Annotated in this window: 46 protein-coding genes and 1 pseudogene (1 of these 47 only partly in view); 28 read left to right on the forward strand and 19 right to left on the reverse strand. The window is 59.6% G+C overall.

The window, feature by feature from the left end; genetic code table 11:
* The 7 genes in view from IPP95_14995 to IPP95_15025 are tightly spaced (at most 59 nt apart) and all read left to right on the forward strand, a layout consistent with a single transcriptional unit that may run on beyond the window.
* Positions 1-485: the final stretch of a polysaccharide biosynthesis tyrosine autokinase gene (locus tag IPP95_14995; GenBank protein ID QQS72454.1), read on the forward strand. It extends 1,579 nt beyond the left edge of the window; 485 of the gene's 2,064 nt are visible here — the last part of the coding sequence; its start codon lies off the left edge, out of view; it ends in the stop codon at positions 483-485.
* Positions 472-1,821, forward strand: a complete 1,350-nt coding sequence (locus IPP95_15000; protein ID QQS72455.1) for a flippase — start codon at positions 472-474, stop codon at positions 1,819-1,821. The genes IPP95_14995 and IPP95_15000 overlap by 14 nt, the downstream gene beginning before the upstream one ends.
* 3 nt (positions 1,822-1,824) lie before the next feature.
* Positions 1,825-3,075 carry a hypothetical protein gene (locus IPP95_15005; protein ID QQS72456.1) on the forward strand — a complete coding sequence of 417 codons (1,251 nt, stop codon included), beginning with the start codon at positions 1,825-1,827 and terminating at the stop codon, positions 3,073-3,075.
* Positions 3,072-4,067, forward strand: coding sequence for a hypothetical protein (locus tag IPP95_15010; protein ID QQS72457.1), 996 nt, complete (start codon positions 3,072-3,074; stop codon positions 4,065-4,067). The genes IPP95_15005 and IPP95_15010 overlap by 4 nt, the downstream gene beginning before the upstream one ends.
* 37 nt (positions 4,068-4,104) lie before the next feature.
* Positions 4,105-5,400, forward strand: coding sequence for an O-antigen ligase family protein (locus tag IPP95_15015; protein ID QQS72458.1), 1,296 nt, complete (start codon positions 4,105-4,107; stop codon positions 5,398-5,400).
* Between the two features lie 59 nt (positions 5,401-5,459).
* Positions 5,460-6,218 (forward strand): glycosyltransferase, encoded by a 759-nt coding sequence (locus IPP95_15020; protein QQS72459.1) that lies wholly within the window; start codon positions 5,460-5,462, stop codon positions 6,216-6,218.
* A gap of 5 nt (positions 6,219-6,223) precedes the next feature.
* Positions 6,224-6,727 (forward strand): serine acetyltransferase, encoded by a 504-nt coding sequence (locus tag IPP95_15025; protein ID QQS72460.1) that lies wholly within the window; start codon positions 6,224-6,226, stop codon positions 6,725-6,727.
* 153 nt (positions 6,728-6,880) lie between these two features.
* Here the strand turns inward: IPP95_15025 and IPP95_15030 are convergent, their stop codons facing one another.
* Positions 6,881-9,631, reverse strand: coding sequence for a hypothetical protein (locus tag IPP95_15030; GenBank protein QQS72461.1), 2,751 nt, complete (start codon positions 9,629-9,631; stop codon positions 6,881-6,883).
* A gap of 194 nt (positions 9,632-9,825) precedes the next feature.
* Here IPP95_15030 and IPP95_15035 point away from each other — a divergent pair, with 194 nt between their 5' ends.
* The 13 genes from IPP95_15035 (at position 9,826) to IPP95_15095 (ending at position 21,449) form a co-directional block, all read left to right on the forward strand.
* Positions 9,826-10,812, forward strand: coding sequence for a hypothetical protein (locus tag IPP95_15035; protein QQS72462.1), 987 nt, complete (start codon positions 9,826-9,828; stop codon positions 10,810-10,812).
* 22 nt (positions 10,813-10,834) lie between these two features.
* A complete protein-coding gene (locus IPP95_15040; protein ID QQS72463.1) occupies positions 10,835-11,977 on the forward strand; it encodes a glycosyltransferase in 1,143 nt (380 codons plus the stop codon).
* A gap of 4 nt (positions 11,978-11,981) precedes the next feature.
* Positions 11,982-13,001, forward strand: coding sequence for an NAD(P)-dependent oxidoreductase (locus IPP95_15045; protein ID QQS72464.1), 1,020 nt, complete (start codon positions 11,982-11,984; stop codon positions 12,999-13,001).
* On the forward strand, positions 12,998-13,747 hold the full coding sequence (locus IPP95_15050) for a WecB/TagA/CpsF family glycosyltransferase (protein QQS72465.1): 750 nt from the start codon (positions 12,998-13,000) through the stop codon (positions 13,745-13,747). The genes IPP95_15045 and IPP95_15050 overlap by 4 nt, the downstream gene beginning before the upstream one ends.
* A 133-nt stretch (positions 13,748-13,880) precedes the next feature.
* Entirely contained in the window at positions 13,881-15,041 is a 1,161-nt protein-coding gene (locus IPP95_15055) for an exopolysaccharide biosynthesis polyprenyl glycosylphosphotransferase (protein QQS72466.1), read from the forward strand.
* Positions 15,042-15,150: 109 nt separating this feature from the next.
* Positions 15,151-15,405, forward strand: coding sequence for a 30S ribosomal protein S20 (locus IPP95_15060; protein ID QQS72467.1), 255 nt, complete (start codon positions 15,151-15,153; stop codon positions 15,403-15,405).
* Between the two features lie 119 nt (positions 15,406-15,524).
* Positions 15,525-16,238 carry a DNA repair protein RadC gene (gene radC, locus IPP95_15065; protein ID QQS72468.1) on the forward strand — a complete coding sequence of 238 codons (714 nt, stop codon included), beginning with the start codon at positions 15,525-15,527 and terminating at the stop codon, positions 16,236-16,238.
* A 1-nt stretch (position 16,239) separates the two neighbouring features.
* Complete coding sequence (gene wecB, locus IPP95_15070; GenBank protein ID QQS72469.1) at positions 16,240-17,397, forward strand: UDP-N-acetylglucosamine 2-epimerase (non-hydrolyzing); 1,158 nt, start codon at positions 16,240-16,242, stop codon at positions 17,395-17,397.
* Between the two features lie 33 nt (positions 17,398-17,430).
* On the forward strand, positions 17,431-18,738 hold the full coding sequence (locus tag IPP95_15075; GenBank protein QQS72470.1) for a polysaccharide deacetylase family protein: 1,308 nt from the start codon (positions 17,431-17,433) through the stop codon (positions 18,736-18,738).
* Positions 18,735-19,643 (forward strand): GNAT family N-acetyltransferase, encoded by a 909-nt coding sequence (locus IPP95_15080; protein QQS72471.1) that lies wholly within the window; start codon positions 18,735-18,737, stop codon positions 19,641-19,643. Before IPP95_15075 ends, IPP95_15080 begins: the two co-directional genes overlap by 4 nt.
* A gap of 2 nt (positions 19,644-19,645) precedes the next feature.
* Positions 19,646-20,296 carry a uracil phosphoribosyltransferase gene (gene upp / locus IPP95_15085; protein QQS72472.1) on the forward strand — a complete coding sequence of 217 codons (651 nt, stop codon included), beginning with the start codon at positions 19,646-19,648 and terminating at the stop codon, positions 20,294-20,296.
* A 2-nt stretch (positions 20,297-20,298) separates the two neighbouring features.
* Positions 20,299-20,760, forward strand: coding sequence for a hypothetical protein (locus IPP95_15090; GenBank protein QQS72473.1), 462 nt, complete (start codon positions 20,299-20,301; stop codon positions 20,758-20,760).
* Positions 20,757-21,449 carry a noncanonical pyrimidine nucleotidase, YjjG family gene (locus IPP95_15095; protein QQS72474.1) on the forward strand — a complete coding sequence of 231 codons (693 nt, stop codon included), beginning with the start codon at positions 20,757-20,759 and terminating at the stop codon, positions 21,447-21,449. The genes IPP95_15090 and IPP95_15095 overlap by 4 nt, the downstream gene beginning before the upstream one ends.
* 12 nt (positions 21,450-21,461) lie before the next feature.
* Here IPP95_15095 and IPP95_15100 read toward each other — a convergent pair whose 3' ends face one another.
* The 5 genes from IPP95_15100 to rsfS form a co-directional block, all read right to left on the reverse strand.
* Positions 21,462-21,995, reverse strand: a complete 534-nt coding sequence (locus tag IPP95_15100) for a hypothetical protein (GenBank protein ID QQS72475.1) — start codon at positions 21,993-21,995, stop codon at positions 21,462-21,464.
* 2 nt (positions 21,996-21,997) lie between these two features.
* Complete coding sequence (locus IPP95_15105) at positions 21,998-22,654, reverse strand: phosphatidylserine decarboxylase family protein (GenBank protein ID QQS72476.1); 657 nt, start codon at positions 22,652-22,654, stop codon at positions 21,998-22,000.
* 71 nt (positions 22,655-22,725) lie between these two features.
* Entirely contained in the window at positions 22,726-23,532 is an 807-nt protein-coding gene (locus IPP95_15110; protein ID QQS72477.1) for a phosphatidate cytidylyltransferase, read from the reverse strand.
* A gap of 15 nt (positions 23,533-23,547) precedes the next feature.
* The gene (ftsH, locus tag IPP95_15115) at positions 23,548-25,461 is read right to left on the reverse strand and encodes an ATP-dependent zinc metalloprotease FtsH (GenBank protein ID QQS74289.1); all 1,914 of its coding nucleotides are present in this window, start codon (positions 25,459-25,461) and stop codon (positions 23,548-23,550) included.
* Between the two features lie 102 nt (positions 25,462-25,563).
* Positions 25,564-25,941 (reverse strand): ribosome silencing factor, encoded by a 378-nt coding sequence (rsfS, locus tag IPP95_15120; GenBank protein ID QQS72478.1) that lies wholly within the window; start codon positions 25,939-25,941, stop codon positions 25,564-25,566.
* Positions 25,942-26,024: 83 nt separating this feature from the next.
* Between rsfS and IPP95_15125 the strand changes: the two genes are divergently transcribed.
* Together IPP95_15125 and rpmH are read left to right on the forward strand one after the other, a co-directional pair.
* Complete coding sequence (locus IPP95_15125; protein QQS72479.1) at positions 26,025-26,783, forward strand: biotin--[acetyl-CoA-carboxylase] ligase; 759 nt, start codon at positions 26,025-26,027, stop codon at positions 26,781-26,783.
* A 466-nt stretch (positions 26,784-27,249) separates the two neighbouring features.
* On the forward strand, positions 27,250-27,408 hold the full coding sequence (gene rpmH, locus IPP95_15130) for a 50S ribosomal protein L34 (protein ID QQS72480.1): 159 nt from the start codon (positions 27,250-27,252) through the stop codon (positions 27,406-27,408).
* A gap of 215 nt (positions 27,409-27,623) precedes the next feature.
* Here rpmH and IPP95_15135 read toward each other — a convergent pair whose 3' ends face one another.
* The 9 genes from IPP95_15135 to IPP95_15175 all read right to left on the reverse strand — a co-directional run bounded on the left by IPP95_15135 (position 27,624) and on the right by IPP95_15175 (position 44,407).
* Positions 27,624-29,759, reverse strand: coding sequence for a hypothetical protein (locus IPP95_15135; protein QQS72481.1), 2,136 nt, complete (start codon positions 29,757-29,759; stop codon positions 27,624-27,626).
* Between the two features lie 3 nt (positions 29,760-29,762).
* Positions 29,763-32,039: a hypothetical protein gene (locus tag IPP95_15140; GenBank protein ID QQS72482.1), complete on the reverse strand. Its 2,277-nt coding sequence runs from the start codon at positions 32,037-32,039 to the stop codon at positions 29,763-29,765.
* Complete coding sequence (locus IPP95_15145) at positions 32,036-34,126, reverse strand: hypothetical protein (GenBank protein QQS72483.1); 2,091 nt, start codon at positions 34,124-34,126, stop codon at positions 32,036-32,038. Before IPP95_15145 ends, IPP95_15140 begins: the two co-directional genes overlap by 4 nt.
* A 559-nt stretch (positions 34,127-34,685) precedes the next feature.
* Positions 34,686-36,635, reverse strand: coding sequence for a hypothetical protein (locus IPP95_15150; protein ID QQS72484.1), 1,950 nt, complete (start codon positions 36,633-36,635; stop codon positions 34,686-34,688).
* The gene (locus IPP95_15155; protein QQS72485.1) at positions 36,632-37,162 is read right to left on the reverse strand and encodes a hypothetical protein; all 531 of its coding nucleotides are present in this window, start codon (positions 37,160-37,162) and stop codon (positions 36,632-36,634) included. Before IPP95_15155 ends, IPP95_15150 begins: the two co-directional genes overlap by 4 nt.
* A gap of 364 nt (positions 37,163-37,526) precedes the next feature.
* A complete protein-coding gene (locus IPP95_15160; GenBank protein ID QQS72486.1) occupies positions 37,527-39,389 on the reverse strand; it encodes a T9SS type A sorting domain-containing protein in 1,863 nt (620 codons plus the stop codon).
* A 281-nt stretch (positions 39,390-39,670) separates the two neighbouring features.
* Entirely contained in the window at positions 39,671-42,298 is a 2,628-nt protein-coding gene (locus IPP95_15165; GenBank protein QQS72487.1) for a hypothetical protein, read from the reverse strand.
* A gap of 235 nt (positions 42,299-42,533) precedes the next feature.
* Positions 42,534-43,763: a pyridoxal phosphate-dependent aminotransferase gene (locus IPP95_15170; protein QQS72488.1), complete on the reverse strand. Its 1,230-nt coding sequence runs from the start codon at positions 43,761-43,763 to the stop codon at positions 42,534-42,536.
* 260 nt (positions 43,764-44,023) lie between these two features.
* Positions 44,024-44,407 (reverse strand): hypothetical protein, encoded by a 384-nt coding sequence (locus IPP95_15175; protein QQS72489.1) that lies wholly within the window; start codon positions 44,405-44,407, stop codon positions 44,024-44,026.
* Between the two features lie 269 nt (positions 44,408-44,676).
* Here IPP95_15175 and carB point away from each other — a divergent pair, with 269 nt between their 5' ends.
* The gene (carB, locus tag IPP95_15180; GenBank protein QQS72490.1) at positions 44,677-47,487 is read left to right on the forward strand and encodes a carbamoyl-phosphate synthase large subunit; all 2,811 of its coding nucleotides are present in this window, start codon (positions 44,677-44,679) and stop codon (positions 47,485-47,487) included.
* Between the two features lie 439 nt (positions 47,488-47,926).
* Positions 47,927-48,764: pseudogene (locus IPP95_15185) on the forward strand (DNA cytosine methyltransferase).
* A 152-nt stretch (positions 48,765-48,916) separates the two neighbouring features.
* Here IPP95_15185 and IPP95_15190 read toward each other — a convergent pair.
* Entirely contained in the window at positions 48,917-49,309 is a 393-nt protein-coding gene (locus IPP95_15190; GenBank protein ID QQS72491.1) for a helix-turn-helix transcriptional regulator, read from the reverse strand.
* 1,212 nt (positions 49,310-50,521) lie between these two features.
* Between IPP95_15190 and IPP95_15195 the strand changes: the two genes are divergently transcribed.
* Together IPP95_15195 and IPP95_15200 are read left to right on the forward strand one after the other, a co-directional pair.
* The gene (locus tag IPP95_15195) at positions 50,522-50,923 is read left to right on the forward strand and encodes a hypothetical protein (protein ID QQS72492.1); all 402 of its coding nucleotides are present in this window, start codon (positions 50,522-50,524) and stop codon (positions 50,921-50,923) included.
* Positions 50,898-51,674: a hypothetical protein gene (locus tag IPP95_15200; protein QQS72493.1), complete on the forward strand. Its 777-nt coding sequence runs from the start codon at positions 50,898-50,900 to the stop codon at positions 51,672-51,674. The genes IPP95_15195 and IPP95_15200 overlap by 26 nt, the downstream gene beginning before the upstream one ends.
* A gap of 75 nt (positions 51,675-51,749) precedes the next feature.
* On the opposite strand, the gene IPP95_15205 is transcribed toward IPP95_15200, so the two are convergent.
* The 3 genes from IPP95_15205 to IPP95_15215 all read right to left on the reverse strand — a co-directional run bounded on the left by IPP95_15205 (position 51,750) and on the right by IPP95_15215 (position 55,495).
* Entirely contained in the window at positions 51,750-52,688 is a 939-nt protein-coding gene (locus IPP95_15205) for a toll/interleukin-1 receptor domain-containing protein (protein QQS72494.1), read from the reverse strand.
* Between the two features lie 644 nt (positions 52,689-53,332).
* The gene (locus tag IPP95_15210; protein QQS72495.1) at positions 53,333-54,805 is read right to left on the reverse strand and encodes a hypothetical protein; all 1,473 of its coding nucleotides are present in this window, start codon (positions 54,803-54,805) and stop codon (positions 53,333-53,335) included.
* 333 nt (positions 54,806-55,138) lie between these two features.
* The gene (locus IPP95_15215) at positions 55,139-55,495 is read right to left on the reverse strand and encodes a hypothetical protein (protein ID QQS72496.1); all 357 of its coding nucleotides are present in this window, start codon (positions 55,493-55,495) and stop codon (positions 55,139-55,141) included.
* Positions 55,496-56,000: 505 nt separating this feature from the next.
* Between IPP95_15215 and IPP95_15220 the strand changes: the two genes are divergently transcribed.
* Together IPP95_15220 and IPP95_15225 are read left to right on the forward strand one after the other, a co-directional pair.
* On the forward strand, positions 56,001-56,648 hold the full coding sequence (locus IPP95_15220; GenBank protein ID QQS72497.1) for a hypothetical protein: 648 nt from the start codon (positions 56,001-56,003) through the stop codon (positions 56,646-56,648).
* Between the two features lie 14 nt (positions 56,649-56,662).
* Positions 56,663-57,079 carry a hypothetical protein gene (locus IPP95_15225; GenBank protein ID QQS72498.1) on the forward strand — a complete coding sequence of 139 codons (417 nt, stop codon included), beginning with the start codon at positions 56,663-56,665 and terminating at the stop codon, positions 57,077-57,079.
* The last annotated feature ends 592 nt before the right edge of the window (positions 57,080-57,671 follow it).

The following is a 57,671-nucleotide window of genomic DNA, read 5'->3' on the forward strand; positions in this document are numbered from 1 at the left end:
TGGCTTTGGGAAGCAAGCGCACAGTGTTAGTGGACGCGGACATGCGAAAGCCGAAAGTGCATGAACGGCTGGGCCTGGAGTTGGGTACCGGCCTGAGTACTTACCTGATCGGCGAAGCCGGGATCGATGAGATCGTCCGCAAGTCGGACATCCCCGGCATGGACGTGATCACCGCTGGTCCCGTACCGCCGAACCCGCTGGAATTGTTCGAAAGCCCGCGCTTGGCCGAGCTTGTCCAGCAATTGCGTTCCCGCTATGACCAGGTGATCATCGATGCCTCTCCCATGGGCGTGGTCAGTGAGTTCAAGGTACTAGTGCATCAGCTGGACATCACGTTGTACGTGGTGCGCCAAGGATTCACCCGCCGCGCGATGTTAAGGCCGGTGAACGAACTCTATCGGACGGACAAGCTCAAGCGCATTGACCTGCTGCTCAACGACGTGAAGGCGGGTGACGGCTACGGTTACGTGTATGAGTCCAAGTAGCGGGAAGCCGGCAAGAAAAGAGCGTTCGGAGGGGTTCCTGAAATACTTCCGGAACACCTCTTGGCTGTTCGTGGACAAGGTGGTGCGGCTCGGCGCTGTGCTCATCACGAGCATTTTCGTCACCCGTTACCTCGGGCCGGAGCTTTTCGGCCAGCTCAATTACGCCAGTGCTTTCGTTGGCATCTTCTTCGCCCTGACGGCGATGGGGTTGGACGATATCCTCATCCGCGACATCGTGCGCAGGCCGGATAGGCGGGATCAGCTCATGGGCACCGCTGCGGCCATCAAACTTGGCGGCGCCGTGGTGCTCTTCATCACCGTGATGACATTGGCCTTTGCCAAGAACATGGACACCACCACGATCATGATGGTGTTCTTGATCGCTTCGGCGGAGTTCCTCAAGCCGCTGGTGGTCGTGGAGCAGTACTTCTACTCCCAAGTGAAGGGGCGTACGGCGGCGCAGGTCAACATGATCACGGTGATCATCGCCTCGCTGTTCCGTTTGGGATTGATCGTGGTGCATGCGCCCTTGGTGTGGTTCGCATGGGCTTATATCATCGAAATGGGCGCGAGCGCGATCGGCTTCCTCATCGCTTATCGGAGGGAGGGTTCCACATGGAAAAATTGGCGCTACAGCAAGGAGACCGCGCTCTATCTCCTGCGCCAATCCTGGCCATTGGTGATCTACGGCCTCGCTCTCTACGTACAGGCGAAGATCGACCAGGTGATGATCGGCGACATCCTGAAGCATACGTTGGGGGAGAAAGGCGCTTTGGAGGAAGTGGGCCAGTACTCCGCCGCGTTGAAAATGATCGAGGCCTTGGGGTTCGTTCCGGGCATTGTTGTGGCCTCCTTGGCCCCGGCGATCACAAGGGCCCGCGCCACGGACCGAAAGTTGTACGAAGACCGCTTGGTGAACCAGTACCGACTTATGTTCATCCTTTTTCTCTTGGTCTCCGTTCCCTTGTTCTTTATTGCGGAGCCGGTCATGGTGCTTCTTTTCGGGGAGAAGTTCCGGATGGCGGGCTATCTGCTCTCCCTTTTTGCGATCCGGCTGTTCTTTACCAACATGGGTGTGGCCAAGAGCAGTTTCATCACCAACGAGAGCATGTTCAAGTACTCGCTGGTAACTGCCGTGGTGGGTGCCACGTTGAACATCACATTGAACTATCTGCTGATCCCCACGTACCAGTCCATCGGAGCGATCTGGGCAATGATCGGTTCGTTCTTCGTCAGCATCTTCCTTGTGGACCTCTTCTTCAAAGAGGCACGACCTAATTTCGGGTGGATGATGAAGGGGATCTTCACCTTTTGGAAAGTGCGGAACGTGAATTGAGCCATGTTGAAGGACCGCCATTTGATCCCCTTGAAGCCGGAGTTGTACAACCACTTCGCATGCCCGGAATGCGGGGCTGAAGGACCCGAGGGTATAAGAGCGATGGTGCTCGGAAAGCAGACCGCCGCGGAATACAAGTGCCATGCCTGCGGGCTGGCCTTCGTACGTGATCTTCCCACCGGATTCACCATCGACCTGCCCATCGCATGGCGCCTAAGCGATAAGCATCCATACCATCCGCCCAATGGCATCGCCGAGGACTGGGCTGCCTATCCCGATTACCAAGTGCCCCGCACCGAACGATATGACGTGCAGCGCAAGATTTTCAAGGAATACAAGCGGATCGTGGTCCTCAACACCATCGACCATTTGTATGGCCACGTGCTGCTGAAGCTGTTCAACGCCCAGCACTATCTGGATAAACATCCGGATATTGGCCTGGTGGTGATCGTGCCCCGGATGTTCGAGTGGCTGGTGCCTGAAGGGGTGGCCGAAAGCTGGGTGTTCGACATCAAGCTGAAACAGGCGTGGGGATGGAACGCCGGGGTCGATGCCTTCGTGCAAGAGCAGTGGGACCGTTATGATGAGATCTACTTGGCACCCGGCTACAGCCACCCTGAGTTCAGCAAGATCGACATCGAACGGTTCAGCCGTATCGCTCCGTTCAAGCCGGAGGAATTCCTTGTAAAACCTCCCCACATCACCTTCGTGGCCCGCCGGGACCGACTGTGGTATTCCTCACCGTTCACCAAGTTGGCCCACCGCATGCTCAAGAAGATCGGCCTTTTCGCGGACATCGCCGTTTGGTGGCAGGACCGCATGGTGGCCAGCGCGATCCGCAAGGTCCGCAAGCAAATACCGCAAGCAAGGTTCACCGTGGTCGGATTGGCCAAGCCCGGCGGAATGCCGGACGGAGTGGAGGATCTGCGCACCATGAACATGGATCTGGAGACCGAACTCGGCTGGTGCCGGGCCTATGCCAAGAGTCAGATCGCCGTCGGCGTACATGGCAGCAACATGATCCTTCCCACCGCCCATGCTGCCGGATGCGTGGAGATCCTACCCTATGACCGCTACGGCAATATCGTACAGGACATTTCCGTGCGCTACGCGGACCGCATGCAGCTTTTCATGTACAGGTTCACCGACGAATTCGCACCCCCGCGCGACGTGGCTCGGCATATCGTGTCCATGTTCAAGGACCATGAAGTGTACCGCCTCGACAACCAAGTGAATATCTTTCGATCGGAATGAGCTCATTCACCGCACCGGTCCCGTTGACCACCCCCGTGCTCTTCATCGCCTTCAACCGGGAGAAGCCGGCCCGCATGGTGATGGAGGCCATCCGGCAGGCCCGTCCGCCGCGGCTCTACTTCGCTTGTGACGGCCCGCGGAACGAAGAGGAAAAGGAACGCTGTGAAACAGTGCGGGCCTTGGTGAGCATGGTGGATTGGGAATGCGAGCTGCACACGAAGTTCAGCGACGTGAACCTCGGCGTGATGATGGGGGAGTCCACTGCCATGGACTGGTTCTTCGAGCATGAGGAGGAGGGTATCATCCTGGAAGATGATACGATGCCCGTGCAAAGTTTCTTCTGGTATTGCCAAGAACTTTTGGAGCGGTACCGCACGGACGACAGGGTATGGTGCATCATGGGCAATAACCTCATGATCGAATGGGAGCACAAGGAGGAGGAGGACTACTACTTTTCAGCGCACGGCTATGGCGCCTACTGGGGTTGGGCAGGGTGGCGAAGGGTGTGGCGCAAGTATGACGTGGAGATGAAGGAATGGCCGGAATGCCGCGACCGGCAGTTGTTGAACAGCCATTTCCTAACCAAGGCCGAGCTGGCCGAGGCCTGTAAGCTTTTCGAAGGTCAGTATGTTGGTGCCGTGCGGTCCTGGGATTATCAGATGGATCTCGCTCGGATCCTCAACCGGGGGGTCACCTGCATACCCAATGTGAACCTCGTGGGCAATATCGGCTTCGGGGCCGATGGCACCCATACGGTGAGCGAACACGACCGGAGGAACAAGACCGACCAGACCGAGATCACCTTTCCCATGCACCACCCCAAGCACATGCTTGTGGACCACAGGCGGGACTTGGCGTACTTCGAGCGTTACATCCAGCCCACGCAATACCAACGGTTCAAGGATCTGGTAAAGAACATGTTGCCCTCCCGTGTGGACGAGGCGCTCACCCCGCTTGTTTCCAAGGTGCAACGGAAGCTGGGCATCAACTAAGCGGCTACCTTGGCCAGCGGTAATATCCGTTCCGCCCGTGCTCAGCAAGAGGAAGCTCATAAACACCTTGTTCATCCTGTCCTTCCCGTGGTACGGGTACGGGGCGTATGCGCTGATGGACCGGGGCTTCGCCATCGGGATCTTCATCTGTGCGATGCCGTTCCTGCTCATACTGGGCTTTTATGTGCTGGATCTGCTCTACCGCCAGACCGTACTGCCTGCGGTGAACGGTAAGTTCTATCTGGTCTTGGCCGCATTGACCTCCATCAGTGTTTCTGTGCTGGTCGGTTTGCACTACAAGAGCCCGGTGATCAATCAGGCCAACGGCATGCTGCTCATCGTGCTGTTCTATGTGCCTTTCCTGAGTTCCGTGATCGTTCAGACATACAATCGGAACGATCCGGACTTCAACATGGCCTGGCTGGTGCTCAAGGGTTTCTTCGCCTATTTGGCCTTCAACCTGTTGGGCATGGGGCTGGGCATGCGCAACCTGCTCCACTTCTTCCCCGGTAGGGCCAGCCCGCCGTTCGCCATGGGTATTTACGATGCGGCCCACCTGCTCTCCATCGTGAACCTGATGCTGCTCTCCCATCTGCGGAATTTCAAGGCCGACCCCATGCGATGGTTCACACTTGCAGGCGTGTACGTGATCGACCTCGGCATCATCCTTAGCATAAACAGCCGCTTGTCGTTCATGATCTTCCTCGTGTTCACCGTGCTGTTCCTCACCCAAGCCATGAAAGCCCTGCGGGGCCTGTTCACGGTTTCGCTATTCACCATGCCGCTGATGATGAGCTTCGCCCTGTTGATCTATGAGATCTTGTCTTTGCCAATGTTCGCGGCGATCATGGAGCGGGTGGACAAGACGGACATCACCACCTTCAACGGGCGCACCTATATCTGGACCGCGATCGCGGACTGGCTCCGCGACGACCGGCGCGGTCTGATCTTCGGCAACGGATACAATGGCCAATACCACTTGCGCCTCTTGGAGAGCGTGGCCAAGCTCTGGGGCGAGCCCGGGTCATACCGGTTGCATTGCCACAGCGCCTTTCTGGAGATGCTCGTGGACCAAGGCATCGTGGGCATCCTTCTGATGTACGGCGTGTACTGGACCGGATATAAGTTCTATCAAAAGCAGTACCTCACCAACGGCCCCATGGCACCGCTCTATGCCGGGTTCATATATATGATGTTCGCCTGGCAGATCGATATTGTCGGCTACGCCTTTTACAGCGGCTTTCTCATGGTGTTCATAATGATGGGGCCGGTGGTGATGAAGACCCATGAGAGCAAGGCAATGAACATGTTGACCGACAGCGCGAGGAGATGATAGAGGGAGGAAGACGTACTAAGGGGAAAAGCGGCACTGCTTGTTTTAAGGTCAGTGTCGTGACCGTGGTTTATAACGGCGCCGCCACGTTGGAGCGCACCATTCAGAGCGTGCTGGCCCAGGATCTCCCGGACATCGAATACATCATTGTGGACGGAGGGAGCAACGATGGCACGCTTGACATCATTCGCAGGTATGAGGACCGGTTGACCTACTGGATCAGTGAAAAGGACCAAGGGATCTATGATGCCATGAACAAAGGCGTATCCCTTTGCACCGGTGAATGGGTGGGCTTGATCAATGCGGACGATGCCTATGCCGACGGGGCTGTTCGCAGCGCCATGGAGGCTGTTGAAGGGCGGACGGGGACGAACATCGTGCATGGTGACATCCTTATCAATTATCCCAATGGAAGTAGCAAGGTGAAACATGCCAAGCGCTCCGGCTTTTTGTTGAAGTATTGGGAAATGGTGTTGAACCATCCGAGCTTTTTCGTCCGCCGTTCCTACTATCAGGGCCGGCCGTTCAACACGGGGTTCCGCGTGAGCGGTGACCATCATTGGACATTGCGGGCCTGGCGCGAGGACCCGCGCCAGTTCCTGTATGTCCCCAAGGTGTTGGCGCTCTTCACCGCGGGCGGTGCCAGCATGACCAATCCACTGGGGACTGTATTGCGCGAGAGCGACCGCATGGGCAGGGCGCTCGGCTTCAACGCCTGTGAAAGGGTAATGGCCCGATCGGTCCGCACCGGTTTATATCTCCCCGGCATGGCCAAGCTGTGGTTCAATCAGATGGTGGCACCTTTGCGGAAGAAGTGAGACCGATGGTTGTACGGTACGGCATATTCCAGGATTGGCGCGCGAACAAGGGCAACCCCAAGGGTCGCTTTGTGATGATCCTGTTCCGGACCATGCATCTGCTGAGGCAGAGCCTCGTCACCTTCATCCTCTTCCTGCCGCTCTTCGTGCTGTACAGGCTGATGGTCGAATGGATGCTCTGCATTGAACTGCCTTGGAAAACGCGCATCGGCCCTGGCTTCCGCATTGATCATGGGCAGGCGCTGGTCATCAACGACGGCACTGTTTTCGGTGCCGGGTGTACTGTCCGGAACAGCACGACGATCGGGAACAAACGGGCCAAGGAGGGCGGTTACACGCGGGCGCCCATCTTCGGTGACCGTGTGGACATCGGCGCAAACGCCGTGATCATCGGCCCCATCACCATCGGCGATGACGTGGCCATCGGGGCCGCCGCGGTAGTACTTCGCGACGTGCCTTCCGGCCATGTGGCCATCGGTAATCCGGCCCGGATCATCCCGAAGGGGTAGATCGACAGGTTCAGGTTCGATCCGGTCGATCCTTGCCGCTGCTCGGTGCCTAAGGCACGGTCCCCCGCTCCCGACCCGTTTTTGCGAGGTCCGCATAAAAAAGAAAGGCCCGGATCTGCCCGGGCCTTTCTTTTTCGGTTCTTGGATGTTTGCTCAACGGACAATGAGCTTCTGCATTTCAGATCGGTCGTCGCCGTGCATACGGGCCACATAAAGTCCGGGAGCGATACCAGCAGGTAAGGTGGTGCTGTCCGTTCCAGGGAGGATCGCTGTATCCATCACCAGGGATCCACGCAGGTCAGTAAGCGTCAATCGGCCGTTCGTCACCGGTGCGAAATACAAGGGGGCACCACGCATTACCGGGTTGGGATACATGGTCCCGGCATGGGCGGAAGCGTCGTCGTCCGTGATGCCGGTGGTGATGGAGCAAGCATCATCGGGCAACTGGTAGATCGCGACGGAACTGAGCGCGGGTATGCTGATCGGACCGTTGAGCACATTGCCGTCCACATCGGCCCAGCATCCGTCGGGCAGGTTGAAGCTTTGCGCGGTGGACTGGTCGTTCACGATCAATTGGTTCCGCAGCGCGGGATCGACCGCCTGCACGCTCACTTTGGTCACTTCCACGTTGTCCAGGAAATACATCGGCTCGGTCCACTGGTTAATGAACTGGATCTGCGCCTGGTCCGTCAGGTCGCTTTGGAAGTACATCTCCAGGTCGCGGCGCTCACCATCGAACGGGAGGTCCTGTTGCCATGTGGTGTAGGGGTTGGAGAACGTGGATTGTCCCTTGATGCCGAGCACCACGTCACCTTCGGTGTTGCTCTGCAGGCTGCAGCGCACACGGTACCAGGCTTGATCCACGATGGGGAACAGGTCCGGGTTGTGCAGCGTGAAGTTCGGGTACTGGCTGTCGTCAGGCAGGTAGGCCTTCAGCGCACCGTTGTCCAAGTGGCTGGTCACACGGGTCACTTGCGCATTGTTCGGCCAGCCGGTCCACCCGCTCACATTGCTGGTAAAAGCACCGTTCTGGACCAAGTTGCCGCTGAGTTCCTGTGTGGTGGTGAACGGCACGAGCCGCTCGGTGCTCCGCGTACTTCCGGCATCCTCGGTCTTCTCCGCCTGCCAGCGCTCCAGCGCATAGTAGCGCGGTGCCCCGGAAACGAAATTGATCACTTTGATGCTCAGTTCATTGTAGGGGTTGAAGTAGCGGTTGTTGGTGTAGGTGCCGAAGTCCACCGGATTTGCGCCGTGCGTATTGTACTGCAGCATGCAGAGCTGGTCCTTGGTGAGGCAGTACATCACGTTGCCGCTGTACACGTCGTTGTAGTTGGGCACATAGTAGGGCGGGGTGGCGCCTGCTCCGGTGGCATTGGAATAGTCGGAGACCACGATCTGGATGCCGTTGTTGAAGAGCACGTTGTTCTTGATCTGGATGCCCGTGGTCACCATCGTATGGTCCACATGGATGCCGGCCTGGGGGCAGTTGTACACCGTGTTGCGCCGCGCGATGGTGTTCTTGATGGAGGTGTTCCCGAAGTAGATACCGATGCCCATGTGCTCATTGTGCGGTGCGACCAAGGGGGCCCCATTGGCGAATGAGCCGATGGGGTCGCTCACGATATTGTCTTGTATGATTATTCCGTCCGCATGGTCGATGGCTATGCCACCGCCGTCGTTCATGGTGGCCAAGGGATGCCGTACCACGTTTTTCTCGATCAGCGCGGTGCCATCGGAGATGATGCCGATATATCCGATGGTGTCCAGGCGGTTGTTCCTGATGGTCATGCCGGTGCCGGTCGTACGGATACCGAAATAGCCCCAGGTACTTTCGCCTTGCCCGTCGGTAGTGGCGATGTTCGTGAACGTGCTGTTGGCGATCTCGGTGTTGTCGTCGAAGACCAGTGCTGCTGTGCCGTAGGTGTTTTTATAGATATTATCCGAGTATGTGCTGTTGCTCCCGGCACTGCGGATGCCGTGGTACAACCATTGGAAATTGCAACCGGTAACGGAAACATACGAGGCGCCGTCGTTCAACACACCGGCCAGGTACTGGTGGCGGAAGGCGATGTCCTCCACGGCCATGTCGTGCCGCTGCCAATAGCAGTTCACACCGGTGCGGTGTACTGCGGCCTCCACCGTGAGGCTGTTCGGGTCGGCCCCGCCGGGCGCCCAGAGGTAGAGCTTCTGGGCAGACTTATCGAAGTACCATTCCATGGCAGCGTCCAGTTCACCGAGCTTTCCGGTCATATAAAATCCCCAGGGATCGTTGCCCATGTTGAGCGTGGAACTGGTGAAGTGGAGCGTTCCGTTGTTATAGCTGGAAACGTGAAGCGTATCGAAGGAGCTGCTGGAGCTGCGGACCACTGCGGTGGCCCCGGTCCAATACCCGCCGGGCTGGACCAGGTCGGCACTTTGGAGCTGCGTGCCCCCGCCCTGGCTGTTGCGCAGCCAACCACTATTTGGGAACCGTGCGGGGATCATGCGTTGGCCACCGACATACACTTGGGCCACAGGCCCGGTCACGTTGGCCACATACACGTTGCCTTGGTACACGGACCATCCGGTGACGAGCTCACTTCCTTTGATGACCGGCAGGTCCCCGCTGCCGTAAGCCCCGACGGTGACCGGTTGAGCGGATGTCCCGTTGCTCCCGATGATCAGCTCGCCGCGGAATACGCCTCCACGCTTGAACAGGATCTGGTCGCCGGGTTGAAAGCTGAATGACAATTGATTCACCCGGTCGATGGACTGCCACGCCGTGGATTGGGATGTCCCGTTGTTGGAATCGTCGCCAGACGGTGAAACGTAATAGACTGTGGCTGATGCGGTGAGGCTGCATGCCAATAGCAGGGCCGAGGTGAATGCCTTGGCGCAGGTGTGGATGAGGAGATCTGCTCGCATGTTCAAGAGGTTGGTCAGCTGCCTTTAACCAACATCCCCGGGCATGGTTTCAGAAGTTCGACGAATGCGGATTTTACGGGTACGATCAACCCTTTTCCGGTCTCTTTCGTAGGAATGTGCCGAACAGGGCCAGAAGTCATAAAGCGGACCAGCTCATGCCAACGGGCTATTTTTGCGATGAACGAGCGAAGGGGATGAACAGAAACGGACAGGCAGGGCCAAGCCCTGCAACATTGAAGCAGTTGCATTTCGGAAGGAAAGTGTGGTCCAGGTTGCTGCCTGCGCGATCTCATTTCGGCTACACGTATGCGGGGGCCGAAGTATTTGGCCAAGCGGCATCGGACCTGATCCGCAAAGAGCTTCTCGCGTCCAAGCCCAGCATGATCTCCCGTATCGGCATTGTGGAATTGAACGCGGTGATGAACCATTACTGCGCGCTCACGGGCAGGAAGCCTTCGTTGCTCAACCATTTAGGGTTCATTACGGGGCGGTTCCACTCCTATGGTTGGGAACCGGATACCTTCGAGAGCATGCCCCGGAATGCCGGCTTCTTTCCGGCCACTGAGGAGGCATTGGGAGGATTTGCGGAGCGCATGATGGCTGATATTCCCCTGATCGACATCCTAGGCACTTGCCATCGCGACGAATGGTTCGTGGCCGAGGAATTGAGGAATGCCGTCAAGGTGCCGCTGCCTGACTTGGAGCCGCACGTTCACAACGACCCGTGGAGCAGCATGTTGGAAGGCAAGAAGGTGCTCGTGGTCCATCCGTATGAGAAGTCCATTCGCGGCCAGTACGAAAAACGTACGTTGCTCTTCAAGGACCGGAGACTGCTGCCGGATTTCGAACTGAAGACCGTGAAGGCCGTCCAGACCGTCGCGAACACACCTTCGCCTTTCCCCACTTGGTTCCATGCGTTGGACCACATGAAGGAACAGATCGACCGCACGGACTACGATATTGCCATCATCGGCTGCGGGGCCTATGGACTTCCGTTAGCGGCGCACATCAAAAGGCAGGGGAAAAAAGCCGTGCATCTCGGCGGCTCCACCCAGTTCATGTTCGGCATCACCGGCAAAAGATGGGACGGCCATCCTCTGATCAACGAGCACTGGGTGCGGCCCTCTGCGGACGAGACCCCTTCGCTCGCCAAGCAGGTGGAAGGTGGTTGCTACTGGTGAACCCTCCAGACCGTTGATCCGAATGGAATCCCGACACGTGCCAACGACCGCTCCCTTGCGCGTGCTTGTGGTGGGGCAGACACCGCCTCCTTTCGGTGGGCAGGCCATCATGATCGAGGCCTTGTTGCGAGCGGATCCCGTCCGTGTGAAACTGTTCCATGTGCGGCTGAACTACTCGGATGACATGGACAGTGTGGGGAAATTCGCCCTGCGCAAAGTCTGGGTGCTCTTCACGACCGTCCTTCACGTGTGGGGGGCGCGGCTGCGTCACCGAACGCCGATGCTTTATTATCCGCCCAGCGGCCCAAACATGGTGCCGGTGCTGCGGGATGTGGTTTTCCTCTGCGCCACGCGTTGGCTGTTCAAATGGACGGTTTTCCACTATCACGCCGGCGGGGTTTCCGGATTTGAGCAGCATTTGCCCGGGTGGGTGCGACCTTTTTTCCGCCTGGCTTACCGGAACGCCGCCATGGCCATAAGGACCGCGCCGCAGAATCCCGAGGACGGCAAGCTCTTGGGCGCGAAGCAGGATGAAGTGGTCCCCAACGGCATTCCTGACATGCGCGGGACCGTGCAGGAACATTCGGCCGCGCCGGGTGAGCCGGTCGTCATCCTCTTTACCGGTGTGCTCATCCGTTCCAAGGGCGTGCGGGTACTGCTTGAGGCGTTCTGTGAAGTGGTGGCCCAAGATGCCGATGTCCGGCTCGAGCTGATGGGCCGATGGGGTGATCGGACGTTCGAGGAGGAATGCCTGACCTACGTGGCCGATCATGGGCTGGGCGAGAAGGTCACTTTCCTCGGCGTGATGCGCGACATGGAAAAATTCGAGCGCTTTGCCGGATGCGACATCTTCTGCTTCCCGAGCCATTTCGAGGCGGAAAGTTTCGGGCTGGTGCTGCTGGAGGCCATGCAGTTCGCCAAGCCGGTGGTCACCACTCGTTGGCGCGGCATTCCCTCGGTGGCTGCGGACGGCGTGAACGGCTTTGTGGTGCCGGTGGAAGATCCTTCCGCGCTTGCGGCCAAGTTGCTGTTGCTCATCCGTGACGAGCCGTTGCGGAAGCGGATGGGCGAAGAGGGGCGGCGCATCTTTGCGGAGCGGTTCACGTTGGAACGGTTCCAAGAGAACATGGAAGAGGCTTTGGTGATCGCCGCAAAACAGAACTGAACGGATGCGATTGCTCGTCACCGGTGGATCCGGATTTATCGGCACCAACTTGGTGCAAAGTGCCTTGGACAAAGGCGTCGAGGTGCTGAACTTGGACTGGAACCCGCCCTTGAAACCGGCCCACGCACCATGGTGGCGGGGTTGGGACATCATGGACCGGCAGGCGACGGACAAGCATTTTGCGGAATTCAGGCCTACGCACGTGGTGCATCTGGCTGCCCGTACGGACACCGACGTACAGGACGATATCGACGCTTACGGGCAAAACCATGAAGGTACGGCCATCCTGCTGGAGGCCGTAAAGGCGTCTCCCGGCATCGAACGCCTCATTGTCACCAGCACACAGTTCGTTTGCGAGGCCGGCTATCAGCCCAAGGACGACCAGGATTACAAGCCCTTCACGCTTTATGGTGAGAGCAAGCGCCTCAGCGAACTGGCCACTCGTGAAGCGGACCTTTCCTGTGTCTGGAGCATCATTCGGCCCACCACCATCTGGGGTCCCTGGAGCCTACGGTACCGGGACGTCCTGTTCAAGGTGATGCGCAAGGGGCTTTACTTCCATCCCGGCCGGAACAAGGTCATCCGGTCGTATGGTTACGTGGGCAATGTGGTATGGCAGATCGAGCGGATCTTGATCGCTCCTGCGGAAATTGTGAATGGGAAGGTATTCTACGTCGGAGACGAACCGATAGACCTGCGGACCTGGGTGGAAGCGGTCTCGAAAGAACTTGTAGGCAGGCCGGTGCGCTATATCCCGACATGGATGGTGAGGGCACTGGCGTTCGGCGGGGACGTGCTCAAAGCCGTACGGATCCCGTTCCCCATCACCAGCGGCCGTTTCCGGAGCATGACCAGCGATTACATCACGCCGATGGACCGGACCACGAAAGCCTTGGGCCCCGCGCCCTACTCGTTGAAAGAGGGTGTGCAGGCCATGGTGAAATGGTATGACAATGAGAGCGCCCCGGCTAAAAGCCCTGAATTGATCGATACCCGCCAAAAGGAAGGAGAGACGCGGCCATGAACGGACTTCCGAAAGCAAGCATTTTCGGTTTGGGCTTATCCATAGGGTCCTTTCAAGACCATGTGTCGGCCATTGCCGCGATGGGGAAGGAGCACCGCTCAGCCTATGTCTGCTGTGTGAATGTGCATATGTGTATGGAGGCACAAGGAGATCCCTCGTTCGCTGCTGTGGTCAACGGGGCCGACCTCGCCACTGTGGATGGCATGCCCATCGTCAACAGCCTCAATAAGTTCACCGGAGCGGTGCAGGTGCGGGTGGCCGGGAACGACCTGATGCCAGCAGTGATGGCGGAGGCTGAAAGCCAAGGATTGAGCATCTTCCTCCATGGCGGGGAACAACATGTGCTGGACACCATCGTCGGTCGTGCTGCGAAAGAGTTTCCCGGCTTGCAGATCGCAGGGACTTGGTCTCCGCCCTTCAGGAAAGCCACCGATGAGGAACGCGCTGCGGAAGTGGACCGGATCACTGCCAGTGGTGCGAACATCGTCATGGTCAGCTTGGGCTGCCCCAGACAGGAACGCTGGATGGCCGCCATGAAGGGTAAGGTGCCCGCCGTGATGCTTGGTGTTGGCGGAGCTTTCCTGCTCTATGCCGGGTTGGATAAAAGGGCACCGCATTGGATGCGCAACGCATCTCTGGAATGGCTTTACAGGCTCTGGCTCGAACCCGGACGGCTGTGGAAACGTTACTTGGTCACCAATACGGCATTCATGTTGCTGTATGCCAAACGATCATTTCAGCGTTAGGTAAAAATTCCGACGACTATGCGGTCAAACAACCGAAACAACAAGAAATATCGACAAACTTGACTTTTCTATCGACGAATTCATACTTTTGGCTCTCGCTCCACTTCAACGCTCCACTCAGAAATGAACCACCATGGAAAACATTGACCCCGGGTCCATGGTCCACCCCGCATCCGCCATCGGACGGGGTTCACGTGCCAGCCGTACCGAGCTCAACCACGAGTTGGCCACCCTGCTGCGGTCCAGCCGACAGCAGCTCCATAACGTACAACACGGTTTGAACCGCGTAATGACCTTCGAACCGCTCACCTCCGTCAAGGACCTGATCATTGTCGGTGATGGGCCTGCGGCTGACGAGATCTTTCAATACTGCGAGGACCAGACGGTACGCGGATATCGGTTCCGCGGTGTATTTCACGAGCGCCCCATCACCGGGCCGCTAGCCTCACGCCAGTTGGGCGGTATCGAGGCCGCAAAGGCCTTCGCGGTCCAGAACCGCATCGATATCCTGTACTGTGCACTGCCCGGGGCATACAGGGAGGAGATCACTGAGCTCATGGAATTCTGTGAGCGCAACACCATCCGTTTCCGGGTGATACCGAGCGTGGACAGCTTCATCCCCGTGGTGAAGACCACCGACCTCACTTTTCATGGTGCCGTACCGGTGAGCCGCCTGCGCAACGAGCCTTTGGACAGAAAGGGTAATCGGCTGCTCAAGCGCGGCTTCGACATTGTATTCTCTTTTTTGGTGATCGCGCTCATCTTCAGCTGGCTATTCCCGATCCTCGCGATCTTGGTGAAGCTCTCCTCCAAAGGTCCCGTGTTCTTCAAGCAGACCCGGTTGGGTGAGCGCAAGAAGAAATTCTCATGCTACAAATTCCGGAGCATGCAGATGAATGAGGAGGCCGACAGCAAGCAGGCCACGCGGAACGACCCGCGGATCACCAAGGTGGGCGCATTCCTACGCAAGAGCAATTTGGACGAGATGCCCCAGTTCTTCAATGTACTCTTGGGCCAGATGAGCGTGGTGGGGCCACGCCCGCACCCCCTGAAGCTGAACGACCAGTTCCGCGACATCATTGATAAGTACATGGTGCGCCATTTCGTCCGCCCAGGCATCACGGGTTGGGCCCAGGTGAACGGTTTCCGTGGGGAGACCCGTACGCCGGAGCTTATGGAGAAGCGGGTGGACCTCGACGTGTGGTACTTGGAGAACTGGTCATTCCTTATGGACCTGAAGATCGTGGTGAAGACCGTGACCAACATGTTCGGTAAGGACGACATGGCCTTCTGAGGCGGCCCTCCCAAGGCGAAAAAAGAGGGTCGTGCCCATTGATTTCAACCGGAAGTTTGCTGGAACCGCGAAGCAGCTTATATTTGCCGCCCCTATCCGGAAAAGGAACATGGCCAATCATAAGTCCTCCATCAAGCGCATCCGCCAAAGCGAGAGCCGCAACGAACGGAACCGCTACCAGCACAAGACCACCCGCAATGCCGTGCGGGACATCCGCGCCAGCACCGAAAAGAAGGAGGCCGAAGAGCTGCTGCCCAAGGTGAACAGCATGCTGGACAAACTGGCCAAGCGCAACATCATCCACAAGAACAAGGCCGCCAACCTCAAGAGCAGCCTTCAGAAGCACGTGGCCGAACTGAAGTAGGCCCCGCAATCATTTTTCTTCCGCAACAGGTCCTTCGGGGACCTGTTCGCATTTCAGGCCCTTGGTCAGCGTTCTTGCGCACCGTAGGTTCCGGATTTCATGGCATCTTTGGCTCATACATGGAAACGGAAGGCCCTACCCCTAAACCACGGCTCAGCATTCCTGAATGGGACAAAGGGGACCGTCCACGCGAGCGTTTACTGGCGCAGGGCGCGAAGGCCTTGTCGGACGCTGAACTGGTGGCCATCCTCATCCGCTCCGGCACACCGGACCAAAGTGCGCTTGAACTGGCTAAACAGGTGCTGAAGCAGACAGGGAACGACCTGAACGCGCTGGCGGCCCTCACCCCGGCGGACCTGATGAAGCGCAAAGGCGTGGGGGAGGCCAAGGCCCTGAGCATCGTGGCGGCGCTTGAGCTGGGCCTGCGGCGCCGGACCGGGGAACAACGGGAGCGGCCACGGATCAGCACCAGTGCGCAGGTGCATGAGGAACTTCGCGCGAAGCTGGCCGACCTTCCGCATGAGGAATTCTGGGTGCTATTACTGGACAGGGGCCTGCGCCTGATCGAGGTGCGCCGGGTGAGCGTAGGTGGCCTGCACGGCACCGTGGCGGACCCCAAGGTCATCTTTCGCTGCGCCTTGGAACGTGGCGCCTCCTGCATGGTGGTGGCCCACAACCATCCAAGCGGCCAGTTGCGGCCGAGCGAGGAGGACGTTCGTCTCACACGGAAACTGGTGGAGGGCGGCCGTATGCTCGACATCATCGTACAGGATCACATCATCATCACCGCTGGGGGCTACTACAGCTTTGCGGACAATGGACAAATGAGCTGATATGCCAAAGCCCTTGCGGATCCTCACCGTCATCGGGGCGCGCCCCCAGATCATCAAGGCCGCCGCCATCAGTCATGCCGTGCGTGGCCGGTTCCAAGGCCGCCTCGTGGAGACCTTGCTCCACACCGGGCAACACTACGATGCCAACATGTCCCAGGTGTTCTTCGATGAACTGGGCATCCCTGGAGCGGACATCGCCTTGGGCGTGGGCAGTGGCGCGCACGGGGCCATGACGGCACGAATGATCGAGGGCATCGAGAAAGAGCTTCAGACCGGCAAGCACGACGTGGTGCTGCTGTACGGGGATACCAACAGCACGCTGGCCGGCGCCGTGGCCGCCGCCAAATTGCACATACCCGTGGCCCATGTGGAAGCGGGTCTTCGCTCCTTCAACAAGGCCATGCCCGAAGAGGTGAACCGGATCGTTTGCGACCATTGCAGCACATGGCTGTTCTGCCCCACGGACACCGCGGTGGAGAATCTTCTGCGCGAGGGCTTCAAACAGGCCAACGAGGCATCGCCCACTGTGGACCGGCCCCGTGTGGCGGCCACGGGCGACGTGATGTACGACAACAGCATGCGTTTCGCGGAGTTGGCGGAGAGCCGCTCCCGGCTGTTGAAGGAGCTGCACTTGGAGGGGAAGGACTTTGTGCTTGCCACCGTTCATCGCGACCATAACACGGACGATCCGGTGCGCATCAACGCCATTTTCACCGCGTTACTGGACCTGCACCGCCTGCATGACCTTCCCGTGGTGCTGCCCGTGCATCCGCGCACGCGGAAAATGATGGACAGCTTGCTCCATGGCCACCTGCAAGCGGCCATCGAGGAGGCACCGTATTTTCATCTCGTGCCACCGGTGGGCTTTCTGGACATGATCGCCTTGGAGCGGAACGCCAAGCTGGTGGTCACGGACAGCGGGGGTGTGCAGAAGGAAGCGTACTTCTTCGGCAAGCCCGTGGTGGTGCTGCGCCCGGAGACTGAATGGGTGGAACTTGTTGCGAACGGCCAGGCCGTACTGGCGGATGCGGACCCCTCACGGATCGCTGAGGTCGCGGCGATGTTCCTGCACGACGGCGTACCCGATTGCCCGCCGATCTTTGGCGATGGCCATGCCGCGGAGGCGATCTGCGAGGTGTTGCTCGAAGGGCACGGCTGAGGGGCGTCGCTGGGTTAACTTGCGCAAGCCCCCATGGCCGACATTCATTATCACATCGAGCGGCCCGGTCCGCGGTCGCGATACAGCGTGGCGCACCTGCTCGGTCCCATGGCCGGTTGGGACGCGGTGGAGGTCCAGGAGATGTCCGACCTGCGAAAGGTGATGGGGCCTAAGCTCGTTTACGGACATACTGCAATGGAAGGGGCATTTCAGGTGGTGCCACATGGCTTGCTTGAGCAGGAACGCATTGAGCACCTGGAGCCCGAGGTGGGACTTTCCCTCGGTATGCCGGTCCTTTTCCCATCCGAAAGCGGTGATCTTCCCTTCGATCTGTTCGCAGCCACGTTCTTCCAGCTTTCACGCTATGAGGAATACGGTCCCGTGGAACGCGATGAACACGGAAGGCCCAAGACCGATGCGCTCCATGCCGCAAGGCACGGATACTTGGACCGGCCCGTCGTGGATGAATGGTTGCTCACGTTCGTGGAAAGTTGGCGGAAGCAAGACCCGCGGCTTCCTAGGCTCCGGAGGGAATACGCGCATACCGCCACCTTGGACGTGGACAACGGGGCCATGTATCGCGGGCGTCCGTGGTGGCGTTCCATCGGCGGCGGCGCACGCGACCTGCTGAAAGGGCATCCGCGCCGGGTGATGGACCGTTTGGCCGTACTGACGGGGTCCAGATCGGACCCGTACGCCGTCCATGAAACTTTTCTAGACCTTGTGGAACGCTCCGGCGGACATGCGATCGTCAATTTCCTCACGGCACCGATCGGGAAGCATGACCATGCCATCGGGCCGGAGGTGCCTTTCATGCAAGCCTTGGTCAAGCGCATGGCGCAACGCGCGGAAGTGGGCCTGCATCCGGGTTACGAAAGCTTGGAGAACACATTCCGTATTTCCGAGGAAAAGGAGCGTTTGGAAGCCGTGGTCGGCCGACCGGTCACGCACTCGCGCCAACATTTCCTGCGCCTGCGCCTTCCGGGGACCTATCACTATCTGGAAGGCATTGGCATTCTCGAAGATCACAGTATGGGCCTCGCCGACCACACCGGTTTCCGTGCGGGCACCTGCACCGCCTTTCCCTTCTATGATCTGGCCGCCGAACGGGAGACCACCTTGATGATCCATCCATTCGCGATGATGGACAGCGCCATGTGCTACAAGATGCATCTGTCGCCTCGGGAGGCGGTCGCTGAGGCCAAGCGCCTAGTGGACGCCGTGCGGGCCGTACAGGGCCAATTCATCTCCGTGTGGCACGAACGCTTCCTGAGCGGCTATGGCGACGAGGCCGGGTGGGGAGGCGTGGCGGAGGAAGTCCTTCAATATGCGCGGCCATGATCAGCTATTTGCGCCACGCGGATATCGACCTCGCTGCTTGGGACAGGCGTATGGCCGCTTGCACCAATGGATCCTGGTATGGCCTTAGTGCCACCTTGGAGGCTGCGGCTCCGGGATGGGATGCCTTGGTGGACGAGGCCACGGGTGCCCAGATGCCTTTGCCATGGCGGATGAAATATGGCATCCGCTACCTCTACCAGCCCTTTCTCATCCAGCATTTGGGACCGTTCTCTCGGGAACCCGGAGAGGATGATGCCGCGCGTTTCCTGCATGCGTTACCGAAGCGTTTCCGGTATGCGGATATCTACATGCTCGGTGCTGCTATATCCGGATCAGCAGATCTTCGTACCGAAGAACGGACCGACCATGTGCTCCGCTTAGAAGGGCCGGTGGAGGCCCTGCGTGCGGGCTACAGCCTCAATCATCGGCGAAGTTTGCGGAAAGTGGAGCAGCTCGGCGTGGTGGTGGAGCGTGGTGTTGGCAGTGGCCGTGTGATCGATTTTCTTGAGGGTTCTGAGCAATTCACGCGCTGGGGCATCGATGCCGTCCAGCGTGCGACCATGCGGCGCGTGCTGGTCGCCTCCGAGGAAACGGGCACGGGATTCGGGCGCATGGTGACCGGCGATGGGGGACCCGTTGCCGCCGCGTGGTTCGTGCGGAGCGGTGGCAGTATCATCTTCCTCAAGGGCATGGCTTCGGCGAATGGTCGCGATCTTCGCGCCATGCACGCCTTGATCGATGATGTGATATCGGAACACGCCTCCAGCGGCATGCTCTTGGACTTCGCCGGGGGTAATGATCCTCAACTGGCGCGGTTTTATTCCGGCTTCGGCGCGGCTCCCGTGCTTTATTTGCGAGCTTTGATGAACCGGCTTCCGCCGTTGATCCGGCTAATGAAACCTTGACCATGGTGGTGGAACTGAACAAGACGAACTCCATAGCGAACCGCTTTCTTGCGGAACTGCGGGACGTGGAGGTGCAGAAAGACCCGCTCCGGTTCCGTCGGAACCTCGAACGGATGGGGGAGGTGATGGCCTATGAGCTGAGCCGGACACTTGAGTACGCGGAGTCCGAAGTGGTGTCACCGCTCGGCGTGGCGCGTGTTTCCCTTCCGGTGGACCAGCCCGTGCTCTGTACCATTCTCCGCGCAGGCCTGCCCTTACACCAAGGGATGCTCAACTATTTCGACCGCGCAGACAATGCATTCGTGAGCGCCTACCGGAAACACCGCAAGGGCGAGGACGGCTTCGACGTGGAGGTGGAATACCTCAGCAGTCCCTCCATTGACGGCCGTGTGCTGGTGATCAGCGATCCGATGATGGCCAGCGGCCGCAGCATGGCCTTGGTCTACAAAGCCATGTTACGGATGGGCAAGCCCAAAGCGGTGCATGTCGTCTCCGTCATCGCCAGCACCGAGGGTGTGGAGTTCGTGAAGAAGCATTTCCCCGCCAACACCAAGTACTGGCTCGGAGCGATCGATGAGGAGATGACCGCCGAGGCCTACATCGTGCCGGGCCTTGGCGATGCGGGCGACCTGGCCTACGGTAACAAGGTGTAACCATGAAGACGCTGCTGCATGCCATTGCGGTGATGACGGCGGCCGTGGTGAAATTTTTCTTCTCCGCCCCCCTTTCCTACCACCAGTTCGGGAACAACTTCTGGCAAACGGTGCTGCTGATCGCTGCCGGGGGATGCATTGGCATGATCGTTTTCTTCTTGGGCGGGGCGAGAGTCTTGGAATGGTTCCGGCTCCGCCGTTTGCGCAAACGCGCCCATGCCATCGCCCGCGGGGTATCGCCGAGGCGCATCTTCACACGCACGAACAGGTTCATCGTCCGTTTGAAACACGGGTATGGCATCTATGGACTGGCGCTCATTTCACCGCCGATCTTGTCCATCCCGCTCACGGCGTTGCTCGCGGCAAAGTATTTTCGGCACGACCGCCGCATGCTGCCATTGCTGCTAGTGTCGGTGGTGCTCTGGTCGTTCGTTCTTAGCGCGGCATGGAAATTCACAGGGTGAAACACTATCGCCACCTCTTTTTCGACCTGGACCACACGTTGTGGGACTTTGAGGCAAACTCACGCGCCGTGCTGGCCGAGCTGCATGCGGAATTCGGTCTGGCGGAAATGGGCGTGGACGGTGACGCTTTCATCCCGGCTTATGAGGAAGTGAATGTCGCCCTATGGGCACGCATGGAGGCCGGGACCATACCCAAGGAGGTGATCCGGGCATTGCGCTTCAACCAGGCCTTGGAACAGTTCGGTCTGCGGAACGCCGGCCTGGCCAAGCGACTGGAGGAGACCTACATGGAGCGCTGCCCAAGGAGGTCCACACTGCTTCCCGGAGCGCTGGATCTTTTGGAGGACCTTCGGAAGGACTACCGTATGCACATCATCACCAATGGCTTCACCGAGGTGCAGGGCGTTAAGATGGACGCTTCAGGAATACGGGGGTTCTTCGATGTGGTGCTTACAAGTGAGATGGCCGGGGCCTCCAAGCCCTCCACGCGGATCTTTCGCCATGCCATGCGGTCCGCAGGGGCCAAGCTGCAGGAAAGCCTGATGATCGGGGATAACGCCGTTGCCGATATCGGCGGGGCACGCAGGGCGGGAATGGATCAAGCCCATCTGGCACCCTTGGAGTCCGGGGATCCCCAGGCCACCTACCGGATCACGCGTTTGGACGAATTGCGGGCCGTGCTCCTTTGAACTTTGTTCACCCTATTTGAGGGAGGCCCCGTCAGGCAGGAAGCCATAGCTCACGACGGCCTTCTTTCCGGTGGCCTTACTGTGCTTGAGGAAGCGCAACGAATCGCCGTCCAACACGCCGGCGTAGTTGATCGCGCCCCGGTTGGCCATGGTGGAGAAGAAGAGGCTGTCGCCACGGCGCGTTACCGGCACATTATGGATGTTGTTCTTCCCGCTTTGGACATTCTCCGTGAGCAAGGATCGGAGGTCCGTGGGGTCGTTCGGTTCTTGCCGACCGGCCACCAAGGCCACATTGCCGCGTTCGAAGAACCGCATGAAGTAGTGAACGTTGCCGGAAGTGGGCGAATCGTAAACCCCATGGAACTTCAGGCCACTACCTTCCAAGGAGTGCAACTGTACGCCGCCGCTGTCTGGTTTGGCTGGGACATCCGCAGGTTCGGAAGGAGCAGTTACGGGCGTTGTCAGGGTCGACTGATCCGGAGCGGTCTCTTCGTTGGAGCAGGCGGCGAAAGTAAAAATCGCGAGGAGGAGGAGGGAGTTGCGCATGTTCATGGTTCGTAGTGTGCGATCACCGAGGTGGCACCTTTCACCACCTCACCGATCTGAACGGCTACAGTGGCGTTCAAGGGCAGGAATAGGTCCACGCGGGAGCCGAATTTAATGAAGCCGAGCTCGGAGCCTTGCACCGCCGCGTCCCCAGGCCGGGGATAGGTGCAGATGCGCCGTGCCAAGGCACCGGCGATCTGGCGGACCAGCACTTCGCCATGCAGGGGGTGCTTCACCACCACCGTGCAGCGCTCGTTCTCGGTGCTGCTTTTGGGATGCCAGGCCACCAAGTATTTGCCCTTGTGGTATTGTCGGAAGGTCACGTTCCCGTTCACGGGGTGGTAGTTCACGTGCACGTTCAACGGGCTCATGAAGATGGAGACCTGTATCCGCCGGTCTTTGAAGTATTCATTCTCCATTACCTCTTCCACCACCACGACCTTGCCGTCGCAGGGTGACAGCACCAAGGCATCCTCGCCGCCGGGGTAACGGGGAGGCACACGGAAGAACCAGATCACCACGCCAAGCAGTGCCACCATGGCCGATGCGATGGGCCACACCACTACGCTCGGCAACCAGTGCCAAGCGGCATAGATAGTGAGGCAGCTCACTACAAGGATGAGCAGGATGGTGAGGGTTCCTTCGCGGTGTAGACGCATGCTTGCACGGGGCGGCCAAATATAGGGGAGGGTATGCGGGAATACCCCGGTTCCGGGGTGGGCGGTTCCGTTCAAGCGCCCATCAACTTCGCGCAGGCCAGCATGGCGGGCAGGGCCAATAAAAAGCCATCGAATCGGTCCAGAATTCCACCGTGCCCCGGCAGGACGTGTCCGGAATCCTTCACACCGGCCTCCCGTTTGAAGGAGGATTCCAACAGGTCGCCGATGGTGGAGGTCACCGCCACCACGGCGGCGCAGATCACCCACTGCGCCAACGTGAGGTCGGGCCACGCCAAGGCCAGCACCACACCGGCCATCATGGCCAGCACCAGCCCGCCCCCGAAGCCTTCCACGGTCTTCTTCGGGCTTACCCGCGGCATCAGCTTGGTACGGCCGATCGCCCGGCCTACCAAGTAGGCACCGGTATCGTTGGTCCAAAGGATGATCATGAAGCCGATGAACAAGTGCGGTCCGTCCGTAAGCAGCGAGGTGATCAGCCCGAAGGGCATGGCGATGTAGGCGATCATGATCAGCAGGGTGCCGACCCCTCGGACCGGTTCCTTCGCGTTGTTCAGCACGATGTCGACCACCCCGACCGTGAACGCCGCTAGTAGCACCACGGCCGACGATCGCAGGGAGAGCAGGCCGGTACCCAGAAACGCGATGGTGAGAAAGGTGGCCGCCGTCACGAGCAGGGGAATGGTCACCGGAGGTGTTTCCTCCTTGGTCGCATGGCTCAACCGGTGCATTTCGCGGGCCGCCAGAAGGCTCACGGGCAGGAAGAGCAAAGTGGTGGTGAGCGGTCCTGCGAGGGCCGCGCCCAAAGTGAGCGCCACGTAGGCCGCTCCGGTCAGTGCCCGCGTTGCCGTTTCGGTCATGGGCGGAAAGCTCGGTTAGGCCACCGAGGTGTTGTCCTCCTTGGTGCCGAGGGATCCCGGTTCCGGAGCGGTCTTTCCCCCGTTCCCGTTCTGTGGCTGGGTCAGGGCCACTTGCTCCTGGGGGGCGAAGGGCCGGTTCCCGAAGATCTTTTCGAGGTCCTCCTTGAAGATGACTTCCTTCTCCAGCAGTTGCGTGGCCAGTGCAGTGAGCTTGTCCTTGTTCTCGGTGAGGATCCGCTTGGCGCGTACATACTGTACCTCCACGATATTGCGCACCTCCTCATCGATCATCCTAGCGGTGTGCTCGCTGTAGGGCTTACCAAAGCTGTATTCGCTCTGGCCGGTGCTGTCGTAGAAGCTGATGTTGCCGATCTTATCGTTCAGGCCATACACGGTCACCATGGCGGTGGCCTGCTTGGTCACCTTCTCCAGGTCGCTGAGGGCACCGGTGCTCACTTTGCCGTAAATGAGGTCCTCAGCGGCCCTTCCGCCCATGGCCGCGCAGATCTCGTCCAGCATCTGTTCGGTGGTGGTAAGGTGCCGTTCATCGGGCAAGTACCAAGCGGCGCCCAATGAGCGCCCGCGGGGCACGATGGTCACCTTCACCAAGGGTGAGGCGTGTTCCACCAACCAGCTCACAGTGGCATGGCCGGCCTCGTGGTAGGCGATGGCGCGCTTCTCCTCGGTGGTGATGATCTTGTTCTTCTTCTCCAGCCCGCCGATCACACGGTCCACTGCATCAAGGAAGTCCTGCTTCTCCACGGAGGTCTTCTTGCGCCGCGCAGCGATCAGGGCGGCCTCGTTGCAGATGTTGGCGATGTCCGCGCCGCTGAAGCCGGGCGTCTGGCGGGCGAGGAACTCCACGTCCACGGCGATGTCCATTTTCAGGGGCTTGAGGTGGACCTTGAAAATGGCGATGCGCTCGTTCAGGTCGGGCATGTCCACGAAGATCTGCCGGTCGAAGCGGCCGGGACGCAACAGGGCACGGTCCAGCACGTCGGCACGGTTGGTGGCCCCGATCAGGATCACCCCGGTGTTGGTGCCGAAGCCGTCCATTTCGGTCAGGAGCTGGTTGAGGGTGTTCTCGCGCTCGTCGTTCGAGCCCATGTTCACGTTGCGGCCCCGGGCACGGCCAATGGCGTCGATCTCATCAATGAAGATGATGCTGGGCGCTTTTTCCTTGGCCTGTTTGAAGAGGTCGCGTACGCGGCTTGCGCCCACGCCCACGAACATCTCCACGAAGTCCGAGCCGCTGAGCGAGAAGAAGGGTACCTCTGCCTCGCCCGCTATGGCCTTGGCCAGCAGCGTCTTTCCCGTTCCGGGAGGGCCCACCAGCAAGGCGCCCTTGGGGATCTTCGCGCCGAGGTCGGTGTACTTCTTCGGCGTCTTCAGGAAGTCCACGATCTCCTGGAGTTCCTCCTTGGCCTCCTCCAGACCGGCCACGTCATTGAAGGTGATGTCGGTGCTCTTGCCGCCCTCGAACACTTGGGCGCGGCTCTTGCCGATGTTGAAGATCTGGCCGCCCGGCCCGCTCGGCCCGCCCATGCGGCGCATCATGAACATCCACACCAGAGCGATGGCACCGAAGAACAGCACCCAGTTCAAGATCTCCTTGCCCATGTCGTTCTGGGGATCGATGCGCACGTCCACCTTCTTGGCGCGGGCCTCTTCGATCACCTGCTGCTGCATCTGCGGGGTATTGCCGATGTAGAAGGTGTATTGTGCCGCTCCGGCCTCCGGACTGGTGCCTGCCAACTTCTTCTCATGGACCTCCTTTATCAGGCTGTCCTTCATGATGGTCACCAGCACGGCGTCCCCCTTCACCTCGATGCCCTGCACATCGCCATTGGCGAGGTAGTTGTCATATTCCGAGATGTCGATCCGCACCACGTGCGAATTGAAGTTGAACAACCCCATGGCCAGGATCATCACCACGATGATCCCGTAGATCCAATAAAAGTTGAACGAGCGCTTGGGGCGCTGCCCTTGGCTGTCCTTCTTAGGCTTTTCGTTGTTTTCCACGGCGTTCTGTCAAGCTACGTTCTCGTAAGTATTGCGGATGGCGTCCGCCCAAAGTTGGTCCAGTCCATAGAAGGTGCGCACGTCCCTCAGGAAGATGTGGACCACCACGTCCACGTAATCCAGCAAGATCCATCCCGCGTTCTCCTTGCCTTCCGCGTGCCACGGTCTCTCATGCGCATGTTGCAGGGTGAACTTCTCCACGCTCCGGGCGATCGCCGCCACCTGCGTGCTGGAATCACCATGGCAGATGATGAAGTGGTCGCACACCGTGTTGGGCACTTCGCGCAGGTCGAGGTGTACGATGTCCTTTGCTTTCACTTCCTGCATGCCTTGGACCACGGCGTCCACCAAGGGATTGGTGGTGGAGGGTCGTTGGGCTTCCTTCATGCGGTCTATACTTGTGGCGCGTTCAAAGGTACACAATGGGCGGGGCGTTCCGGACAGGAGCACCTTTCAATTCAATACGGAACATGTCGGCCATCGGGGAAGAGGTGATCGTGCTGGATACCGTGGACAGCACCAACAACTATGCTGCCACGGCGCTTTCCCGTCAGGAATTGCGCCACGGCTCTGTCATCATGGCCATGGAGCAGACCGCCGGCCGGGGGCAGCGGGGGCGGGAGTGGATCGCAGCTCCGGGTCTGGACCTCACCGCCAGTCTGGTGTTATTGCCCGAACGTTTCCCGGCCGCGGGGCAGTTCAACCTGGCGAAGGCCACAGCGCTGGCCGTGCATGACGTTGTGTCCGGCGCGATCCGGGAAGCCGGCAACGACGATCAGGAAGCCCGCATCAAATGGCCCAACGATGTGCTCATCGGCCGTAACAAGGTCGCGGGGATCCTCATCGTCAACGAGCTGAAGGGACCTTACGTGGCGTCCTCCGTCGTGGGCATCGGCATCAATGTGAACAGTACGGGGCTGCCCAGTGAATTGGCGGCCACCAGTCTGCTGCAGGAGACCCGGGCCGTTCACCCCCTCCGCACCGTGCTTACGGAGCTGTGCGGACGCATGCAGCATTGGTGGGCCGTGCTCGAAGGGTCGCCCGAAGCGGTCGCCCATGCCTATGCCGATCGCCTCTGGGCCAAGGGCCGGTTCTCCACCTTCACCTTGGACGGCGCGGAATTCACCGCACGCCCCTTGGACGTGGACGGTTCAGGGCGGCTGATCGTGGAAGACGAGGAGGGCCGCGTGGCGGCGTACGGGCTGGAGCGGCTGCGTTTCCGACGGTGACCCCGCTCAAGAAGAGAGGACCACAAAGAACACAAAGGACACAAGGGGATTTCTCAGTGGTGTTAGGTTTTACCGTTCAAAGGGTTTTTAACCGCGGAGGCGTGCCTTCGACAGCCAAGGGCGCGGAGACCGCAGAGGGAATTCCCAAGTGTCTGAAGGTTTTTAACCGCAACGCACGCAACGAACGCAACGTGAGTCTCTCAGTGTTCCGATAGCCCCGCTCCGCATTCTTTTGTGTCCTTCGTGCCCTTCGTGGTAGTCCCAGCCCGCCCTGCATTTCGTTGCGCTCGTTTCGACCGTTGCGGTAGTCCTTCTTCACATTCCTTCGTGTTCTTAGCGTTCTTCGTGGTAGTCCCTCTCCCCGCCGCCGCATTTCTCTGCGTCCTCCGTGGTAAAAAACCAGAGCGGTTGCACAGATCACTCGAAAACCTATCTTTGCGCTCCCTTTGAAGAAAAACGAACGGCTATGAAGCGTACCTACCAGCCCAGCAAGCGCAAACGTGTGAACACCCACGGCTTCCGCGAGCGCATGAGCACCCCCGCCGGCCGCGCCGTACTGGCACGCCGCCGCGCACAAGGCCGCCACAAGCTCACCGTGAGCGACGAGCCCCTCGGTCGCAAGTAAGCCGAGCACCACTTTGTAACCTTCAAGGGCCGCCTGATCAGGTGGCCCTTTTTCGTGCATCCGTCCACAGCGACCACTGCAGCAACACTTTCGCGACCCCGGCTCAGGGGCCGGGGTGACAACCACGATGAGAGGCTGCTTAAAAAGCCGCGCCCAGCGCGGCTTTTTAAGCAGCCTCTCCAAGAACGAGTGTCATTCCGGGCTTGCCGTCCCGCTCACTTCTGCTCCAGCTCCTTCAGCTTCTTCACCACCAGGAACTTCTGTAGGGCGTCCATGCGGGCGTTGAGCTCCTGGATGTAAAGGCTCTGGTCTTCCACGGTGACCCAGAGCTGGTTGCCCAGCTTGTCCACGCTGAAGGTGCCGGTCTTGTTCCAAGTGTCGCGGCCGTCCACGGTGGGCAGGTGGCGTTCGCGCTCCACGAAGTTGGGCAGGTCCTTCAGCGGGGTGCGCACATACTGCCCGGCGCCTTTGGCATCCTCAGGCTTGGCGTTGCCGTCGTAGTAGAGGTCGAATACATAGTCGCTCAGGAGGCTGTTGCCGGACCACACGCTTTTTTGTGCGCTGATGGTGCCGGGGCCCCGGAATTTGTTGGCCGGGTAGGCACCGCTGGCCGCCCATACGGCATCGCCGATCATTACCCCGGTCTGGGCCACCATGTAGTTGCCCACGTTGTAGGCCGCGCCGCCGCCGGTGTATTCGCACAGGAAGGCCACACGGGGCAGCAGGTTGGATTGGTTGAACGAACCCACGGGGTTCCATGTTTCCGTGCCGCCGTCGCAGAGTTCGGGGAGGGTGGTTCCGGTAAGGTTCCAGCCGCCTACCCAGCCCCAGCCTTCAATGTTGCTATTGGGTCCGACCAACCCGTTCGCCGGTGTGGTCGGCGGAAACCAAAATACAGGTCCCGAAAGAGGAGCGGTCCACAGGCAGGCGAAGTGGCCCCCTGTACCACCGCAGGCATCGCAATACACGGATACCATGCTCTGGTAACCGGAGTTGTAGCCGAATACGCTGCCTTCCCGCATGCCCCCCCAGTCCTGGTTGTCCACCGAGGCGTCCACCAGAAGGTTGCTTCCGGCCCAGAAGAAGCCCGGTCCGCCCTGATCGTAGGGGTGTACGTTCCAGCCGACGTTCACCGTGTAACCCGTATTGTGGGCCGGCATCGTATAGCTCGGTGGCGGCCCGACAATGTTCGGCGGGCTGGGCATGGCGTAGGTGGTCAGCAGGGCCATGTCAAAGTTGGCCGCAGTGACCGCGGCGGTGTTCTTCAGGCTGAAGCGCATAAAGTGCAGGCGCTGGCTCCCACCACCGACCGCGGCCACATTGAAGGCGATGGCACGGATCGGGTTGGCCGGCCCCGGGCAGATGCCCGTCACGGCAATATCGGCCTGCCTGAAGAGCCACTGCCGGTGGGAATCCTCCCAAAGTCCCCAGTAGGGGGATTGGACGCCATTGAGGGTGGCGAAAGGCCCGGCCGGGCCGGGTATGGGCCATGGGCGCGGTACGGCCGTTACGGCGGCGGCCGTAAAGGTGACATTGGTAGGGTCCTGGCAACCGGTCCCGGCGATAGGGCTGTCCTGGATCTTGCGCTCGCCGAAGTTGTTGTCGATCTGTTTCCATCCGTTGACGGCCGTGCCCCCGGCGTTCACCACGTAGCCCTCGAACTTGCCGGGCACCTTGCCCACTGCGGGGGTGAACTTGATGGTGCCTTCGTTGTCGACATTGCTGCCGCCGGTGAGCTTGATGCCGCCTTCCACTTCCACCAGCTCGTTAGGGCTGGGCAAGGGGACCGGGACGGGGGACCCGCTGTAGTAGAGTTGAAGCTCGCCGTTGGCGGAGAGGCGCCCGCGCTCTTGGTTGTTCGTGCGGAAGACCAAAGGCATGTTGTTGAGGGTGCCCAGAAAATTCACGTTGGTGGTCCCCGTGTTACCACCAAGCTTCCAGATATCCCCGCCCCACGCGATGTGTTTCCAGCCGACGACGGGTGTGAAAGCGTCCCAGTACCAATAGCCCCGGGGCGAAAGAGCCACCGAATCCGTCTGGTAGATGAGCAGGCCGTTCACCGCGGTGCCTGTAAGATTTACGCGTTGCGCACTGGTCATGCGCGGTGCCAGAATGCCCTTGTCGGCGCTGCTGATGTCCAAAATGGAGTGGGAGCCTCCCGGATTGGGCGCGGCACCGGTGGAGTTGATGGCCACTTGGGCGTGCAGCCCCGTGGCCGCGGCCAGCAGGAACAGCGCCGCGAGCAGCCAAGGAAGCGCCCGCCATGGGGAAACGGAAAGCGATGGGGCCATAATAGCGACCGGACCGGCAGGGCGCTTGCGGAAAGGATGGGGTATCTGTGCGTGTGCCATGGCCTAGCGGGATGAGGAGGTAAGGGTGACGCGCTTGCGCAGGTCGGCGATCAGGCGGGCCTTGTCCGCGTCCGTCAGGTCCGCCATGGCACCTAGGTCTTGCCGTGCGATGCGGAACTCGGCGGTGGTGATGGGCCGTTCATTGGTGAGCATCTCGATCACGTTGAGCTTGTCGTGCAGGTCCGCCACGTAAAGCGCCTGGGTCTCGGTGGTGGCCCATAGCTGGTTGGTAAGGTCGCCTAGCGAAAAGCCGCCCTTCTCCTTCCACGCTTCCCGGCCCTTCATGGTGGGCAGGTGCCTGTGGTCGCGGGTGAAAGCCTCCATCTCATCGATGCTCAGCAGGCGCTCCGCGCCGAAGTGCGCGGCGTCGCCCGGGGCCACACGCCCGTCGAAAGCCCGGTCGAACACATGGTCGTTCAGCTGCAGACCGTTGTCATACACCCCGTTCTGGGCGGAAACGGTGCCACTGCCCTGATAGGCCCAGTAGCTATTGCCGGCGGGATAGTTCGCGCGCCAGCGGCCCCACGGAATGGCGGAGACGTTGGTCAGGGTGTCCTCCACTACCAATGCGCCGGGGTAGTATATGTAGCTGGCGTTGTTCACCCCGCTGGTGGCCGCCGCGCTGGCCGTGGACATCTTTCCATGGAAGCGTACGACGGGCCGCCAAGTGGAGGGACCGCTCTTCCAGTCGGCGGGGACGGGCGGGCCCGCGTTGTCCTGCATAATGGCCGATCCGGAAGATAGATTGCAACTGGCGATGGGTACGGGTGCGGGCACTGTGGGGGGTGGGCTAACGGAGTTGGCCCCGTAAGTGGCGTTGAAGCCGGTGTTGACGCAGCCCACCGGATTGTTGGCCGCATTGATAGGGTTGCCCGCATTCGTTTGGTACCTGACGGCGACCTCGATAATGATGTTGCTGGTCCCGTCCCAAACAAAGAAAGGAGCGAGGTTGATCCCGAACCAGGAGGGGCCGCCCACAGGGCCGTTCGGCCATGGCGGAACATACGTGCCGCAGCTCATCGTGCCCGCGTAGTCCGGGGTGTTGTCAAAACCGTTCAGCGCGGTCAGGCCTATGGGTGCGTTGCGCACCGAAATGCTCATGGTGAGCACGTTCTTCAGGATATTCCGCGTCACCCAGAAGGCGATCTGGTCAATGGGCTCACCGGGGCAAAAACCACCATCAGCGCTTGGATTGCTGTTCAGCTGGGCTATTTCCATGTTCAGTTCCGACGCCAGGAAGAGGTATTGCCTCCGCATATAGGGCCGCGATGCATTGTAGCAGATGAACGGTGTTATAAGGTCCTGATCACCGGGATTGGGCGCGCCGGGGGACACGGTATTGCTCATGGTGTATGGAGGGGCTATCCCGCTGGGAATGTTGACGAAGCGCGAGACATTATCACACACGGCCTCCCTGAAGTGGCTCCAGCTTTTGTCGATCACCTCGGTATAGGGGTTCTCAAAGGCACGCCAGCCGTTGATCATGGGTTGTATCACGGGGGGGCTGCTGCCCTGTCGCATGGCGGTGCCATCCACATTGCCCCAGTGCCCGGCAAATTGCAGGGGGTAGTTGTTCACCGTGCCCAGTACGGAGCTGATCACCAGGCCAAGGACGGAGTTGACGGCCAGCTTCTCGTTGCTGCCGTATTTGTAATTGCCTGTGCCGGTCCAGTTGCCGCGGGTCTGGTAGCGGAACACCCCGGGGTCGTTCGTGTTGCTGGTCTCCACGCCGGGAGAGGGGACATAATACTGTCGGATGGCGCCGTTGATGTCCAAGCGTTCCTTGGAAGCGGGTTGGAGGATCGGCCAGCCCACGCCGAGGTAGCCGGTGGTGGCGTCCATCCGCATGCGGGGCAGGTTATTGGTGCGGAAGTACATCGGCCTGGACGGGGAGTCCGAGGTGCCGATAAAGTCCACGTTGGGGTCGGCGGCATTGGTGAGGAAGTTTCCGTAGATGTCCCAGCCGTGGTTGCCGTTGGTCAAGGGAATCCATTGGCCATAATCCACGGCCCAAAGACCGCGTACGTTGGCCGCGCCGGTGCGGAACACGGTAAGCCCTTGGGGCAGGGTGGCCGGGTTGGGCGGCAACGTAGCCATGCGGGGGATGAAGAGCCCTTGGGTGATGGAGCTGACGTCGAGGATAGCTTGGGGGGAGGCCGCAGCACCGGTGGCATTGATGGCCACGTTGTTCTGTGCACGGGCGGCACCGGCGATGCCCAAAGCGCACAGGGCCAGAGCGGCGAAGTGCAGGCGGCGGGGGAGGCGGCGTGTGGCGTTCATGGCTTGGATGTGGCCTTTTCGTTCAGGGCGTCGATGAGGTGAAGCTTTTGGGCCTCGGACAGCCGTTTGCTGCTCTGCACCTCGGTGATAAGGCGCTGGGCCTCCTGCGGGGACATATCGGTGCCGAAGGCCATTTCCTCCAGGGATCGCAGGTCCTTTTCTAATTGGGTGATGTAGAGGGCTTGGTCTTCCACGGTCTCCCAGAGGCCGGTTGTGACAGTGCCGAGGCTGGCCCCGTCCTTCGCCTCCCATTCCGTGCGGGAGGGCATGTTGGGCAGGTGGCGGTCGCGTTCCAGGCGCTCGCGCAATTGGCCCAGCCCCACATAGGCATAGCCTTGAACGGCCTGGGCCTCGTCAGGCCGTGGCGCACCATCAAAATAGCGGTCGAAGACATGGTCGCTCAGCAGCACGCCCGCGTCGTACACACCGTGCTGGGTGCCGATGGTGCCGGCCCCGTGGAAAGTGGCACCGGCCAACCAAGCAGGGGAGCCGACCATCAGCCCGCCATCATACTGGATGTAGTTGGCGGAATCCCGTTTGGTGGTGGGGGAGACCACTGTGCCCGTGAAGCGTGTCACCGGCCGCTTGGTGTGCCCGTTGTCGCCCGGGCCGACAACGGCCGTCGGGGCGGGAAGCACGGGGTTGTCGTCCATTATATTGCGTGTGGCGGCGCTTTGGCCCCCGCCGGCCGGCTGGTACATGACCCATTTGGTACAATTGAAGCCGGGGTCCTCCAGTTCCACCCTGGGGCCTACGCCGATGCCCACGTTGCGGGTCCATACGATGTCGAGGATCAGGTTGTTGTTGGCGGCTAGGACGATGGGGCTGCTCAGCGTGAAGGTGACCCAGCCCGGGCTGGGGATCAAGCCGCTAAAACTGCCCCTGATGGCGGACAGCCGGATAGCGTCATCCATGAAAGGGGCACCTGGGGTGGTCCCATAGGCGCCGGAAGTGAGGTTGGCAAGGGCCGCATTAACAGCCGCTCCGCCACGGACCTCGCCGGTGATGGTGGTGGGGAATACGGGAGGTCCCACATTGTTCAAGGTCTCCTGATCCAAGCAGTAAAAGGAAAAGGCATCGATGGTGGCGGGAAAGCAGAGGCCGGCGGCCACCAGCTCGCTGTAGCGGTAGAGGTATTGCACCCGGTAGTTGCCTTGAACGGTGCTGGTGAAGTTGGTGGCGAAGGGGCTGTAGGTGTTGGGGGCGGCGGTCTGGGTGACCGGCGTGGGGCTGAGGAATCCGCGAAAGGCATCACCGATGGCACCGGTGCAGGCCACGGTGTCCTTGGGGAACTCTTTTGGCGGGGTCACGAATTTCTCGGCATTTTCCAAGCGGCTCCACTGGATGACCCCGAGCGTGTCGAAGTTGGTGCCCCAGTGCCAGTTGAAGTTGGTGGCGCTGGAGGCCAGGCCGTCCTTGGTGCCGTAGCGGATCGTTCCTTCGGTGGGGGTGACCACTTGGGCCGGGAGGGTGGCGTTCTTTTCCAAACGGATGGCGCCTTGCACCTCTAAGCGCTCAACTGCGGGTGCTGGCGTGCCCAAACCCACAAAGCCGGACAGGTAGTCGAACAGATCATAGCCCATCTGCATCGCGGGGGCAGCGGGAGCGAGGACGGTGCGGAAGACGAGGTTCTTATTGGACGAGAGGTTGGCGGTGCCGAGGTGTTCGGGAAAGGGCGCTATGACACTTCCCACGGTGTTGCCGAGGATGAACCAACCGGTGCGGGCCACGGACAGATGCACCCAACCGGCGGGGGCGGCGGTGGAGTAGTACCAGAAGCCGCGCTGGTTGCCGGGATCGTTTACGGCCCCCGTATCGGTCTGGTACACAAGGAGCCCGTTGTCGTTCGCTACGACCGGTATGGCCAGCCGTTGGACCCCGGTCATGCGGGGGATCAACAGGCCCCGTTTGGGTAGAGCGACCGTTCCGGTGAGCCCGCTCACATCAATGTCCAGAATGGCATTGGCGTCCGGGGTCGGGGGCACCCCCGGAGTTGCGTTGATGCCCATGTTCTGGGCGCTGGCCACAGTGCAGGCGATGGCGGCCACAAGGGTCAGAAAGTGCCGGAAGCGTATGGGTTTCCGCATAGATCTCTGCGTTGGGGGGAGTAATGGAAGGTTACGAAGGTAATCATTGTCAGCGCAAGATGGCATGGGCGGACGGAGGCAATGCATGGGGCTATGGGGCTTGGGTAGGGCTTCCACAGGTGGAAGACGGATGCACGGGCTTAGGTTGCCTTGAAAGTTTTCCACAGGTGGTGTGGCGCGCAATAAACGCTCATGTGCATAAGGGAGGGAGGTCCGCAAATCTCTTGAATGGTCGGATACCGGTGTCCGGGATAAAATGCGGAGTCATCCGGAAAAGCACGTCAGCAAGAGCATTGAAGGAATTCATAGCAAAGAGGGCCTCGTTTTTATTGGGCAAGCATTTTCGGCATTTTCGCGACCCCGGCCTCCGAGCCGGAATCGCGGAAATGACACGCCCAAAATTTATCCCGGACGGCAGTGAATGGTCGGAAACCGTACGGACCTGTCCTCACCGAGGGGCTGCGTGAAAGCGCGTGCCCGCGTTAGGGACGCTCGATCTGGTGCGAAAGGAGCAATTGCCCAACGGAAGCCTTAGACCCCGAACAGGCGCGCAGGCGGCTCACCTCTTCAGGAATCCCCCGCTGGGAAGCACGCTGCCGTCGGGCAATGCGATGCTGAGGCCGTACCAACCCCGGGCCAGCTTTTCGATGGGGATCACCGTGGTCTGTTCACCGCGGGCGGTCTGCACGGAGGTCTCGGCAACGGTCCTGCCGAGAGCATCCTGCACGTGGATCAGGGCGGGGCCGTCCATGGTCGCGGTAAAGGCCACGTTGAGCCGGTCCGTGGCGGGATTGGGGAAGATCACGGGCCGGGTGCCCGTCTGGCCCATGAAGGCCACCACGGTACGGGTGTATTCAAAGGCCCCGTTGTAGTCCACTTGCTTAAGGCGGTAATAATTGGCGCCTATGAAGGGGTCGGTATCCGCGAAGCTATAGTCGTTCCTGCCTTGTGCATCACCGGCGGCAGCCACGGTGCCGATGGGGGCAAAAGTCTCGTTGTCGGGGCTTCGTTCCACCGTGAAATGGTCGGAATTCTTTTCCGTTGCGGTGGCCCATGTCACATCGATCACGGTGTTGTGGGCGATGGCTTGGAGGTCGATAAGCTCCACGGGCAGGGTGGTGCAATCGAGGGAGGCGCCGCCGGTGAAGGACCAGGTCAGGTTGAAGGATTGCCCTGTGACATCGAAGTTGTCGATGTACATGATGTAGATCTTGCCCATCACAAGAGGCAGGGGGGCCACGAAGCCGTCGCCGACATCGCTTTCCGAGAGGTCGAAGGATGCAGGCCGCATGCCGGTCTGGAACGAGGAGGGAGCAGGATATAAGGGCACGTTCGGCGGGTAGGCCCAAGAGCAGCGCGTGGGTGCCCCTACGGGAGGACATTGCAACGCGTCGCGCTCCCAGATGGCGAAGTCGTAATCCACATTGCCCCCGATAGGCGATATGGTGAGCGAAGCGGTACCGGCTACGGACGGGGTGAAGAAATACCAGCTACCTTGGCGTTCATTGCCCATCAGACAGCCGCGGTTGGAGCCGGTGAGGTCGTTGGAACAGCCCACGTAATCCACTTGGTTGGTGATGGGGTCGCTGCTGCAGACGGTATTGCCGCCTACACAATCCTCCTGAGGGGTCGGGAAGCTCGTAAAGCTGCGGATGCAGATGCCGAAGCTTCCGGTGGCCCCGGCATAGCCCCATACCCGGATGAAGTAGTTGGCACCGGGCACCAACGGGTTGCACCTGCGGTCGATCTTGGACATATAGCCCACCCCTCCGTCATCGTCGCAATCCACATTGGTATACGAACCGCAGGTGCCCTTGAGGAGTGCCATGCGGGAATCCGTCAAGGTGCCGGGCGCGGTCTCGATGATGACCACCCCGTTCGCCGGTGCGGTGAACTTGAACCAGACATCCTTGAAATTGCCATTGGTGAAGGTGCCCCCGCAGGTAGGGTTCGGGGTAGTGGTGGAGCGCGTGGCGCCCGCATTGGAGTATGTCTGCATCGTGCAGACGTCGTTCACGTTAAGGGTGATGGCACCGGCGCATTCATTGTTGGTAACGGCAGCAGGGACCGTGGCACAGGTGATGGTGAGGGTGGCGCAGAGGCTGTTGGAGGCACAGGGATAGGCATCCACCAATACCCGTAATTGGCCGGTAAAGGTGGCCGTCCAGCCCAGATAGGAGGGGCCAAGTGCAGGACATGCTCCGCTATCATCATTGTACCCCAGGCTTCCGCCGCCGGTGTTGTTGAAGATGGTGATCTGTGTGTCCCAGGCCGCGCCACAGGTGGAGAAGGAGTAGATATTCCCGAGTGTGACGTTCACCAGCGCATATTGGCCGCCGGTGATGCATGGCACGGTGGTCGTGCCGGGGCAGGGCGGCGTGATGGCCGAGCCCAACAGGGTGTTGTTGTTGGTACATTGACCGAAGGCCCCGGGGCCCGGTACAACGAACTGGAACGCGACCAAAAGCGGTACAACGGTCAGTAGATCGCGAGAAACACGGGTCCTCATCGGGGCTCAGGGGTTGTGGGTGCTGAATTGAGCAAGCGGAGATATTCCTCAGGATGGTCGAGCACCCAGGCATCCTTGCGCGCGGCGATCTCTTCAGGGCCGAGCTCGGCTCCCCGTTCCAGGTCCGAAAGCCAGGGGAGCGTTTTTCCTTCATCAACTGTGCCGGCCAGGGGTACCCCGTCCTTGAGGAACGCGGCCAATTGAATTCCGTATGGTTCCAGATGGGCGCGCATTTCAACGGGTGAAAGTTCACCCTGCGTCCGGATGTGGAGCACATCCTCCTCGCGTTCCAGCGTGATCTCCGCTTCCGGGAGCCAGTTCAGCACATCCGCCAACATCGGCTTGAAAGGGTTCACCCCTTCAGAGCGGATCAATCGGGCGGTGTACACATGTTGGACAGGTTCCTGAGCCTGTACATCGCCGGTCCCGGAAAGCAGGAGAAACAAGACAGGAAAGGCGCCGAGCAGGCACTTCCATGAGCGCACTTTGGGCCTGACCGAAAAGCGGAGGATTGCTGGTGTGACCATGCGAATGCTATTTGTTGAGGACCTACCATGCACACCGAGGAGCCTTTCGGTGCTTTATTTTCGACCAAATTGATGTTATATCGGACGAAAATCAATGTGTGTACGATTAAGTTCTTAACAAGTTGCACATCATGAAATAGAAGGGCAGGGGAAATAGGGGGGCCAAGAGCATGCGGTATGGAAGTGAGCCCCGGCCGTGCCGCAGGTCTGTTCTTCCGCCCCGGATGGATCCGCTGGGGTATTTGGGTCATTGGCCCTGGATCGCGGTCCGGTCCGGGCGTTCCGGCGGCCATCCTTGCCCTTCCCCTGAATTTTCCGCACGGGCCCGTGCGGATATTCAGCTTATGGAGGCTTGGCGGCCCTTCTATTTTTTCAAGAAGCCACCACCTGTAACGACGCTTCCGTCAGCCAGGTCGATCCGGAGGTTGTACCAACCCGGTGCCAATTGGCCGATGGGTAACTGCGCGGTGCGTTGGCCGGACAGGTCGTCCGTGCTTACCGCTGCCACCGCCCGGCCCAAGGCGTCCAAGATCACCAGTTTCACCGGTTTGCCCATCGCTGGGGGGAAGACCACGTTCAGCACGTCGGATACCGGATTGGGATACAAGGTGGGCCGGTCCTCGCTGTTGGTGAGGGTGGCCACTACGGTCTGGGAGCGCACGCTGGCGCCGTCCATGTCCACCTGCTCCAAGCGGTAGTAGTTCACGCCGCGGAAGGGCGTTTCATCCACGAAGAGGTAGTCGTTCCGGAACTGGGCGTTCCCGGCGGCGGCCACTGTGCCGATCGAGGTGAAGGTCACATTGTCCGGGCTGCGCTCCACGGTGAAGTGATGGCTGTTGTGCTCGGTGGCGGTGGTCCAGGTGACGTCGATCACGGGGCTGCGGGCGTTTGCTTGAAGGTCGATAAGTTCCACGGGCAGGGTGGTGCAGTCCAGGGAAGCGCCGTTGGTGAGCTCCCAATCCAAGATGAAGGCCTGCCCCGTACTGGAAAAGTTGTCCACATAGAGCACATAGACCGAGTCGGCCATGACGTTCAGGGTCTGCACCCAGCCGTCACCATTCTGGTCCTCGGAAACATCCATGGCCCCGTTCCCCATGCCGGTGAGGTAGGTGGGGGTGAACAGCCCGTCCGCCCAGCTGCACCGCACCGGCGGGCCGGTGGGGCATTGCACGCTGGAGAAGGGGCCCCAGATGGCGAAGTCATAGTCTATGTTGCCGGAGGGGGTGATGGTAAAGCCCACGGTGCCGCTGGAGGAAGGCGAGAAGAAATACCATGACCCCTGACGTTCAAAGGAGGTCAGGCATCCCTGGTTGGAGGCATCGAGGTCCAGCACGCAACCAGTGGATACGCTGTTGTTGGTAATGCTGGCATTTCCGCAGATGGTGGCCCCGCCGACGCAGTCCTGCGCCAAAGCGGTGGTAGAAGGCGTGCAGTCCGCGGTCACGGAATAGGCCAGCCCGATGTTCGGTGGGGTATAGGACTGGAAGAGGCACTGCCCGTTCACGCTGAGATCCATGGAGTTCTCATCGTAGAATAGCGCCCCGCCATCGCTGTAGATCACTTGCACGATGTCGCCATCGGTCACCCCGAAATCCACATAGCCGGTGAATCCCGCATTGAGGGACCACAGGCCCAAGCTCACGCCGTTGACAATGATCTCCACATAGGCCTGACCAAAAATGTCCGCCCACCCGTCCCCGTAGCTATCGTTCAAGGTGAGCCTGAAGAGGCATGTAGGATTGAAGATGCAAAGGTTGCCGGTCATGTTGGTATTGCTGTTGTACCGCTGCACCCGCACATAGTAGTTGTTGCCCGGTATCGTGGGGATGGTCACCGTCTCGGCGCCGTTGCCAACGCCCACATCGGAGCAACCAAGCACCGCTCCCCCGCATGCGGCCAGGACATGGAGGATCGCATCCGCACCGCCCGTTGGGGTGTAGCGCACGGTGGTCAAGGTGGTGGTTGCTTGGAACCAACCGAAGGCATCCTTCCTGGCGGTAGCATTACACCCCCCGGGATTGTACACGGCCGTGTAGCCTGTGACCGTATTGAATGCTTGAGGCACGCAGGTGCTGTTCACCGGGTACTTGTTCGCGGCGAGCGTTCCGCAGGTGTTGCTGGAGGTCTGGGCCGTTGACGATGTAGTGATCAGCATCCCGGCCGCAACGCATAGCGCAAGGCCGAAGCGTGCCTGCTTTTCGAGGGGGGGGCCGGTGGAGGTGGCCATGTGTCTGTTGGATCCCGGTTATTTCGTATTGTGTTCCGAAGCGCTTTTTCGTGGGGGAATATTGGCCAATATTGAAAATTCCGTAAGTGAATGTCAATTGGTGCACAATGAGGTTTTGAACAAGCCTCCGGTACGAAGACGTTCCCAAACGGGACAAGTTGCCTTCGATATGCACTTTACACTCCAAGGTCTCCTCGGGAAGAGCAATGGAGTAAAGGATCCCGTCAACGGCCCAGGAAATGGGCCTTGACCGGAATTGCCAAGGACCGCCACCCGACGGCTTACTTCTTCAGGAATTGCCCACCAGTGAGCGTCCCTCCATCGGCCAGGTCGATGCGGAGGCTGTACCAACCCGGGGCCAACTGGTCAATGGGCACCGTCGTGGTGCGTTGGCCGGGCATGGCGTCCATGTTGACCGAGATCACCGTTCTGCCCAAGGCGTCCAAGACCACCAATTTCATGGACTTGTCCATCAGTGTTGCGAAGACCACGTTCAGTTCATCAGTAGCCGGGTTGGGGTAAATGGAGGGTCTGCCGTCGCCTTCGGAAAGCGAGGCCACCACGGTGTGGGAGCGCTTGGTGGTGCCGTCGAGGTCCACTTGCTCCAAGCGGTAGTAGTTCACGCCTCTGAACGGGCTTTCGTCCACAAAGAGGTAATCATTCCGGAACTGGGCGTTGCCAGCGGCGGCCACCGTGCCGATCGGAGTGAAGACCTCGTTGTCCGGGCTCCGTTCCACGGTGAAGTGCTGGCTGTTGTGTTCGGTGGCGGTGGCCCAGGTGACGTCGATCACGGGGTCGTTGGCGGTGGCCTCCAAGGCGATGAGTTCCACGGGGAGGGTGGTGCAGTCCAATGAGGTGTTCGTGAGTTGCCAACTGAGGTTGAATGCTTGCCCGGAGGTGGAGAAATTGTCTATGTAGAGGACGTATACCTCGTTGGCGAGTGCGGGAATGTCCCGCACCCAACCGGTCCCGGCCGCTCCTTCGGTGGTCAGCGTGGCCGTTGAGTTGAGGCCGGTGGTGTATGGTCCCGGGGCATCATAGCTACAGCGCAGGGGCGGCTCCGTGGGACATTGGGCATTAGCATAAGGTCCCCACACGGCGAAATCATAGTCGTCCGTGCCGTTGGCGGGTGCGATCGAGAAAGCGATGGTGCCGTCTGTCTGTGGCGAGAAGTAGTACCAAGTGCCTTGGCGCTCGCCGGAGGAGAGACAGCCTTGGTTGGATGCGTCGAGGTCCATCACATCGCCGGTGCTGGAGCTGTTGTTGACGATGGCTTGTGAGCTGCAGATGGTGATACCTCCGGCGCAGTCCTGCGGTTGTGCGGGCGGTGGGCCACAGGTGACCGTCTGGTAGAAGGTGATGCCCGCCGCCGGCGGGGTGGCCGAAGTGAAGTAGGGGTTCGATCCCAACTTGGCGATCGAATAGGAGTTCTGGTCCTGATTGGGCCCGGTGGCAACGACGTACTCGATCTCGATGAGGTTGCCGAGGTTTACTCCGATCAACACAATGTTGTCGGTGGCGGTGACGGTATAATTGGTCCAGGTGCCAGTGTTGATGCGGACACGAACCAAGGAAGTGCCCCAGCCGTTTCCCCCGCTGTCATGCATCCGCAGGACGTAGATACAATCCCCTGCGGGAGGTGTGGTGCAGATGACCTGCGCGGCCCAGCCGGCATATGTGACGGAACCGTCGGAGATGAATTGAGCCGTGAGGCAGCCGCTGGGGTTTGAGGCCATGAGGAGCGGGGGAAGCGTGTTGCCCGTGAAGGTTCCGAGCAAAGGGGCGGCGGTGTTGGTGCCGTCATAAATGCTGAGCCCGTCGATGAACTCCGTATTGAACACGCTGAAGACCAAGCTGACCATATCGCCGGGGTTGATCGGGCAAATGGTGACGGTGTAGTTGGTGTTGTTGGCATAGTTGCCGGAAGCTCCTCCGGGATCGTAGAACATGGCGCCGCAGACGGGCGGGGTCGGGGGGGTGAAGGTGGTGGCGCAGATGGAGAAGGATCCGGGGTTGTCATTCCCATATTCCCAAAAACGGACGTAGACGGTGCTCCCGACGGTGAGGCCGCTTGCCACGATCTCCGGCATCAGTCCGTTGGCGTCGTCGTTGCAACTGATCTGCGTGAAGGTGCCGTTGCAGGCGGTGGCGGTGTAGAGGGCCATGCCACCGTCGGTGATCACCCCGGCGGAGGTGGTGACGGTGACCGCGCCGGAGGCCGGCACGGTGATGGCGAACCAGACGTCGCCGCCGTTGTAGTTGGCGCAGGTAGGGGCGGGTACGCCCGTGGTTCCTGTTGCACCCGATGTGGTGGCGGTGGTGTTCACACAGGTGGCGTTCACCAGCAGAGTTGTGGCCTGGCACGGGTTATCGTTGGTGAGCGGTGGCGGCGGTGGGCCCAAGCTGAAGGTGCCGGGGCAGGGGCTGTCCGGGCTTGGCCAGGTATCGAACCAGATGTAGTAGGTGGTGCCGGCGGTCAGCGTCACGGCGAAACTGACCGTACTGCCTGCGGTGCCATCGCCGTAAAGACAGTTGTTCAAGGTGGGGCAGCCGATGTAGACCATGGCGGAATTCCAGGTCTGCCCTTCGAGTGTAAGCTGATAGACGCCCGTGATGGTGGGGGTGAAGCTGTAGAGGGCCTCGTTCCCGTCCTTGTAGAAATCAAGGTCCCCCGTCCCGCAGATGGCGCCGGGCACAGTGGTGGAGTTGAGGTCATCGGTCGTTCCGCACGTGACCGCCTGGCCCACGATGGGCAGGGATGCGGGGTTGATCACGATGGCATTGGCACAGGTAGTGGCCCATGCCGGGGAGGCGTTGCACAGCAGCAGGACGAACAAACCGGCAGCCGACTGAGAGGTACGGTGAAGTGTCTTGCGAAGCAAGAGGGAGGTCAGGTAATTATTCGCCATACAACGGGCCTCGGGTTATTCGGGAAAGCACACCTGGGAGTATCTGTGGCGGTGTGGGCATCCACTCGAAAAGGACCATGAGCCAAGAACAAGACGCGGGTCTTCCCCAAAGGTTGCTGAAAATGCCGCATAAAGACAAGTTTGCGCGGATTTTTACTAACAAATGGGGTGCTAAAGCCTTGACGTGTCCCACCGAACGCCACCCGAGGACCTGGTGCTAGCCGCAAGCGAAAGATCAATGCCTACCGGCCTCCTGCCGTTCTTTCATGGACACCGTGCGCGGGTACTTTTCCAAGGCCACACGCAGGCATTCCACCGCCAACTGGAGTTTTTCCTTTTCCAGCACATAAGCCAAGCGTACTTGACGTTTGCCCAGCTCCGGCTCGGCATAGAAGCCGGAGGCCGGGGCCATCATCAAGGTATGGCCGTTGTGCTCGAATTCTTCCAGCAGCCATTGGCAGAAGACGTCGGCATCATCCACGGGCAGGTCTGCCACGCAATAGAAGGCGCCGCTGGGCATGGGGCATACCACTTCGGGGATGGTGTTGAGGCCGTCCACTAAAATGTTGCGGCGTTCGCGGTATTCCGCGTTCACCTCGGCGAAGTAGCTCTGAGGTGTCTTCAGCGCGGCCTCGGAAGCCACCTGGCCCAAGGTGGGCGGGCTGAGGCGGGCCTGGGCGAACTTCATGGCCGTCCCCATCAACTCTTCGTTGCGGCTGACGAAGGCGCCCACGCGCGCACCGCACATGCTGTAGCGCTTGCTCACGCTGTCGATCAGCACCACGTTGTTGCTGATCCCCTCGAGGTTCATCGCGCTGATGTGCTTGGTACCGTCGTAGCAGAACTCGCGGTACACCTCATCGGCGAAGAGGAAGATGTCGTGCTTGAGGACCACTTTGCGGAGGCGCTCCAACTCGTCCGCGGTGTACACACGGCCGGTGGGGTTGCCGGGGTTGCAAATGAGGATGCCCTTGGTGCGCGGGGTGATATGAGCCTCGAAAATACCTTCCGGCGGCAGCTCGAAGCCGTTCTCGATGGAGCTGCGCAAAGGCACCACGGTGACGCCCGCCTCGATGGCAAAGGCATTGTAGTTGGCATAGAAGGGTTCGGGGATGATCAGCTCGTCGCCGGGGTCGAAGCAGGCCATCATGGCGAAGAGGAGCGCCTCGGAACCGCCGGTGGTCACGATGATCTGGTCCTTGGTGACGGCGATGTTGTGCGCCGCGTAGTACTCCGCCAAACCTTGGCGATAGCTCTCGAAACCGGCGCTGTGGCTGTATTCCAGCACGGGCATGTCCAGTTTGTGGATCGCGTCCAATGCCACTTGGGGGCTGTGGATGTCGGGCTGGCCGATGTTGAGGTGAAGGACCTCGACGCCGCGTTTCTTGGCGGCTTCGGCAAAGGGGACCAACTTGCGGATGGGGGAGGACGGCATGATGCGCCCTTTGTGCGAGATGCGTGGCATGAGGTGTTGAAAATGGACGGCGAAGTTCGGGGAAAAGCCGGAGGTGGTGTTGTGTTTTTAACCGCAAAGCACGCAGAGAGCGCAAAGGAATGCGGGTTGGCCGGAGGTTGTCGTGAGGATTTACCGCAACGGACGCAACGGGGCGCAACGGAATGCGACAGGTTTGGGGCTGCGACGCCTGAAAACGGACAACTGACAACTATCCATAAAACAAGGGCCGCCCCGGATCGGAACAGCCCTTGGAGATCGGGTGTAAAAACCTAGTCTTCGGACTTGTCCTTTTTATCCTTTTTGTCCGCCTTGTGCGCCGCTTTCTTTTCAGCGCGAAGGCTGAGCATTTTGCTGTATTGCTCCGGGGTGAGGGCGGCTTTGAACTCGTTGTCGCGGTTGGCCTTCACCACGTCACCACGCTTCTCACGGGCAGCATTGTCGGGCATGGTGTTGACGTTCTTGATGCTATTGGCATAGGTGAGGTTGATGGCGGCCACCTTTTCCTGCTGTGCGGCGTCGAGACCGAGGTCTTTCACCATTTGTTCGGTGCGGCGTTCGGCCTTTTCGGCGGCTGTCTTTTGAGTATGGTCGCCTTCTTGGGCGAAGGCACCGAGGCCGATTGTTAGGGCGAGTGACAGGAAGATGGCTTTCATGTTCGTTGGTTGGGGATGAGGACGGCGAAAGGTATGTCGTGGCCGCTTATGGGAGGAGACGCAAGATACGGGCCGGAGGTTTGCCGAGGGCTGTCGGATTAAACTGCGAGCCTCAAGCCGCAAGCTCCACGCTTGAAGCCTTCGACGCACAGCTTGCGGCTTGTGGCTTGCGGCTCAACACACTTCTCCACGATCCGCCCACCTTTTCCACGATCCAAGTACGGCACGGAAGCCATGGGATACCTTCGCGGCCCGGATACCCTCCGGACATGCCAAAAGACAATTCCATCAAGTCGGTCCTGCTTATCGGCAGTGGACCCATCGTTATCGGCCAAGCTTGCGAATTCGATTATTCCGGCAGCCAAGCCGCCCGCTCGCTTCGCAACGAAGGCATCGAGGTCACGCTGATCAACAGCAACCCCGCCACCATCATGACCGATCCGGTCACGGCGGACAATGTGTACCTGTTGCCGCTCACCACCGCGAGCATCGAGCAGATCCTGAAGCAGCACAAGATCGACGCGGTGCTGCCCACCATGGGCGGCCAGACCGCGCTGAACCTCGCCATCGAATGCGAGAAGCTCGGCATCTGGAAGGAGCACGGCGTGCGCATGATCGGCGTGGACACCGAGGCCATCGACGTCACCGAGGACCGCGAACGCTTCCGCGTGCTGATGGAAAAGATCGGTGTGCCCATGGCGCCGAGCAAAACGGTGGCCAGCTTCCTCGAAGGGAAAAAGGTGGCGCAAGAGTTCGGCTTCCCGCTGGTGATCCGCGCCAGCTACACGCTCGGTGGCGCCGGTGCGGCCTTCGTGAAAGATCCCGCCGAATTCGACAAGCTGCTGAAGAACGGCCTGCAGATCAGCCCCATCCACGAGGTGATGATCGACAAGGCTCTCCTCGGCTGGAAGGAGTACGAGCTGGAGCTGCTGCGCGACAAGGACGACAACGTGGTGATCATCTGCAGCATCGAGAACTTCGATCCGATGGGCATCCACACGGGCGACAGCATCACCGTGGCGCCCGCGATGACGTTGAGCGACCGCACCTACCAGAAGATGCGCACAACGGCCATCAAGATGATGCGCTCCATCGGCGACTTCGCCGGCGGCTGCAACGTGCAGTTCGCGGTGAGCCCCGACGAGAAGGAGGAGATCTACGCCATCGAGATCAATCCGCGCGTGAGCCGCAGCAGCGCGCTCGCCAGCAAGGCCACCGGCTATCCCATCGCCAAGATCGCCAGCAAGCTCGCCATCGGCTACCGCCTGGATGAACTGGAGAACCCGATCACCGGCACCAGCGCCTTCTTCGAGCCCACGCTCGACTACGTGATCGTGAAAGTGCCGCGCTGGAACTTCGACAAGTTCGAAGGCAGCGACCGCAGGCTCGGCGTGCAGATGAAGAGCGTCGGCGAGACGATGGGCATTGGCCGCAGCTTTCAGGAAGCCTTGCAGAAAGCCTGTCAGAGCTTGGAGATCAAACGCAACGGCCTCGGTGCCGACGGCAAGGAGACCACCGATGTCGCCGTGCTGTTGGACAGCCTGAGCAACCCCAGCTGGAGCCGCCTCTTCCACGTGTACGACAGCATCAAAGCGGGCATCCCGTTCAAGACCATCCACGAGCGCACGCGCATCGACATCTGGTTCCTGAAGCAGATCGAGGACATGATCCTCACCGAAAAGGAAGTGGAGAAATACACGCTGGAAACCATTCCGCGCGACCTGCTTTTCGAAGCGAAGCAGAAAGGCTACGCGGATCGGCAAGTGGCGCACCTGCTCAATTGCTTAGAAAGCCAAGTGTACAAAAAGCGGAACGAACTCGGCATCAAACGCGTGTACAAATTGGTGGACACCTGCGCCGGTGAATTCCCCGCGAAGACGCCCTACTACTACAGCACCTTCGAGGAGGAGAACGAAAGCGTGCGCAGCGACAAGAAGAAGATCGTGGTCTTAGGCAGCGGCCCCAACCGCATCGGGCAGGGCATCGAGTTCGACTACTGCTGCGTACACGGCGTGCTGGCGGCGAAGGAGATGGGTTACGAGACCATCATGATCAACTGCAACCCGGAGACCGTGAGCACGGACTTCGACACCGCCGACAAGCTCTACTTCGAGCCGGTGTTCTGGGAGCACATCTACGACATCATCCTCCACGAAAAGCCCGAGGGCGTCATCGTGCAGCTCGGCGGGCAGACCGCGCTGAAGCTCGCCGAGAAGCTGGAGAAATACGGCATCAAGATCATCGGCACCAGCTTCGCCGCGCTGGACATGGCCGAGGACCGCGAGCGCTTCAGCAGCCTCCTGCGCGACCTCGGCATTCCGTATCCCGCGTTCGGCGCGGTGAACAACGCGGAAGAGGCCATCGCGCTCAGCCGCACCCTCGGCTTCCCGCTGCTGGTGCGGCCCAGCTACGTGCTCGGCGGCCAGAAGATGAAGATCGTCATCAACGAGCAGGAGCTGGAGGAACAGGTGCTGGACATCCTCCGCCTGATGCCCGACAACCGCATCCTCATTGACCACTTCCTCGACGGCGCCATCGAAGCGGAATCGGATTCCATCTGCGACGGCGAGATGGTGCGCATCATCGGCATGATGGAGCACATCGAGCCCGCCGGCATCCACAGCGGCGACAGCAACGCCGTGCTCCCGCCCTTCGACCTGCCCGACAAGGTGATCCAGCAGATGCGCGACCACACGCACAAGATCGCCCTCGCGCTGAAGACCGTCGGCCTGGTGAACATCCAGTTCGCCATCAAGGACGAAGTGGTCTACGTGATCGAGGCCAACCCGCGCGCCAGCCGCACCGTGCCCTTCATCGCCAAGGCCTACGGCGAGCCCTACGTGAACTGGGCCACCAAGGTGATGCTCGGCGCCAAGCTCAAGGACTTCGCCTTCAAGCCGCAGCTCGATGGTTACGCGATCAAAGTGCCCGTCTTCAGCTTCGACAAATTCCCCAATGTGGACAAGAGCCTCGGGCCTGAAATGAAGAGCACCGGCGAGGCGATCTACTTCATCAAGGACCTGAAGGATCCGTTCTTTAGACAGGTGTATGGGGAGCGGAGTATGTACTTGAGCAAGTAGGAATGTCCTCTAATACTGGACACGTAGTTCTTCTTCATGCTGAACATGGAGGTCTGCGCTTCACGATTGAAACCGAAGGTGCTGAGGTCGGTGGTTACTTTCTATGGGTGAAACGTGAGGATGGAAGCGATCTCGATGAGCAATTTGAAGACTCCGTCGACCGATGCCAAGTGCTTGCGTTGAAGAGCATGGCCGCCCCGGAGTTGGAGTCCTTCAGGCGCACTTCTTGCTCAATGCAGCGCCGTCGGCTTTCCACTCTAGTCCTCGGCGGATTACCGGCCTGGGCTGTCCGCTGCAATCCTCACGCAGAGCTTCATCCCTTGAGAAAGCAATCTTGAAAACAATATAGGCAGTCAAAACGGATTATTGGAAGAGCTCATGTTGAGCGTCTGAGAAATGACGCAATTTCTGTCAAACCGGTTCACACTTACTTGAACTCATGCGCTCCTTAGAACTCTTTGCCGGTGGTGGTGGCCTTGGCTTGGGCTTGCATAAAGCAGGCTTTCATGCCCGTGCTGTTGTTGAATGGGACAAGTGGTCTTGCGATACGATCCGCAACAACAAGGCCTTGGGTTTCCCTTTGGTACAAGGTTGGAAAGTCGTTCAAGGCGAAAGCAGGTAGACTTCGATCCGTCGGCGAAGTGGAACTGGTGTCCGGTGGTCCGCCTTGCCAGCCCTTTTCATTGGGCGGAAAGCACCGGGCTTACGAGGACTCGAGGGACATGTTCCCGACAGCGGTGAAGGCCGTCCGGGAATTGCAACCGATGGCTTTCATCTTCGAGAATGTAAAGGCATTACGCGAGCCGTTCGCAAATTATCAGTCCATCGGCCTTCAGATGATGCTCCCATTCTCGATAGAAAACGTGGAGAAGGTTATCGCGAGGCGAACGTTCACTCCGGATAAGTACAACCCGGTCACCACAGAGAATGCACAAGTGGAAGGAAACCACATGAAGGCAATGATCAATAATGAATTTGCATACAAGATATTGGAATTCTTCTCGGATGCATTTGCCTTTCCGGGCGAGGAACAATACATGCTTTCGACCTATTATGCGGAACGTGTCCTTAACAAGGTACTCGGGTTTAGGACCACTACTATGGATGGAGGCGGCCCCATTGAGGGAATCTTTTCAATGCCATCGCGTCGAGCTATGATTCGCAACGTGATATTACAGCCGCACGTTGTGGATGCCAAGCTCAGGCTACGCAACGCATTTCACTATCTGACCAAGTTCGACAAGGAAGACACCTATGCCATTCTTCCTTCCCATTGAGAGTTATGCCCCGGTCCGGGATGGTGTTATCCAATGGAGGAAACCTTACCCTTAACTCTTTATAAACCACCGCAAGGTGTCCTCCTCACCACCGCAGCGGTTTCTCGTAGCCCCCCGCTGCCGCGAGTTTGCAACTCGAGGCCTTCTCCCTCTCACCGCTTCCTCAACTCCTCCCGCAGGAACTTGATCTCCTCCTTCAGCGCATCGATCTGCTCGCGGTACAACCGCTCCATATGTTCAATGTCGTTGATCACGGAGTTATGTGCGAAGGCTTGTGCGAAACCATATCGCTGATGCTCTCCGTTGTTCTGGAAGATGAGGGTCTCATCGAACCGCATGAGGTCGTCCAGTGAAATGCCCAGCACCTCGGAGATCTTCACCAGCTTGTCGCTGCTCAGCTTCACCTCGTCCCGCTCGATGCGGCTATAGCCCGAAACGCTCATGCCGAGTTCTTCGGCCAAGTGCTCCTGCGTAAGGTTCTTCAACTCGCGCAGTTTGCGGATACGATGGCCTATGCGTGAAGGAGGAGCCAGCTGATCGGACATGCGTGGGAATGTTTCCCACCAAAGGTAGATTCTCTCCTCCATTGGAGGAAGGCCAGCCGGAGATGGTGGGGTTGTTTTGCCGCCGTACTCACAAACACTCAGCGAGCCGTGAAGCATCTCTTCCCCATGACGCTTGCCGTCCTCCCTTTCTTGGCCTTGGCATGTAAGAAGGACGACAATACAACGCCAACTGGACCGAATGGTGGTGGGGGGACGCCACCGACACCAACAGAAATAGGGACACCTATCCTACTGACGCCACCCAACGGGTCAACAGGTGTGTGGCCTCCCATTATCTTCAGTTGGAACGCTGCATCCAATGCCAGCCGATATGAATTGAGAGCTTGGTATAATCTGTCCACTGGCGGTACCGGGTCGCTGGGCGCGAGCTACGGATGCGGGAGCGGAACCTCGTATACCTATACGGCCAAACTCGGCAGTGGCTTCCATGGTAGAACGATCTACTGGTACGTCCGAGGCAAGAGCAGCGACTGCAATACGGTCGGCCCATGGAGTGAGGTCCGAAGCTTCGTTTTGCAATAAGCTCAACCCTTTCACAGAGTTTCCAGAGGCACGAGCTTGTCCGCCAAGCGTACCCTGGTTTTGCCGCGCGATTGTCGGCACCCTGTGAGCGAGCGCCGCCGCGAAGTGATCGGATACGAAGTAGATAAGGATGAGGGTCGGCACACACTTCCGGGGATGCATCGCAGCACTGCTGGGCTTCGCGCTCCTTGCTTCTTCCTGTGCCGTACACCTGAGCGTGGAGAAGCGGCGGTACCGGCCGGGTTACCACATGGAGTTCGCCAAGGGCAAGGAAGAAACCCGTGCCGATCGAGCCTGCCAAGATCGAGGCTGTGGCAGAGGCACATGATACGGCCATTTCCGGTCAGTGGACCAGTTCGAGCCGGTCGCGGAAGCTTCGGCCGGTCCGGGAGCCGCGCTTGCACCGGCTGTGCAACCGGACAGGTTGCGGCCCACGCCCATCATGACCGATCCCGGACGAACAGGTGTGGCACCACAAGACATTGTGGAACGATCCCCTGTGGAGGAAGTGAAGGCCGCGAAGGTGATGGAGCAGCGGGAGAGCCGTGCCATGAGCAACGATGGCAGTGATGGGAGGAAAGTTGGCCATGCGTGTGTTCGGAATCGTGCTGTCGGTCGTCGGCTTTCTCGTGTTCTTGTTCGTGAGTTGGCTGATCGGGTTGATCCTGTTTGCTGCTGGGGATCGGCTTGTTGATCGGGGGTGCCAGCGGTTCCTCGCAAGAGCAGGGCCGGGAACCCCGCAGCCCTGCGCAAGAGTGGCAGGACGTGGTATACCTGAAGAACGGTTCGGTTATCCGGGGTATGGTCATCGAGCAGGTGCCCAACGTGTCCCTGAAGATCGGGACCGCCGACGGCAGTGTGTTCGTCTACGCGATGGACCAAGTCGAGAAGATGCACCAAGGAACAACGTTGATACATCGCCCGATGCGCTCCATTTTCCAACGCCTTTTCACCATTCTCGTACTCCTCGTGCTCCATTCTTCGGCACACGCACAGGCTACGGTCGACGTCGTTTACCTGAAGAACGGTTCCGGTCATCCGGGGCATGATCATCGAGCAGGTGCCCAATGAGAGTTTGAAGATCCAAACAAGGGACGGCAGTGTGTTCGTCTATGCGATAAGCGAAGTAGAGAAGATTACCAAAGAGGAGGACCGGGCAACTCCGGAAGCACGTGGCGTACAACGATCGGCCCAGCCCTCTGAATATGTGCGTTCAGGGTTCGTGAACACGACCTCCTTAGGGATCGGATTGGGTGTAGGTAACTATAGCGGTACCGTTCAGAGTACGTTGGGAACGTCCAACCTTGGAGGTAAGAACGCCTCTAATAACTACGTTCGTCTGGAAACAGTGAATGGACTATGGATGGCCGATGGTGTTATTTCCCTTGGTCTTGGAGTTGGGCTGGAGTACTACATGAAGTCAACCAGTACATACTCGGATGTTATCTCATCATCACATGGTCAGATTCCGATATTTATTGATATACGGGCAATTCCAATCCAAGGAAAACTGTCACCATCCTTTATCATCCAAGCTGGATATTCCATTGGTGTGATGCCTGCAAAATTTGAAATGCCTTCATATTATGGAATTATGAATGATCGAATCTTCATGAACGGACTTGAATTCGCTGGTGGTGTGGGCCTTCATACTGAAGTGTCAAGTAGTGTTGCATTCAATGTTTCAGTCATGTACGACTATCAGCAGTTGTTGTACGAAATACAATGGTTTGACCCCTACTATGGATACGGCAGTACAGTCCAGCAGAACTACGATGCCCGGTTCGGTGCTTTGCGTATCAGCTTAGGATTGGCGTTCTAAGCCCCCTCAGCTACGCGTAGCGTGCCGTCCCTCTGAGCGTTGCCTGTGGCTACGCGGAGTCAAGGTCCGCATGGGTTATGAAAAACCGGGAGAGCCGTTCGTCTGGATTTTGTAGTCGAACTCGATCTGCCCTTCTCCAGTGTCTCGGTCTTCAGCCTGTACACTGATGATCTTGATCGCTGCATAGAAGCCGTTCACATTCTGCGCTGTGGCGATTTGTCCGTTGTGAAGAGTTCTGGCTCGCGACGAATAGTTGTAGCGACGAGCATCGACGACCTCCTCGAACTCGTGAGCACGGGTCGCGATAGCGATACCTCGAATGTTCGGGCTGTCGCTGTAGAAGTGGATTGCGCCTTGACCTGCCGTTGAGAACGTCAGCGTAAAGAGCATATCCCCCAGACCGATCGAATACCGACCGTTATTGTTCGTGTAGTCGAATGTCACACGACCTGTGTAGGAGGGGTTGTGGTACTGCTCGTTCGCTGGCAACAGTTGCACATTAGAGAACGCCTTGATGTTCTCGTAAGGGTTCGGTCCAATCGGTGGAATCGGTACAACGGGAACACCAAGAACGTTCCGAAGCAGCTCGTCATACTTGCTCTCATACAAGCGGTCATCCCTCATGTCCAGATACTTCCTCCCATCAAGGAAGGTCGGGACTGGCTGTTCCAGATCGTTCGCTCGTATGATAGGGATTACAAGGTCCGTGTTTTGATCACGGACCAATGACGCCGTGAGGACTTGCTTTTCGTAGCCTGCTCCACCCGTTCCACCATTCGCCTTCTCGACGTACCTTTTCGAGCAGATACAGATCACGCGGTGCGAAGTGGTCAACCCCTTTTCCATGAAGGTTGCGAGGTCGCTCCCCAAGGTGAGATTGAACTGATCCAACAGCGCGTCTACCCCATTTGACCGAAGACGTGTCGAAAGCTGGAGGACCCAGTTTCTGTGTGCATCGTCATCATGTGAATAGGAGATGAAGACTATCGGTGGGGTGATAGTAGAACCTGACATTGGGGACGAAGTTATTCGGTCCTCCAATATGTGCGAGTTTTGAACTCGACCACAGCCGGGTCCCCTCGCGTTCCCGAGGCATAGACCACCGCAGGGTGTCCTCACCACCGTACTTAAGCCACCGCAGGGTGTCCATCCCAACCTCCACCGGCCTGCCGCTTCGGCGACCCTGCGTCTCGGAGCTGGGATATCGACCTGTACACAGGCCCTTTGCCAATAATTATCTCGTTGCTCTAGGGGAGGGTCTTAGCGTGGGCAGATCCCAAAGCCCAATATCCATCCCGGGTTGGTCACAGTGCCTCTTGAACTTGGCGACAAGTTCGTCCGCGTCGTTGCGCCCTATGCGGATACTGCGGCAGCAGTGCAAGCTACAGTTTGCGTATTCCGTAGCGGGGTATCCAATGTGGCTGCGGTCGTCTTCGTCGATCTCAGCAGCAAGTATGCCTAGTCCCCCAATGACCACGCCCTCATCTTCGTTTCTCTTCGCTCCATTGCTGATCCAAAGCTCATACTAAACCACCGCTGGGTGTCCTGCCAAACCTTCGCAACGGTCTAGGCTTGTCCCGTCGATAAGGATTTTCTTCCTAGTCAAGTGTAGATCACTGAAGAGAAGCGAACAGGGCCGGACCGTGGGTGAGCCGGGATCATTCCCGTACCATCCTACCGATCACTGCTCCCGAACCGGTGTCCTGCAGCCAGTAGCTTCCCGGCACCAAAGGGCCTGCATCGATCATGTGCGGTGCGGTGCCTCGCAATACGGTGGACAGCACCACGCGGCCCAAGGCATCACGCACCACCACGTGTTGCCCGGTGCCGTCCAGATCCAAGTATACAAGTCCGTTGGTAGGCACGGGCCATAGCACGACGGGCTGGTGCGTTGGCGCATCCACGAGGCCGGTGGTCAAGTCGGCCTCCACACAGATGGTGAACTCGCCGGCATCTGCTCCACCGGCGTTCCACACACGAAGGAGGTGATCGGTGCCCAGGGCGAGACCCGGCAGTGTGAGCGCTCCCGCGACATCCATGGTGCAGCTGATCTCCGTGCCCGCACAGGCTGTGTATAGCGCCATGTTCAGTGGTTGTCCAGCCGTTGCGGCGAGCAATACCTGATGGCCTACGGCCTGCCCGCTGTTGAACCTGAACCAGACATCAACGATAGGCGCGAAGGGGTTGCAGCTCGGATTGGCCAGCGGTTGCACGAATGCGCAAACATTCGTTGCCGTGGTGGGGGTGCAGGTGCCGAGCGGTTGGAGGGTCAGCAACACAGCATCCGCGCATTGGTCGCCCTCGGCCAAGGGGCTGCAGGCCGGAGCACAGGACATGGACAGGGTGAATTCACCTTCCGCCACGTTGTAGCCATGCACAAGTACCAGGTAGTCCGTGCCGATCAAAGTGGGGAACACCACGCGTGATCGGGTGCCGCAGCCGGGGGCGTCGTCATTGCCTGTCACACAGATCGGCGCACTGCACGATCCGGTGAACACGCTGATCTTCGAATCATAGGCCGTTCCATTGCAGGTGCTCAAGGTCACCTCCTCGCCCGTGCCGGAGAAGGCGTACCACAGGCCCTTGCTGGTGATGTTCGCCGGACCGCAGGCGGGTCCTGCCGTGAACAGCCCCATGGCCGTGCTCGCCGTGATGGTATACCCGCACGAGATCGGCAAGGCCCCGGCGCAGATGGCGTTCGGCGGCATAGGACCCAACGTGGTGAAGGCAATGGGCCCCGTGACGTAACTGCTATCGGTGGCACATTGCTCGTAGAGGTACAGGGCGTAGTCCGTCTCTTCGGTGAGTCCGCTGATCGTTACCGGTGGGCCATCGACCCCGTTCTGGCCGGTGACCGTGGTGCCCGTGCCCGGCGTGAAACCGACAGGTCCATACTCGATCGCGAACTGGGCGGTCGGGTTAGCGGTGGTCCATTGCACCACCGCCTGCGTCCCGGTGGTGGTGATGCCCAGGTCGGTCGGTGCCGGGCAAGTGGTGCAATGCACGCCCAGACTGAACGCCCCGCTGGCCGACCCCACGCCGTGGACCTGGAAGAAGTATGTTTCCCCGGGCTGGGCATCGAATTGCACCGTGGAGCACGTGCCCACGCCGGGCGTATCGTTGTTGCCCACCACACAGGGAGCGTGCCACAGGATCGCGGTACACGCTCAACTGGGTATCGTACGCAGGGTCGGGGCAGGTGGTGGCCACCACATTGCCCACCAGGTCGGTGGCCACATACCACACGGCGGGCGCGGTAAGGGAGGTCTGGCAGGGGATGTTGTCGTCCGGTGTCGCACCTGCCGTGGAGCCTTCCAAGGTCTCGCCGCAACTGATGGGAAGTGCTCCGTAACACTCGTCGTTCGGGATCTCCTGGCAATCGACCGAGAGCGTGAAGGTCCCGGTGGCACCATTGTACCCTTGCACCAGCACCAGGTATTCACCGCCGTCCCAAGTGGCGAAGGTCAGCTGCGATCCAAAACCGCAACCTCCTCCATCGTCATTCCCGCCAATGCACTGCAATCCATCGCAGGTGCCTTCATACACGTTGATCTGGTATCGAAACTGAACTGTGTGCAGGTGGAAACGGTGATGGATCCGCTCACACCCTGCACGGTGTACCAGACCCCCGGTGCGCTGATGGCCGTTACGCAGTACGGGGTGACATCCGTTGTTGCGGCCAGCGTAGTACCGGTCACGCTCGTTCCGCAGGCCACGGGTTGCGGGTCCGCGCAAGCGTCATTGGCCGGCGCTTGTGCGGTGGCTTGGAGAACGGCCATCGTGAATACTGCGGGCAGGAGTTGGCGTGGTAACCGGGACATGGGTCGAAGGTTTGGGAACAGCACAAGGAAATGCAGGGAGGATCTCCGGTTCCTGATGATCGTCAGCTTGGCTGACCGACGTGGTGCGTGCTGGAGCATGTCGGGCCATTGCAGGGTGCCTTTCCGAACCTCCGCCGCACTACTGCTCAGCCCTTGCGGCGGAAACCGCTGTGGTCAGCACGGGGTTCACTTCGAACTGGATAAGGTCCCTCCATTTGGCTATCCAAGAACCTCTCCGACGTGTTGAAGGAGGGTGCGGCAGGATCTTATTAATGTGACCATTCGGTGCATACGGATCAACGATCGAGTTGTTCATCAGCCGGTCAGGTGGCGAGGTGCCGGATGCTTGTTGCGCAGTTTTTGCGTAACACCAAAAACTGCTTTTCCATGCGATCGATCGTTTTCCTCTTTTTCACGATGCTTATTGCAAGTTCGCTGGCAGCCCAGACACCGGAATGGGGATATGGATATCTATACCCGGGCGGGGTCCTGGAGGTGCTATGCGATGGCGACGAATGACAACGACCGCTTTGTGTTGGTCGGTGGTGGCAACAGCGGTGTCGATCTCGACGTGGCGGGGAGCGGAACAGTGGCTGCAGGCCAGAATTTCATCGCGGTGTACGATGCGGATGCCACGCTCCTTTGGCAAGTACCGATGGCCACGCCGGGTGGCGCATTCGTGAACGCGGCGATGATGGACGCCGATGGCAACGTGTACGTGAGCGGGCATTTCTCGGGGACTGTTGACTTCGATCCGGGTACCGGTAACAGCGCTACCACTGCACAAAGCTTCGATTTTTATGTACAGAAGTTGCACGCGGACGGATCGCTTCGCATGGGTGGCCCACGGGGGTACGGAAAACGGTGCGCGGGAGCTGGCGATGGGTCCCAATGGTCAGTGTATGCTGCCGGGTGGAACGAGGTGGCGGCGAACGTGACCTTGGGAAACGGGTCTGCGGTGGCTCTGCCGCGTGGCGCGTTCCTGACGGATATCGATGCGGAAGGCTCCTTGCTGAACGTGATCTCGTTCAGTGTGCCGGCCACCGATGAATATGTCCAGGTGCGTGGCCTCACCGTGGATGGCGGCGGAAACATCTACCTGTGCGGCACCTTCGATGGGAGCATGGACATGGATCCGGACCGGGCGCTGTAGTCGCTACTGCAGTGATGGGCTACGACGGCTTCATCGTGAAGCTGGACGCCGGCCTGGTCCATCAGTGGTATAGCCGCATGGGTGATACGAACATGGGGCAGCCGGGCGGCTGGGACGCCATCCAGGAAGTGGTGGTGGACGCGAACGGTGATGTATACGCAGGTGGCTATTTCACATGGACCACCGACTTTGATCCGGATCATGCGCCTGGCACCTTCACCTTGCAAGCCGACGACAATAGTCAAGGACAGGACGGGTTCATCATCCGGTATTCAAGCGCAGGAGCGGTACAATCGGTCACGCACATCGGCGAGACCGACAACGGTGTGGATGGCGTATGCCAGATCGGTCGCATGAGGCTACGGAACGGCGTACTGGTGGTGGGTGGTTTCATCACCTATTTCAGCGATGTGGAGCCAGGTCGGGTGTGACCTTGTTGGGAAGTAGTGGACCCGATGAAGGGATCTGGTACGGCACTTACACCCTAGGAGGTCAATTACTCCAGTGCGTTCGCGCTCAACGATGTACCAGGCGGTATCGAACAGATGACCGATGCAGGTTTGTTAGCCGATGGGAGCATGGTGACAGTAAGCCGCTTCCAGAAGGCATTGGACCTGGATCCAAGCCGCTGGGTCACTCCAGATACGCTTGTGACCCCAACGGTGGTCTCTATGCATTCGATATCGACCTTTTCGTTGCGCGTTACCATTGGAGCGGGATCACGGGGATCGTGACTCAAGTTCCTTCATTGCTGACGCTTTTTCCGAATCCGGCACGAAAAACACTGAACTTGTCGGAACCGGTGAACGGCGTGCTCATCGACGGGCTCGGGCGCACACTTCAACGGCTGCGGCGCTCATCGACGATCGCGGTGGAAGGGCTTGCGCCGGGGCAATACGATCCGCACGGATGATGGTGTCATAAGTCGGTTTATTAAGGAGTAGGTTGCAGGGACGACGGGTGACCGCCCGGTAAGGCTGGATGCAGGGGAATGCCATCTCCACACACAGTCGAAAGTGATCG

This window comes from Flavobacteriales bacterium (genome assembly GCA_016700415.1).
Classification (GTDB): Bacteria; Bacteroidota; Bacteroidia; order Flavobacteriales_F; family PHOS-HE28; genus PHOS-HE28.

What these genes read in the sequence shown, in the direction of transcription:
- IPP95_15135 (QQS72481.1), bottom strand. Translation starts at nt 29,759, where the DNA reads ATGGCACACGCACAGATACCCCATCCTTTCCGCAAGCGCCCTGCCGGT.
- IPP95_15205 (QQS72494.1), bottom strand. Translation starts at nt 52,688, where the DNA reads ATGTCAGGTTCTACTATCACCCCACCGATAGTCTTCATCTCCTATTCA.
- IPP95_15050 (QQS72465.1), top strand. Translation starts at nt 12,998, where the DNA reads ATGAACGGACTTCCGAAAGCAAGCATTTTCGGTTTGGGCTTATCCATA.
- IPP95_15170 (QQS72488.1), bottom strand. Translation starts at nt 43,763, where the DNA reads ATGCCACGCATCTCGCACAAAGGGCGCATCATGCCGTCCTCCCCCATC.
- IPP95_15090 (QQS72473.1), top strand. Translation starts at nt 20,299, where the DNA reads ATGAAGACGCTGCTGCATGCCATTGCGGTGATGACGGCGGCCGTGGTG.
- IPP95_15215 (QQS72496.1), bottom strand. Translation starts at nt 55,495, where the DNA reads ATGTCCCGGTTACCACGCCAACTCCTGCCCGCAGTATTCACGATGGCC.
- upp (QQS72472.1), top strand. Translation starts at nt 19,646, where the DNA reads ATGGTGGTGGAACTGAACAAGACGAACTCCATAGCGAACCGCTTTCTT.
- IPP95_15105 (QQS72476.1), bottom strand. Translation starts at nt 22,654, where the DNA reads ATGCGTCTACACCGCGAAGGAACCCTCACCATCCTGCTCATCCTTGTA.
- IPP95_15060 (QQS72467.1), top strand. Translation starts at nt 15,151, where the DNA reads ATGGCCAATCATAAGTCCTCCATCAAGCGCATCCGCCAAAGCGAGAGC.
- radC (QQS72468.1), top strand. Translation starts at nt 15,525, where the DNA reads ATGGAAACGGAAGGCCCTACCCCTAAACCACGGCTCAGCATTCCTGAA.
- IPP95_15030 (QQS72461.1), bottom strand. Translation starts at nt 9,631, where the DNA reads ATGCGAGCAGATCTCCTCATCCACACCTGCGCCAAGGCATTCACCTCG.
- rsfS (QQS72478.1), bottom strand. Translation starts at nt 25,941, where the DNA reads ATGAAGGAAGCCCAACGACCCTCCACCACCAATCCCTTGGTGGACGCC.
- IPP95_15010 (QQS72457.1), top strand. Translation starts at nt 3,072, where the DNA reads ATGAGCTCATTCACCGCACCGGTCCCGTTGACCACCCCCGTGCTCTTC.
- IPP95_15200 (QQS72493.1), top strand. Translation starts at nt 50,898, where the DNA reads ATGATCATCGAGCAGGTGCCCAATGAGAGTTTGAAGATCCAAACAAGG.
- IPP95_15040 (QQS72463.1), top strand. Translation starts at nt 10,835, where the DNA reads ATGGAATCCCGACACGTGCCAACGACCGCTCCCTTGCGCGTGCTTGTG.
- rpmH (QQS72480.1), top strand. Translation starts at nt 27,250, where the DNA reads ATGAAGCGTACCTACCAGCCCAGCAAGCGCAAACGTGTGAACACCCAC.
- IPP95_15190 (QQS72491.1), bottom strand. Translation starts at nt 49,309, where the DNA reads ATGTCCGATCAGCTGGCTCCTCCTTCACGCATAGGCCATCGTATCCGC.
- IPP95_15000 (QQS72455.1), top strand. Translation starts at nt 472, where the DNA reads ATGAGTCCAAGTAGCGGGAAGCCGGCAAGAAAAGAGCGTTCGGAGGGG.
- IPP95_15045 (QQS72464.1), top strand. Translation starts at nt 11,982, where the DNA reads ATGCGATTGCTCGTCACCGGTGGATCCGGATTTATCGGCACCAACTTG.
- carB (QQS72490.1), top strand. Translation starts at nt 44,677, where the DNA reads ATGCCAAAAGACAATTCCATCAAGTCGGTCCTGCTTATCGGCAGTGGA.
- IPP95_15160 (QQS72486.1), bottom strand. Translation starts at nt 39,389, where the DNA reads ATGGCCACCTCCACCGGCCCCCCCCTCGAAAAGCAGGCACGCTTCGGC.
- IPP95_15100 (QQS72475.1), bottom strand. Translation starts at nt 21,995, where the DNA reads ATGCGCAACTCCCTCCTCCTCCTCGCGATTTTTACTTTCGCCGCCTGC.
- IPP95_15155 (QQS72485.1), bottom strand. Translation starts at nt 37,162, where the DNA reads ATGGTCACACCAGCAATCCTCCGCTTTTCGGTCAGGCCCAAAGTGCGC.
- IPP95_15220 (QQS72497.1), top strand. Translation starts at nt 56,001, where the DNA reads ATGGCGACGAATGACAACGACCGCTTTGTGTTGGTCGGTGGTGGCAAC.
- wecB (QQS72469.1), top strand. Translation starts at nt 16,240, where the DNA reads ATGCCAAAGCCCTTGCGGATCCTCACCGTCATCGGGGCGCGCCCCCAG.
- ftsH (QQS74289.1), bottom strand. Translation starts at nt 25,461, where the DNA reads ATGATCCTGGCCATGGGGTTGTTCAACTTCAATTCGCACGTGGTGCGG.
- IPP95_15225 (QQS72498.1), top strand. Translation starts at nt 56,663, where the DNA reads ATGGGCTACGACGGCTTCATCGTGAAGCTGGACGCCGGCCTGGTCCAT.
- IPP95_15005 (QQS72456.1), top strand. Translation starts at nt 1,825, where the DNA reads ATGTTGAAGGACCGCCATTTGATCCCCTTGAAGCCGGAGTTGTACAAC.
- IPP95_15150 (QQS72484.1), bottom strand. Translation starts at nt 36,635, where the DNA reads ATGAGGACCCGTGTTTCTCGCGATCTACTGACCGTTGTACCGCTTTTG.
- IPP95_15140 (QQS72482.1), bottom strand. Translation starts at nt 32,039, where the DNA reads ATGAACGCCACACGCCGCCTCCCCCGCCGCCTGCACTTCGCCGCTCTG.
- IPP95_15055 (QQS72466.1), top strand. Translation starts at nt 13,881, where the DNA reads ATGGAAAACATTGACCCCGGGTCCATGGTCCACCCCGCATCCGCCATC.
- IPP95_15165 (QQS72487.1), bottom strand. Translation starts at nt 42,298, where the DNA reads ATGGCGAATAATTACCTGACCTCCCTCTTGCTTCGCAAGACACTTCAC.
- IPP95_15075 (QQS72470.1), top strand. Translation starts at nt 17,431, where the DNA reads ATGGCCGACATTCATTATCACATCGAGCGGCCCGGTCCGCGGTCGCGA.
- IPP95_15125 (QQS72479.1), top strand. Translation starts at nt 26,025, where the DNA reads ATGTCGGCCATCGGGGAAGAGGTGATCGTGCTGGATACCGTGGACAGC.
- IPP95_15145 (QQS72483.1), bottom strand. Translation starts at nt 34,126, where the DNA reads ATGCGGAAACCCATACGCTTCCGGCACTTTCTGACCCTTGTGGCCGCC.
- IPP95_15080 (QQS72471.1), top strand. Translation starts at nt 18,735, where the DNA reads ATGATCAGCTATTTGCGCCACGCGGATATCGACCTCGCTGCTTGGGAC.
- IPP95_15175 (QQS72489.1), bottom strand. Translation starts at nt 44,407, where the DNA reads ATGAAAGCCATCTTCCTGTCACTCGCCCTAACAATCGGCCTCGGTGCC.
- IPP95_15035 (QQS72462.1), top strand. Translation starts at nt 9,826, where the DNA reads ATGAACAGAAACGGACAGGCAGGGCCAAGCCCTGCAACATTGAAGCAG.
- IPP95_15025 (QQS72460.1), top strand. Translation starts at nt 6,224, where the DNA reads ATGGTTGTACGGTACGGCATATTCCAGGATTGGCGCGCGAACAAGGGC.
- IPP95_15110 (QQS72477.1), bottom strand. Translation starts at nt 23,532, where the DNA reads ATGACCGAAACGGCAACGCGGGCACTGACCGGAGCGGCCTACGTGGCG.